The 57671-nt window shown below is 37.9% G+C and carries 62 protein-coding genes, 2 tRNA genes, 1 pseudogene and 1 riboswitch (1 of these 66 running past the window's edge); of the genes and pseudogenes, 60 read left to right on the top strand and 5 right to left on the bottom strand.

Annotation, left to right across the window (positions count from 1 at the left end; genetic code table 11):
• On the top strand, window positions 1-538 hold the final stretch of the coding sequence (gene glpT, locus BJK46_RS10385; protein WP_014613322.1) for a glycerol-3-phosphate transporter. Its footprint begins 821 nt before the window's first position; only the last 538 of its 1359 coding nucleotides appear in the window; its start codon lies beyond the left edge, outside the window; its stop codon occupies window positions 536-538.
• Window positions 539-962: 424 nt separating this feature from the next.
• Here the strand turns inward: glpT and BJK46_RS10380 are convergent, their stop codons facing one another.
• The gene (locus tag BJK46_RS10380) at window positions 963-1487 is read right to left on the bottom strand and encodes a DUF2529 family protein (protein ID WP_014613324.1); all 525 of its coding nucleotides are present in this window, start codon (window positions 1485-1487) and stop codon (window positions 963-965) included.
• A gap of 264 nt (window positions 1488-1751) precedes the next feature.
• Here BJK46_RS10380 and fdaB point away from each other — a divergent pair, with 264 nt between their 5' ends.
• From fdaB to fabZ, 28 genes are all read left to right on the top strand, one after another.
• Entirely contained in the window at window positions 1752-2624 is an 873-nt protein-coding gene (gene fdaB / locus BJK46_RS10375) for a class IIb fructose-bisphosphate aldolase FdaB (RefSeq protein ID WP_014613325.1), read from the top strand.
• Window positions 2625-2968: 344 nt separating this feature from the next.
• On the top strand, window positions 2969-4234 hold the full coding sequence (locus tag BJK46_RS10370) for a UDP-N-acetylglucosamine 1-carboxyvinyltransferase (RefSeq protein WP_037542521.1): 1266 nt from the start codon (window positions 2969-2971) through the stop codon (window positions 4232-4234).
• Between the two features lie 47 nt (window positions 4235-4281).
• Window positions 4282-4611 carry a winged helix-turn-helix transcriptional regulator gene (locus BJK46_RS10365; protein WP_014613327.1) on the top strand — a complete coding sequence of 110 codons (330 nt, stop codon included), beginning with the start codon at window positions 4282-4284 and terminating at the stop codon, window positions 4609-4611.
• 180 nt (window positions 4612-4791) lie between these two features.
• Entirely contained in the window at window positions 4792-6225 is a 1434-nt protein-coding gene (locus BJK46_RS10360; RefSeq protein WP_014613328.1) for an aldehyde dehydrogenase family protein, read from the top strand.
• An 868-nt stretch (window positions 6226-7093) separates the two neighbouring features.
• Window positions 7094-8407 (top strand): transcription termination factor Rho, encoded by a 1314-nt coding sequence (rho, locus tag BJK46_RS10355; protein ID WP_014613330.1) that lies wholly within the window; start codon window positions 7094-7096, stop codon window positions 8405-8407.
• A 122-nt stretch (window positions 8408-8529) separates the two neighbouring features.
• Window positions 8530-8784: a type B 50S ribosomal protein L31 gene (locus BJK46_RS10350; RefSeq protein ID WP_014613331.1), complete on the top strand. Its 255-nt coding sequence runs from the start codon at window positions 8530-8532 to the stop codon at window positions 8782-8784.
• 347 nt (window positions 8785-9131) lie between these two features.
• Entirely contained in the window at window positions 9132-9734 is a 603-nt protein-coding gene (locus tag BJK46_RS10345) for a thymidine kinase (RefSeq protein WP_014613332.1), read from the top strand.
• Window positions 9734-10810, top strand: a complete 1077-nt coding sequence (gene prfA, locus BJK46_RS10340) for a peptide chain release factor 1 (RefSeq protein ID WP_037542524.1) — start codon at window positions 9734-9736, stop codon at window positions 10808-10810. Before BJK46_RS10345 ends, prfA begins: the two co-directional genes overlap by 1 nt.
• The gene (gene prmC / locus BJK46_RS10335; protein WP_051144724.1) at window positions 10800-11642 is read left to right on the top strand and encodes a peptide chain release factor N(5)-glutamine methyltransferase; all 843 of its coding nucleotides are present in this window, start codon (window positions 10800-10802) and stop codon (window positions 11640-11642) included. The genes prfA and prmC overlap by 11 nt, the downstream gene beginning before the upstream one ends.
• Window positions 11643-11807: 165 nt before the next feature.
• Entirely contained in the window at window positions 11808-12860 is a 1053-nt protein-coding gene (locus BJK46_RS10330; protein ID WP_020220238.1) for an L-threonylcarbamoyladenylate synthase, read from the top strand.
• Window positions 12857-13282, top strand: coding sequence for a low molecular weight protein arginine phosphatase (locus BJK46_RS10325; protein ID WP_014613336.1), 426 nt, complete (start codon window positions 12857-12859; stop codon window positions 13280-13282). The genes BJK46_RS10330 and BJK46_RS10325 overlap by 4 nt, the downstream gene beginning before the upstream one ends.
• A 117-nt stretch (window positions 13283-13399) precedes the next feature.
• On the top strand, window positions 13400-13927 hold the full coding sequence (locus tag BJK46_RS10320; RefSeq protein ID WP_014613337.1) for a TIGR01440 family protein: 528 nt from the start codon (window positions 13400-13402) through the stop codon (window positions 13925-13927).
• 20 nt (window positions 13928-13947) lie between these two features.
• The gene (locus BJK46_RS10315; RefSeq protein ID WP_014613338.1) at window positions 13948-15186 is read left to right on the top strand and encodes a serine hydroxymethyltransferase; all 1239 of its coding nucleotides are present in this window, start codon (window positions 13948-13950) and stop codon (window positions 15184-15186) included.
• A gap of 33 nt (window positions 15187-15219) precedes the next feature.
• A complete protein-coding gene (upp, locus tag BJK46_RS10310; protein WP_014613339.1) occupies window positions 15220-15849 on the top strand; it encodes a uracil phosphoribosyltransferase in 630 nt (209 codons plus the stop codon).
• 22 nt (window positions 15850-15871) lie between these two features.
• Window positions 15872-17011, top strand: a complete 1140-nt coding sequence (gene wecB / locus BJK46_RS10305; RefSeq protein WP_103263702.1) for a non-hydrolyzing UDP-N-acetylglucosamine 2-epimerase — start codon at window positions 15872-15874, stop codon at window positions 17009-17011.
• Between the two features lie 168 nt (window positions 17012-17179).
• Complete coding sequence (locus BJK46_RS10300; protein WP_014613341.1) at window positions 17180-17536, top strand: ATP synthase subunit I; 357 nt, start codon at window positions 17180-17182, stop codon at window positions 17534-17536.
• A gap of 34 nt (window positions 17537-17570) precedes the next feature.
• Window positions 17571-18293 carry a F0F1 ATP synthase subunit A gene (gene atpB, locus BJK46_RS10295; protein WP_037542529.1) on the top strand — a complete coding sequence of 241 codons (723 nt, stop codon included), beginning with the start codon at window positions 17571-17573 and terminating at the stop codon, window positions 18291-18293.
• A 42-nt stretch (window positions 18294-18335) separates the two neighbouring features.
• Complete coding sequence (gene atpE / locus BJK46_RS10290) at window positions 18336-18548, top strand: F0F1 ATP synthase subunit C (RefSeq protein ID WP_014613343.1); 213 nt, start codon at window positions 18336-18338, stop codon at window positions 18546-18548.
• 160 nt (window positions 18549-18708) lie between these two features.
• A complete protein-coding gene (locus BJK46_RS10285) occupies window positions 18709-19233 on the top strand; it encodes a F0F1 ATP synthase subunit B (protein ID WP_096534009.1) in 525 nt (174 codons plus the stop codon).
• Window positions 19233-19772 (top strand): F0F1 ATP synthase subunit delta, encoded by a 540-nt coding sequence (locus BJK46_RS10280; RefSeq protein WP_037542533.1) that lies wholly within the window; start codon window positions 19233-19235, stop codon window positions 19770-19772. The genes BJK46_RS10285 and BJK46_RS10280 overlap by 1 nt, the downstream gene beginning before the upstream one ends.
• A 26-nt stretch (window positions 19773-19798) precedes the next feature.
• Complete coding sequence (gene atpA / locus BJK46_RS10275; RefSeq protein WP_014613346.1) at window positions 19799-21310, top strand: F0F1 ATP synthase subunit alpha; 1512 nt, start codon at window positions 19799-19801, stop codon at window positions 21308-21310.
• A gap of 37 nt (window positions 21311-21347) precedes the next feature.
• Entirely contained in the window at window positions 21348-22214 is an 867-nt protein-coding gene (gene atpG / locus BJK46_RS10270; protein WP_026067008.1) for an ATP synthase F1 subunit gamma, read from the top strand.
• A 24-nt stretch (window positions 22215-22238) separates the two neighbouring features.
• Entirely contained in the window at window positions 22239-23651 is a 1413-nt protein-coding gene (gene atpD / locus BJK46_RS10265) for a F0F1 ATP synthase subunit beta (protein ID WP_014613348.1), read from the top strand.
• 22 nt (window positions 23652-23673) lie between these two features.
• Complete coding sequence (locus BJK46_RS10260; protein WP_014613349.1) at window positions 23674-24078, top strand: F0F1 ATP synthase subunit epsilon; 405 nt, start codon at window positions 23674-23676, stop codon at window positions 24076-24078.
• Window positions 24079-24470: 392 nt separating this feature from the next.
• Window positions 24471-24701 (top strand): DUF1146 family protein, encoded by a 231-nt coding sequence (locus BJK46_RS10255; RefSeq protein WP_014613350.1) that lies wholly within the window; start codon window positions 24471-24473, stop codon window positions 24699-24701.
• A gap of 110 nt (window positions 24702-24811) precedes the next feature.
• The gene (gene murA / locus BJK46_RS10250) at window positions 24812-26077 is read left to right on the top strand and encodes a UDP-N-acetylglucosamine 1-carboxyvinyltransferase (protein ID WP_014613351.1); all 1266 of its coding nucleotides are present in this window, start codon (window positions 24812-24814) and stop codon (window positions 26075-26077) included.
• Complete coding sequence (locus BJK46_RS10245) at window positions 26070-26267, top strand: DNA-directed RNA polymerase subunit beta (RefSeq protein WP_226957593.1); 198 nt, start codon at window positions 26070-26072, stop codon at window positions 26265-26267. The genes murA and BJK46_RS10245 overlap by 8 nt, the downstream gene beginning before the upstream one ends.
• Complete coding sequence (gene fabZ / locus BJK46_RS10240) at window positions 26267-26710, top strand: 3-hydroxyacyl-ACP dehydratase FabZ (protein ID WP_014613353.1); 444 nt, start codon at window positions 26267-26269, stop codon at window positions 26708-26710. Before BJK46_RS10245 ends, fabZ begins: the two co-directional genes overlap by 1 nt.
• 113 nt (window positions 26711-26823) lie before the next feature.
• On the opposite strand, the gene BJK46_RS10235 is transcribed toward fabZ, so the two are convergent.
• Entirely contained in the window at window positions 26824-27258 is a 435-nt protein-coding gene (locus BJK46_RS10235) for a YwpF-like family protein (RefSeq protein WP_014613354.1), read from the bottom strand.
• A 180-nt stretch (window positions 27259-27438) separates the two neighbouring features.
• Here BJK46_RS10235 and BJK46_RS10230 point away from each other — a divergent pair, with 180 nt between their 5' ends.
• From BJK46_RS10230 to yidC, 6 genes and pseudogenes are all read left to right on the top strand, one after another.
• Window positions 27439-27795, top strand: coding sequence for a single-stranded DNA-binding protein (locus BJK46_RS10230; protein WP_014613355.1), 357 nt, complete (start codon window positions 27439-27441; stop codon window positions 27793-27795).
• 413 nt (window positions 27796-28208) lie between these two features.
• Window positions 28209-28312, top strand: a riboswitch (TPP riboswitch).
• Window positions 28313-28378: 66 nt separating this feature from the next.
• Window positions 28379-29062, top strand: a pseudogene (gene tenA, locus BJK46_RS10225) (thiaminase II).
• Window positions 29062-29868: a bifunctional hydroxymethylpyrimidine kinase/phosphomethylpyrimidine kinase gene (thiD, locus tag BJK46_RS10220; RefSeq protein WP_014613357.1), complete on the top strand. Its 807-nt coding sequence runs from the start codon at window positions 29062-29064 to the stop codon at window positions 29866-29868. The pseudogene tenA and the gene thiD overlap by 1 nt, the downstream one beginning before the upstream one ends.
• Before the next feature lies 1 nt (window position 29869).
• Window positions 29870-30673, top strand: coding sequence for a hydroxyethylthiazole kinase (gene thiM, locus BJK46_RS10215; protein WP_014613358.1), 804 nt, complete (start codon window positions 29870-29872; stop codon window positions 30671-30673).
• On the top strand, window positions 30663-31301 hold the full coding sequence (thiE, locus tag BJK46_RS10210) for a thiamine phosphate synthase (protein ID WP_014613359.1): 639 nt from the start codon (window positions 30663-30665) through the stop codon (window positions 31299-31301). The genes thiM and thiE overlap by 11 nt, the downstream gene beginning before the upstream one ends.
• A gap of 88 nt (window positions 31302-31389) precedes the next feature.
• Window positions 31390-32256, top strand: coding sequence for a membrane protein insertase YidC (yidC, locus tag BJK46_RS10205; RefSeq protein ID WP_014613360.1), 867 nt, complete (start codon window positions 31390-31392; stop codon window positions 32254-32256).
• A 53-nt stretch (window positions 32257-32309) separates the two neighbouring features.
• Here yidC and BJK46_RS10200 read toward each other — a convergent pair whose 3' ends face one another.
• Together BJK46_RS10200 and cls are read right to left on the bottom strand one after the other, a co-directional pair.
• Window positions 32310-32966, bottom strand: a complete 657-nt coding sequence (locus BJK46_RS10200; RefSeq protein ID WP_014613361.1) for an HD domain-containing protein — start codon at window positions 32964-32966, stop codon at window positions 32310-32312.
• A 20-nt stretch (window positions 32967-32986) separates the two neighbouring features.
• The gene (gene cls / locus BJK46_RS10195) at window positions 32987-34477 is read right to left on the bottom strand and encodes a cardiolipin synthase (protein ID WP_014613362.1); all 1491 of its coding nucleotides are present in this window, start codon (window positions 34475-34477) and stop codon (window positions 32987-32989) included.
• Between the two features lie 131 nt (window positions 34478-34608).
• Here cls and csoR point away from each other — a divergent pair, with 131 nt between their 5' ends.
• The 7 genes from csoR to BJK46_RS10160 all read left to right on the top strand — a co-directional run bounded on the left by csoR (window position 34609) and on the right by BJK46_RS10160 (window position 40882).
• Window positions 34609-34896 (top strand): copper-sensing transcriptional repressor CsoR, encoded by a 288-nt coding sequence (gene csoR / locus BJK46_RS10190; protein ID WP_014613363.1) that lies wholly within the window; start codon window positions 34609-34611, stop codon window positions 34894-34896.
• A gap of 12 nt (window positions 34897-34908) precedes the next feature.
• Window positions 34909-35130 (top strand): putative copper chaperone CsoZ, encoded by a 222-nt coding sequence (gene csoZ, locus BJK46_RS10185; protein ID WP_014613364.1) that lies wholly within the window; start codon window positions 34909-34911, stop codon window positions 35128-35130.
• 3 nt (window positions 35131-35133) lie between these two features.
• Window positions 35134-35340 carry a cation transporter gene (locus BJK46_RS10180; RefSeq protein WP_014613365.1) on the top strand — a complete coding sequence of 69 codons (207 nt, stop codon included), beginning with the start codon at window positions 35134-35136 and terminating at the stop codon, window positions 35338-35340.
• 100 nt (window positions 35341-35440) lie between these two features.
• On the top strand, window positions 35441-37621 hold the full coding sequence (locus tag BJK46_RS10175; protein WP_037542539.1) for a heavy metal translocating P-type ATPase: 2181 nt from the start codon (window positions 35441-35443) through the stop codon (window positions 37619-37621).
• An 85-nt stretch (window positions 37622-37706) separates the two neighbouring features.
• A complete protein-coding gene (locus BJK46_RS12215) occupies window positions 37707-37853 on the top strand; it encodes an Lmo0850 family protein (RefSeq protein ID WP_014613367.1) in 147 nt (48 codons plus the stop codon).
• A 915-nt stretch (window positions 37854-38768) separates the two neighbouring features.
• Window positions 38769-40133, top strand: coding sequence for a trypsin-like serine peptidase (locus BJK46_RS10165; RefSeq protein ID WP_037542545.1), 1365 nt, complete (start codon window positions 38769-38771; stop codon window positions 40131-40133).
• 20 nt (window positions 40134-40153) lie between these two features.
• Complete coding sequence (locus BJK46_RS10160; protein ID WP_037542547.1) at window positions 40154-40882, top strand: hypothetical protein; 729 nt, start codon at window positions 40154-40156, stop codon at window positions 40880-40882.
• Window positions 40883-40931: 49 nt separating this feature from the next.
• On the opposite strand, the gene BJK46_RS10155 is transcribed toward BJK46_RS10160, so the two are convergent.
• Complete coding sequence (locus BJK46_RS10155) at window positions 40932-42140, bottom strand: FtsW/RodA/SpoVE family cell cycle protein (protein WP_014613369.1); 1209 nt, start codon at window positions 42138-42140, stop codon at window positions 40932-40934.
• Between the two features lie 153 nt (window positions 42141-42293).
• Between BJK46_RS10155 and BJK46_RS10150 the strand changes: the two genes are divergently transcribed.
• From BJK46_RS10150 to BJK46_RS10065, 18 genes are all read left to right on the top strand, one after another.
• Complete coding sequence (locus BJK46_RS10150; RefSeq protein WP_014613370.1) at window positions 42294-43364, top strand: D-alanine--D-alanine ligase; 1071 nt, start codon at window positions 42294-42296, stop codon at window positions 43362-43364.
• A gap of 11 nt (window positions 43365-43375) precedes the next feature.
• A complete protein-coding gene (locus BJK46_RS10145; RefSeq protein ID WP_014613371.1) occupies window positions 43376-44740 on the top strand; it encodes a UDP-N-acetylmuramoyl-tripeptide--D-alanyl-D-alanine ligase in 1365 nt (454 codons plus the stop codon).
• Window positions 44741-45020: 280 nt separating this feature from the next.
• Window positions 45021-46508, top strand: coding sequence for a degradosome RNA helicase CshA (gene cshA, locus BJK46_RS10140; RefSeq protein ID WP_014613372.1), 1488 nt, complete (start codon window positions 45021-45023; stop codon window positions 46506-46508).
• A gap of 239 nt (window positions 46509-46747) precedes the next feature.
• On the top strand, window positions 46748-47221 hold the full coding sequence (locus BJK46_RS10135) for a PH domain-containing protein (RefSeq protein WP_037542551.1): 474 nt from the start codon (window positions 46748-46750) through the stop codon (window positions 47219-47221).
• A complete protein-coding gene (locus tag BJK46_RS10130) occupies window positions 47214-48743 on the top strand; it encodes a PH domain-containing protein (RefSeq protein ID WP_037542554.1) in 1530 nt (509 codons plus the stop codon). Before BJK46_RS10135 ends, BJK46_RS10130 begins: the two co-directional genes overlap by 8 nt.
• The gene (locus BJK46_RS10125) at window positions 48727-49245 is read left to right on the top strand and encodes a PH domain-containing protein (protein ID WP_014613375.1); all 519 of its coding nucleotides are present in this window, start codon (window positions 48727-48729) and stop codon (window positions 49243-49245) included. The genes BJK46_RS10130 and BJK46_RS10125 overlap by 17 nt, the downstream gene beginning before the upstream one ends.
• A complete protein-coding gene (gene acpS / locus BJK46_RS10120) occupies window positions 49242-49592 on the top strand; it encodes a holo-ACP synthase (RefSeq protein WP_037542556.1) in 351 nt (116 codons plus the stop codon). The genes BJK46_RS10125 and acpS overlap by 4 nt, the downstream gene beginning before the upstream one ends.
• A gap of 33 nt (window positions 49593-49625) precedes the next feature.
• Window positions 49626-50774 (top strand): alanine racemase, encoded by a 1149-nt coding sequence (gene alr, locus BJK46_RS10115; RefSeq protein WP_014613377.1) that lies wholly within the window; start codon window positions 49626-49628, stop codon window positions 50772-50774.
• 84 nt (window positions 50775-50858) lie between these two features.
• On the top strand, window positions 50859-51029 hold the full coding sequence (gene mazE, locus BJK46_RS10110; RefSeq protein ID WP_014613378.1) for a type II toxin-antitoxin system antitoxin MazE: 171 nt from the start codon (window positions 50859-50861) through the stop codon (window positions 51027-51029).
• Window positions 51030-51383, top strand: a complete 354-nt coding sequence (locus BJK46_RS10105; RefSeq protein WP_014613379.1) for a type II toxin-antitoxin system PemK/MazF family toxin — start codon at window positions 51030-51032, stop codon at window positions 51381-51383.
• A gap of 57 nt (window positions 51384-51440) precedes the next feature.
• Window positions 51441-52445 (top strand): SpoIIE family protein phosphatase, encoded by a 1005-nt coding sequence (locus tag BJK46_RS10100; protein WP_014613380.1) that lies wholly within the window; start codon window positions 51441-51443, stop codon window positions 52443-52445.
• Window positions 52446-52523: 78 nt separating this feature from the next.
• Window positions 52524-52850 (top strand): anti-sigma factor antagonist, encoded by a 327-nt coding sequence (locus BJK46_RS10095; protein ID WP_014613381.1) that lies wholly within the window; start codon window positions 52524-52526, stop codon window positions 52848-52850.
• Window positions 52850-53329, top strand: coding sequence for an anti-sigma B factor RsbW (gene rsbW / locus BJK46_RS10090; protein WP_031253870.1), 480 nt, complete (start codon window positions 52850-52852; stop codon window positions 53327-53329). Before BJK46_RS10095 ends, rsbW begins: the two co-directional genes overlap by 1 nt.
• On the top strand, window positions 53304-54074 hold the full coding sequence (gene sigB / locus BJK46_RS10085) for an RNA polymerase sigma factor SigB (protein WP_015729428.1): 771 nt from the start codon (window positions 53304-53306) through the stop codon (window positions 54072-54074). The genes rsbW and sigB overlap by 26 nt, the downstream gene beginning before the upstream one ends.
• A 279-nt stretch (window positions 54075-54353) precedes the next feature.
• Window positions 54354-56504, top strand: coding sequence for a Tex family protein (locus tag BJK46_RS10080; protein WP_063284941.1), 2151 nt, complete (start codon window positions 54354-54356; stop codon window positions 56502-56504).
• The gene (locus BJK46_RS10075; protein WP_014613385.1) at window positions 56497-56949 is read left to right on the top strand and encodes a SprT family protein; all 453 of its coding nucleotides are present in this window, start codon (window positions 56497-56499) and stop codon (window positions 56947-56949) included. Before BJK46_RS10080 ends, BJK46_RS10075 begins: the two co-directional genes overlap by 8 nt.
• Before the next feature lie 353 nt (window positions 56950-57302).
• Window positions 57303-57385 (top strand) — tRNA-Leu (locus BJK46_RS10070).
• 24 nt (window positions 57386-57409) lie between these two features.
• Window positions 57410-57483, top strand: a tRNA-Gly gene (locus tag BJK46_RS10065).
• The last annotated feature ends 188 nt before the right edge of the window (window positions 57484-57671 follow it).

Below are 57671 nucleotides of genomic sequence, written 5' to 3'. Positions count from 1 at the left end.
CTTTGTCCGATATGGTGTGTTAGACTGGGCGCCGCTCTATTTAAGTGAAGTGAAAAGCTTTGATATGAAAGAATCAGGCTGGGCCTATTTCTTATACGAATGGGCAGGTATTCCAGGTACACTTATCTGTGGTTGGTTATCAGATAAAGTATTTAAAGGTCGTCGTGGTCCAGCAGGCTTTATCTTTATGATTGGTGTAACGATTGCGGTTGTCGTATACTGGCTCAACCCACCTGGCAATCCACTCATTGACAACCTTGCATTAATTACAATTGGCTTTTTAATATATGGTCCAGTAATGTTGATTGGTTTACAAGCATTGGATTATGTGCCGAAAAAAGCAGCGGGGACTGCAGCCGGTTTAACAGGTTTATTCGGTTACCTCGGTGGCGCTGTCATGGCGAACATTGTCATGGGTGCGATTGTAGATCATATGGGTTGGAGTGCAGGCTTCATCTTATTAACAATCATTAGTGTCTTAGCAATGATTAGCTTCCTCTTCACGTGGAATAAACGTGGACAAGAAATCGTACATTAGAATAGATGAAAGGCAAGTATCTTTTAATTCAAAAGAGGTACTTGTCTTTTTAGTATGTTATTATCAAATTATATTTTTATATATTTAAGATAAGTGATAAAACGTGTGGAAAGTGGAGGGGTATCACAATGAAATTTTGGCTTAAATTCATTTGTTTTATCATTGCATCTATTTTAATCGCGCACTTTATTTGGAACGAAATGAGGATTGCGTCCCTGTTTATCAGTATCATCACTTTAATCGCTTTTTCTATCATTGAGTATGTGTTCAAAAAGAAAGAGAAGGAATAGAATTGCGGTCTTACTTGATATAGAAGTTACACACTGGAAAGGTCATCAATAAGTAGAGACGTTTTCAGTGTGTAAAATTGGACTGTGAGTAGGGAGAGGGACATTTAGTTTTCCCGGTCCCTATCTTATGAATACTATTCCAAATCTAAATCACGCATCATTTCAACCATTTGCGTATAAATTTCATAATACACATAATTCAACGCCATGAGATGCGGTTGTACGACTTTATCATAATCTTCTGTGTAAACAATCGGTCTCGGTGTCGACAAATTAATAAAATGCATTAAATGATCCGGTAATTCAACTTCTTTAGGTTTATTCGTAATCACGACAACATCGCGATCATCCGCAATTAATTGTTCCAAATCACGTGCCATTTCCTCGCTATACTCCGCTCCGAACAGTAACACTCTATCTGTCGTGTCTAACACGTCAAACGAGGGATAATCGTCTAGCGCCAAACTTGAATGCAATTTCTCAAAACTCGTTAAGATGTAGGATTCAAAGCATTTTAAATCACCATAACCTTTAATGTAAACATGACCTTCGCCACCCATCGCTTGAATTAAACTTTGTGCAGCCATTTGAATATCCAACTCTTGCTGATCGAGTCGATTAAATATACCTGTTAATTGTGTTGTGAGCATTTTTGACATGCATGTTGCCTCCTTTTTGGTCAATTTTTTGTATATATATAAAATTAAATTTTTGGTTTTTTAACAGCTGTTAATGCTACGAAATTCAAAATTCATTTTATAAAATAATCGTGTTAGAATCAATTCACAGCAATGGTTGCGCTTACATGATAAATTACGATATTTTTCACAAATTTAGTGCGATTTTGCGGTGCATATTAACAATGACTTTGCTATACTGTATTTATAAATATTCGTGCGACATGCACGCAAGGAGGAACTTTCATGCCTTTAGTTTCAATGAAAGAAATGTTAATCGACGCAAAAGAAAATGGTTATGCTGTAGGTCAATATAACCTAAATAACTTGGAGTTCACACAAGCGATTTTACAAGCGTCTCAAGAAGAGAATGCGCCTGTAATTCTTGGTGTATCTGAAGGAGCAGCAAGATACATGGGTGGCTTCTACACTGTAGTTAAAATGGTAGAGGGACTATTACACGACTACGAAATCACAATTCCTGTTGCGATTCATTTAGACCATGGTTCAAGCTTTGAAAAATGTAAAGAAGCGATTGATGCTGGTTTCACATCTGTTATGATTGATGCATCACACGAGCCATATGAAGATAACGTGAAAATTACGAAAAAAGTTGTAGAATACGCGCACGAACGCGGTGTATCTGTTGAGGCTGAATTAGGCACTGTTGGTGGTCAAGAAGATGACGTTGTTGCTGAAGGTGTTATCTATGCTAACCCAACTGAATGTCAAAACTTAGTTAAAGCTACAGGTATCGATGCATTAGCGCCTGCTTTAGGTTCAGTTCACGGACCATACAAAGGTGAACCAAACTTAGGTTTTAAAGAAATGGAAGAAATCGGTGCTTCAACTGGATTGCCATTAGTATTACACGGTGGTACAGGCATCCCTACTCACGACATTAAAAAAGCGATTTCATTCGGAACGGCTAAAATCAATGTTAATACTGAGAACCAAATTGCTTCAGCTAAACGTGTTCGTGAAGTATTGGATCAAGACAAAGAAGTTTACGATCCACGTAAATATTTAGGACCAGCTCGTGAAGCGATTAAAGAAACTGTAATTGGAAAAATTAAAGAGTTCGGTACTTCAGGTAAAGCAGCAAACATTAAAGGTTAATCTATTTTAAGAGATGTCACACACGTATCACATGTTTGTGCAGTGTCAACATCATTAAATTCAAAAGAGGGTAGCATGATCACAAGTTGTGAGTCGGTTACTCTCTTTTTCATATTTTGATAATCGTGATGACGCTCTATAGTGAAAACGTGTAGGAAACGCTTGATGCAAAGGTAGGCAAAGTCGTTCAATCGCTATCATATTTACAAAAATTGAACGCAAAGTAGGGCTAAACATCTCAAAGCGTCGTTTTTTCATTTTGCAATTTGAAAAAATTTACTTTATAATGCTTTTAATATAGTATTATAAGGTTAAAATGAACAAGGGAAAAGGAGTTCAATGACATGGCACAAGAAGTGATAAAAATAAGAGGTGGCCAAACTTTAAAAGGGAGTGTTGAAATTAATGGTGCGAAAAACAGTTCAGTTGCCATAATACCTGCAACATTAATGGCAGAAGCACCGGTAACATTAGATGGCTTGCCACAAATTTCTGATGTTGAAACGCTGGTTAGCTTATTGGGAGATTTAAACATTAAGACTGAACTTAACGGCTCAACTTTAGTAGTAGACCCGACACATATTGAAAACGCCCCTTTGCCAAACAATAAAGTTGAATCTTTGCGTGCTTCTTATTATATGATGGGGGCTATGCTCGGTCGCTTTAAAAAGTGCGTCATTGGTTTACCTGGAGGATGTCCGCTTGGGCCGAGACCGATTGATCAACATATTAAAGGGTTTAAGGCTTTAGGTGCAACAGTAGATGAGTCGAGCCTCACATCAATGAAAATTGAGGCAGAACGTTTGGTAGGCGCGAACATTTATTTAGATATTGTCAGTGTAGGTGCAACGATTAATATTATGCTTGCTGCGACACGTGCGGAAGGGCAAACGATTATCGAAAATGCAGCAAAAGAACCTGAAGTGGTCGATGTTGCCAACTTTTTAAATAGTATGGGCGCAAAGGTCACAGGTGCAGGGACAAGTTCGATTAAAATTGTCGGTGTGCCTCATTTACATGGTAGCCGCCATTCAATCATACCGGATCGTATCGAAGCTGGAACGTACATGTGTATTGCGGCCGCTTGTGGTGAGTCGGTACATATTGACAACATTATTCCAAAACATATGGAAGCACTCACTGTGAAATTGAAAGAGTTAGGTGTTACAATAGAGACAGGCGATGACTACATGATAGTCCAATCTTCTGCACCTTATAAAAGTGTCGATATCAAAACGCTTGTGTACCCCGGTTTTGCAACGGATTTACAACAACCTATTACACCTTTACTCTTCTTAGCAAATGGACCTAGTTTTGTCACTGAAACGATTTATCCAGAGCGCTTCAGACATGTGAAAGAGTTACAAAAAATGAATGGATTGATAACAGCAGACCAAAATACTGCGACAGTGAAGCCATCGAAATTAACAGGCACCGAAGTGTACGCAAGTGACTTACGTGCAGGTGCATGCTTAATCGTAGCTGGATTGTTAGCAGAAGGTGTGACAACGATTTATAATGTGAAGCATATCTACCGAGGTTATACAGATATTGTGAAAACACTTAAAGCGTTAGGTGCTGATATTTGGACGGAACAAGTTAAAGCTTAATCCGATTAATGTTGTTATCACAAATTTAAAATTGAGAGGTGATAACTATGGAAGTATGTCCATATTTAGAAGAAACATTTAAAATTTTAGGACGCAGTTGGAACGGTTTGATTTTGCATTACCTTTCGACTTGCGATGGATATAAAGCGCATTTCTCAGAGATGAAAAGACATTTACGTCCAATTACTAATAGAGCCTTGTCTATGAAAGTGGCTGAGTTGGCTGATGCAGAGTTATTAACGAAAGAAGTTATTTCGACAAATCCGCCGTCAGTTTGTTACCATTTAACAGAAAAAGGTGTAGCATTGGCACGTGCATTAGAACCGCTCGAAACTTGGGCGCATGACTATATTGATTTAGAAGAAAAAGCGCTATAAGCATTCAAAGAAAATAATAAAAGAGTAAGACGACGCGAACGATTGGTGTATGTGCTTACTCTTTTATTGTTTATCAAGTTAATGTAATGACAGAAAAAATTTGATTTGTAGGGTCAGGTTTAAAAAGGAATAAACTTGGCAATACAAAGTGTATGACATTAAATGAAGGAGTGTTTGTTCATGAGAGATCAAACAAAACAATATATTAATGGTGAATGGGTTGAAAGTCATAGCGGTGAAACGATAGCAGTCATTAACCCAGCCACAGAAGAAGTATTTGGTCATATCGCAAAAGGGAATAAAGCAGATGTAGACCAAGCAGTTCAAGCTGCTCATGACGTGTATCTTTCATTTCGTAACTCGTCTGTCAAAGAACGACAAGACTTGTTAGATCGTATTGTTAAAGAATATGAAAATCGTAAAGATGATTTAATAGAAGCAATGACATTAGAGCTAGGTGCACCTGTGACACAATCAGAAAAAGTGCACTATCAAATGGGCTTAAACCATTTTAAAGCTGCACGTGACGCATTGAATGATTTCCAATTTGAAGAACGTCGCGGAGATAACTTAATCGTGAAAGAAGCAATTGGTGTTGCAGGACTTGTCACACCTTGGAACTTCCCAACGAACCAAACATCACTTAAATTAGCGGCAGCATTTGCGGCAGGAAGTCCGGTTGTCCTCAAACCATCTGAATTGACGCCATATGCAGCGATTATTTTAGCTGAAATTTTCGATAAAGTTGGTGTACCCAAAGGTGTATTTAACCTTGTCAATGGCGATGGTGAAGGTGTCGGTACACCGTTAACTCAACATCCTGATGTCCGCATGGTGTCATTTACAGGTTCTGGTGGCACAGGTTCAAAAATTATGGAAGCGGCGAGCAAAGACTTCAAAAAAGTATCATTGGAACTCGGCGGGAAATCTCCATTTATCATTTTAGATGATGCGAATCTTGAAGAAGCGGCTAAAGCGGCAGTGAAGAAAGTTGTTAACAATACAGGGCAAGTATGTACAGCAGGCACACGTACATTAGTGCCGGAAAGTATTAAAGACGATTTTCTTAAAGAAGTAAAAAAACAAATGGCGAACGTGAAAGTCGGCGATCCACAAAATACTGAAACACAAATGGGTCCTATTGTGAGTGAAAAACAATACAATCAAGTACAAGACTACATTCAAAAAGGCATCGATGAAGGCGCTGAACTATTATACGGGGGTACAGGTAAACCGGATGGTCTAGATAAAGGGTATTTCGCGAAACCTACAATCTTTACAAATGTGAATAATCAAATGACAATCGCGCAAGAAGAAATTTTTGGACCTGTTATGTCAATTATTACGTATAAAGATTTAGACGAAGCGATTGAAATTGCTAACGATACAAAATACGGACTTGCCGGCTATGTTTTCGGTCAAAACAAAGAAAACCTTATCCGTGTTGCACGTTCTATTGAAGCAGGTACTATCGAAATTAACGAAGCTGGACGTGCGTCAGACTTACCATTCGGTGGTTATAAACAATCAGGTATTGGCCGTGAATGGGGCGACTTCGGTATTGAAGAATTTTTAGAAGTGAAATCTATTGCAGGTTATTACAAAGGTGAATAACTGTTTGAAATAGTGTGTGAAAACATGCGTATCAAAAGAAAGCGAAGAGGCTGGGAATTAAGTTTTCCCAGCCTTAATGTTTTCATAGATTTATGTTTCATTAATGATTAAAAATTGTTGGAAAATGTGAGTGAACGGGATAAAAATGATACTATAGTCTTGTTGGATTTCAAAAACTTGTCCAAAGTTGTTGCATATGATGTAAGTTTGCCCAGAAGATTGAGACTCCATAGGGAATGCATACTGCTGACAGCGACCGCTTTTCTTTGATAATGGCTACGCTTTATCACAGTAGCTGTCTGGCTTCTAAATGTTTACACTTTTGAGAAGCCGAGTCAGCCTTGCGGAGGTAACACGACGAAATCTGTGTTGCAGATGAGATTTCTGTACTGCTCCCAAAATGCACTAACGCCTCAACGAATGAAATAGTTTAATCAAGCGTTAGTGAGTTGAAAAATCAGCCCCTAGTAAAGGTCATCCATGAAGGCAATCAAAAACACAAATCATTGTAGTAGGGCGAGTTCAACAAGAATATTGTATCAATAGCATCAAAATCTTTTGTCTCCCAGTCCTTTTTTTAATTATTTTAAAGAAAATTTGAGTATTGAAATAAAGTCAAAAATGGCTAAACTGAGTGGGAAAATTAGGATCTCTTTATTTTATGGACAAGCCAATTTTCTATGATTTTCTGAACTTATAAAAATGAGTAAAATTGATGACAGATATTGAAAAAATGATGATGTATCAAATCTGAATTTTTCCTGTCATTTCCATTGATATTTTGTCATTGAGCCCATTATTTGATATAGTAAGGTTTAATCGTAACATTTGCGATTAAATAGAATTTAAAATGAAATGAGTGTTTAACATGTCAAGGGAACGAACATCTCCGCAATATGAATCTTTTCATGAATTATACAAGAATTATACAACAAAGGCCCTCACTGAAAAGGCAAAATCTCTTAAACTTGTTAACTATAGTAAATTAAATAAAAAAGAACTCGTACTTGCAATCATGGAAGCGCAAATGGAACAAGATGGAAACTACTATATGGAAGGTATCCTCGATGATATCCAACAAGATGGTTATGGGTTTTTACGAACGGTTAACTTCTCCAAAGGTGAAAAAGATATCTACATTTCTGCTAGCCAAATTCGTCGATTCGAAATTAAATTAGGCGATAAAGTAACCGGAAAAGTTCGAAAACCGAAAGAAAACGAAAAATATTATGGATTACTACAAGTTGACTTTGTGAACGATCACAATGCAGAAGAAGTCAAAAAACGCCCTCACTTCCAAGCTCTTACACCTTTATATCCAGATGAACGGATTAAATTAGAAACAGAACCTCGAAACTATTCAACACGTGTAATGGACTTAATTACACCTATTGGTTTAGGACAACGCGGCTTAATTGTTGCACCACCTAAAGCAGGGAAAACCACTTTACTAAAAGAAATTGCCAATGCGATTGTTACGAACAAACCGAATGCTAAACTTTTCATTTTACTCATCGGTGAACGACCAGAAGAGGTAACTGACATTGAACGTTCAGTTGATGAAGCAGAAGTAGTACATTCTACGTTTGATGAGCATCCAAAACATCACGTAAAAGTTGCTGAATTGTTGCTCGAGCGTGCAAAGCGTCTCGTCGAAATTGGTGAAGATGTCATTATTTTAATGGATTCACTGACTCGTTTAGCCCGTGCGTATAACCTCGTTGTACCGCCGAGTGGTCGTACATTATCGGGTGGTTTAGATCCAGCGTCATTACATGGTCCTAAAACATTTTTTGGTGCTGCCAGAAATATCGAAGCAGGTGGCAGTTTAACAATTTTAGCCACTACGCTCGTTGATACAGGTTCTCGTATGGATGATATGATTTATGAGGAATTTAAAGGGACAGGGAATATGGAGCTCCATTTAGATCGACGCCTTTCTGAACGTCGTATTTATCCAGCGATTGATATTTCTAGAAGTTCGACGCGTAAAGAAGAACTCCTTGTTCCGAAAAACGAATTGGATAGCTTGTGGCAATTACGCAATATGTTTTCAAATTCACCTGACTTCACAGAGCGTTTCATTCGTAAGTTGAAGAAAACGAAATCCAATGCTGAATTCTTTGAACTTTTACAACAAAGTGCGGCTGAAAGTAGTAAAACAGGTAAACCGATTATTTAATCAGAATAATTTTAGATGTAGGGTTGCAATTTCATCATGCGGCCTATATAATGTTTAAGTATTGGGTAAAAACTCAGAAATAACTCTGTTCCGGATGGTTCAGGGCAAAGGAGCTGAAAATTATGAAACAAGGGATTCATCCAGAATACCGTAAAGTCATCTTTTTAGATACGACAACTGATTACAAATTTTTAAGCGGTTCTACTAAATTTTCTAACGAAACAATGGAATGGGAAGATGGTAACGAGTACCCAGTTATTCGTTTAGATATTTCTTCTGATTCACATCCATTCTACACAGGACGTCAAAAATTTGCTGCGGCAGATGGTCGTGTGGAACGTTTCAACAAAAAATTTGGTCTCAAATCAGACAACTAAGACAACATTGGCTTGGGTGGATAGCTGTCCTCTCAAACTGTATGCTTAATGAAATGTGAATAAAATGTACGTCAACACGTTTTCTTTGATACTGTATCATAAGGAAACGTGTTGTGCGTTGTAGTGGGTCAACGGAATCTAAACCTTTAGATTGTGTACCCACTTTTTTATTATCTGCTTTGCTAGGGCTTTACCTCATTTATCACATTCTGAAAGTTTAAAGGGGGATTTTAAATCAAATAAACAAGAATTTAATGAATTTTGATATACATACGAATTACATCAACGAATACGTATATTTTATGATATAATGAATTGATTTTGTTTTGAAAAAGGTGGAAAGAATCATGTATGAAGCGTACCATTCAGGTTGGATAGAATGCATTACTGGAAGCATGTTTAGTGGCAAGTCAGAAGAGCTCATCAGACGCTTACGCCGAGGTGTCTATGCAAAGCAAAAAGTGGTTGTATTTAAACCAACAATTGATGACCGCTACCATAAAGAAAAAATTGTTTCTCATAACGGTAATGAAATAGAAGCGATTAACATTTCTAAAGCAAGTGAGATATGGCACCATGACTTAAATGGTGTGGATATTATCGGTATTGATGAGATTCAATTTTTTGATCGAGATATTGTAGACATTGCACAAACGCTTGCCGAAAGAGGGTACCGTGTAATTACTGCAGGTCTTGATATGGATTTTAAAGGCGAACCTTTTCACCCTGTTCCTGAAATGCTAGCGGTGAGTGAACATATTACAAAATTACAAGCGGTCTGTGCGGTTTGTGGGGCATCATCGAGTCGTACGCAACGATTGATTGATGGTAAACCTGCAAAAGTGGATGATCCGATTATACTTGTAGGTGCAAATGAAAGTTATGAGCCGCGTTGTCGTGCACATCATATCGTAGCACCGAGTGAAAATGATAAGGAGGCGTTGGAATAATGTTTGATCAATTAGACATTGTTGAAGAACGTTATGAACAACTGAATGAATTGTTAAGCGATCCAGAAGTTGTGAGTGATTCAAATCTTCTTAGAAAATATTCTAAAGAACAATCAGAATTACAAAAAACGGTAGAAGTGTACCGTCAATATAAACAAGTGAAAGAAGATGCTGAGGAAATTGAATTAATGCTTGCTGAAACAGATGACGCTGATGAAGTGGAAATGTTAAAAGAAGAAGCAAGTGCATTGAAAGCAGAAGTGCCAGAACTAGAAGAGCAGTTAAAATTATTGCTCATTCCAAAAGATCCGAATGACGAAAAAGATGTTATTGTGGAAATTCGTGGGGCTGCAGGTGGCGATGAAGCGGCTATTTTTGCTGGTGATTTATTCCGTATGTATTCTAAGTTCGCTGAGTCACATCGTTTTAAACTTGAAATTGTAGAAGCGACAGAAAGTGACCACGGTGGTTATAAAGAGATCAGTTTTTCAGTTTCTGGCGACGGTGTTTACAGTAAATTGAAATATGAAAATGGTGCGCACCGTGTTCAACGTGTTCCTGAAACAGAATCAGGTGGCCGTATTCATACGTCAACAGCCACAGTTGCAGTCCTACCAGAAGTAGAAGATGTAGAAATCGAAATCCGCAACGAAGACTTGAAAATCGATACGTATCGTTCAAGTGGTGCAGGTGGACAGCACGTTAATACAACGGACTCTGCCGTACGGATTACTCATATTCCAACTGGGGTCATTGCGACATCTTCAGAAAAATCGCAAATTCAAAACCGTGAAAAAGCGATGAAAGTGTTGAAAGCACGATTGTATGATATGAAGTTGCAAGAAGAACAACAAAAATATGCAGCGCAACGTAAGTCAGCGGTGGGTACAGGTGACCGTTCTGAACGTATCCGTACATATAACTATCCGCAAAGTCGTGTGACGGACCACCGTATTGGTTTAACATTACAAAAATTAGACCAAATTATGGAAGGCAAGTTAGACGAAATTGTGGATGCGTTAACGATGCATGAACAAACTGAAAAATTGAAAGAGCTTAATACTGGTGAATTATAAAGAGTGGCGACAACAGGCTGAGCAGCAAATGGTGGTGAAAGGATATGAGCCGAATGCCATCCAATGGTTTATGATGGATACGTTGCAATGGTCGAGAACTTCACTCATTTTGAATGAAATGACGCCAATGGCTGAATCAACGCTTAAACAATTGAATGACGGTTTATCACAACTGCTCACGGGGATGCCAGTGCAATACGTTGTCGGTCAATCGGAATTTTACGGTCGCCAATTTAAAGTGAATTCGGATGTCCTCATTCCTAGACCCGAGACAGAAGAAGTGGTGCATTATTTTTTAACACAGTTGGCAGCTGCTAAAGTTGTTGCTGACATTGGTGTGGGAAGTGGTGCGATTGCCATCACTTTAAAAGCTGAACGACCTGAATTGCGTGTTATTGCGACAGATATTTCATTTCAAGCGTTAGCGGTCGCACGAGAAAATGCTCAGCGCCTGCAACGAGACATCACCTTTTTACAAGGAAATGCGTTACAGCCATTGATTGATCAGGACGTTCGATTGGACGGTTTAATTTCTAATCCACCCTACATTGGTGAGCATGAACGCACATTAATGGATAACAGTGTGATTCAATATGAACCGCATGTGGCTCTTTTTGCAACCCAAGAAGGCTATCAAGTTTATGCAGCAATATTACGTGATTTGCCTCATGTCATGCAAGACGGTGCGCCGGTCGTCTTTGAAATTGGCTTTCAACAAGGTGCACAGTTAACGCGTATGATGCAACAGTTGTATCCGCATATTACGCCAGAAGTCATAAACGACATCAACGGTCATGCACGAATTTTTCATTTTAAATGGACTCAGCCATAGTCGCTTTGTCTGTGAAGCAATGAAAATTTCGCGAATGAGCGTCAATATAACAGCAATTAAAAATGGATGCACGACAGTAAAATCTAAGACGTATTCTTACGATTGAAGTCATGCACCCATTTTTATTTTTGTAGTAAAATAGAAGAGAAGGAGAGGTGGACGTTAATGTCAGAAACGAAAATTTGGGATGTTCGAGATTATACAACACGATTAGAAGAATATCCAAAATTACCAGAAATTGTAAAAACTTTACAAGATGGCGGTCTTGTCGTGCTACCGACAGAAACAGTTTACGGTTTAGGTGGAAATGCGAAAGACGATACGGCCATTCGTAAAATTTATGAAGCAAAAGGGCGTCCTTCCGATAACCCTTTAATTGTGCACATTCATGATACGGATCAGCTTGACGATTTTGTAGCAGATATTTCGGAGTCGACACGTAAGTTAATGGAAGCTTTTTGGCCGGGGCCGATTACCTTTATATTACCGTTAAAACAAGGATTTTTATGTGATCGGGTGACAGGTGGATTGAATTCTGTGGCAGTGCGTATGCCGAGTCACCCTGTAGCATTAGCATTATTAAAAGCAGTCGATTTGCCGATTGCAGCACCGAGTGCAAATTTAAGTGGACGACCTTCCCCAACAACGTTTGAACATGCGTTTCATGATTTGAATCATCGGGTGGAGGGCATCATGCGATCGACGCAAAGTGATGCAGGACTTGAAAGTACAGTTGTAGATTGTACATCATTTCCATTTCGCATTGCGCGACCAGGGACGATAACGCGCAACATGTTGAATGATATTTTACCACAATCTGTCGAAGTTCACAGTCCACTAGCTACTGAAAAACCGATTGCGCCAGGGATGAAATATCGTCATTATGCGCCGTCAACGCCTCTTAAAATGATAACGCAACTCAATGCACCGATTCACGAAGACGCACATGAAGACTGGTCGAAAATCGCATTTATCGTCCCTGAAACGAAGAAAAAGTTTTTGCCAGCAAGTGCGCAAGTCATTGTCATAAGTGAAAGTGAATCCGATATTCAAGGTGCAAACCATAATCTATATGACGTGTTACATCAACTGGACCAACTCAATGATGTCGACATGGCATACATTTATGGATTTGAAGATAACTTTGACACTGAAGCGTTGAGAAATCGGATGCTTAAAGCGGTCAGTCAACAAGTCGTAAAGGGTGAGTCGTTATGAAAATCGTATTTGTATGTACGGGCAACACGTGTCGTAGTCCATTAGCCGAAAGTATTGCGAAACAATTAATGCCAGACTTTGAAATTGTTTCAAGAGGGCTGATGGCACAAGAAGGGCAACCGATATCGTCACATAGTCGCGAATTATTACAACGTCATGAATTACCGATACCGAAGGGTGCACAATTGTTTGATGCAGGGGATGCTGAAGCGGATTTGATTTTAACGATGACGACTGCACATCGCCAAATGATTCAAGCGATGTATGGCCCGCAAGTGAATGTGTATGCATTAAACGATTATGTGGATGAAGATTTGCCAGTAGAAGATCCTTATGGCGGGCAGTATGAAACGTATGAACAAGTCTTTGAACAGTTGACACGGATGATCGACAAGTTAAAGTCTAAATTAGTGACAGAATAATTGTATAATCAGTATAAGTTAAAGAAAAAATAAGTTATAATAAAGGACGTATAGCATGTTTCGTAGTCCTTTCATTATTGTTTTTTTGACTCATCCGATGAACAAGGGGGTAACGGTATGCAGGATTTAAATCAATTATTAGAAGAACTTAAAGCCCAATCGTTTTTTAATGAAGGTGAGATATGTGTCATAGGTTGTTCGACTTCTGAAGTTCAAGGGGAGCGTATAGGGACGACTGGCTCGATAGATGTCGCTCAGGAAATTTTCGAAGCACTTGTTAAGATTCAACAGGAGACAGGTGTTTCATTTGCATTTCAAGGTTGTGAACATATCAATCGTGCCATTACTATTGAACGTAAAGACTTTGATCCATACGTGATGACTGAAGTCTCTGTCGTTCCAGATGTGCATGCTGGGGGTTCTTTATCAACGCATGCGTATCGTCATATGGAAGCACCCATGGTAGTCGAACATATTCGAGCTGACAAAGGTATTGATATCGGTCAAACATTGATTGGTATGCATCTGAAGCATGTGGCAGTACCTGTTCGGACTACAGTGAAACAAGTTGGCCAAGCAATTGTGACTGTAGCAACATCTCGACCGAAAAAAATCGGGGGCGAACGTGCTAAATATCAACTTTAACAGAAAAGAGGGAATTGTCTATGTCATTTCTTGCTAAACAAGATAAGTCTGTATTTGAAAGTATTCAAAAAGAGTTTCATCGTCAAAACACAAGCATTGAGTTAATTGCATCTGAGAACTTTGTTTCTGAAGCAGTCATGGAAGCACAAGGTTCAGTCATGACGAATAAATATGCTGAAGGTTATCCTGGACGCCGTTACTATGGGGGATGCGTATTTGTAGACCAAACGGAACAGCTTGCAATTGATAGAGCAAAAGCACTTTTCAATGCTGAACATGTCAATGTCCAACCGCATTCTGGTTCACAAGCGAATATGGCTGTATATCTTGTTGCACTTGAACATGGTGACACAGTACTCGGTATGAATTTAAGTCATGGCGGTCACTTAACGCACGGTTCACCAGTTAACTTTAGTGGTAAGTTCTACAACTTTGTGGAATATGGTGTAACTAAAGACGAAGAGCATATTGACTATGAAGAAGTTCGTAAGTTAGCAAAAGAACACAAGCCTAAATTAATCGTAGCGGGTGCATCTGCTTATTCACGTTCAATCGACTTCAAGAAATTTAAAGAAATTGCTGATGAAGTTGGCGCAAAGTTAATGGTAGATATGGCGCATATTGCAGGGCTTGTTGCAGCGGGTCTTCACCAAAACCCAGTTGAATTTGCGGATTTCGTTACAACAACAACGCATAAAACGTTACGTGGTCCTCGTGGCGGTATGATTTTATGCAAAGAAGAATATAAAAAAGAGATTGATAAAACAATTTTCCCTGGCATTCAAGGTGGTCCACTTGAGCATGTGATCGCTGCGAAAGCTGTTGCATTTGGAGAAGCATTACAACCAGAATTTAAAACGTATCAACAACAAGTGATTAAAAATGCGCAAATGCTTGCAAAAACTTTAAAAGATAATGGCTTTAGAATTGTATCTGGTGGTACAGATAACCATCTTGTATCAGTAGATGTTAAAGGTTCTGTAGGCATTACAGGTAAAGTAGCAGAAGAGGCACTTGATGAAATTGGTATTACATGTAACAAAAATACGATTCCATTCGATCAAGAGAAACCTTTTGTTACAAGCGGTATCCGTTTAGGTACTCCAGCTGCAACAACACGTGGTTTTGATGAAAATGCTTTTGAAGAGGTTGGTCGTATTATAAGCGACGTTCTTAAAAACCATGAAGATCAGAAAGTTTTAGCAGATGCGAAGTCACGTGTTCAAGCGTTGACTGAAAAATTCCCTTTATATCAATAAACCAATTATTTTAGAACAAACGGAGGCAATATCATGGGTAAAGTACATGTATTTGATCACCCTTTAATCCAACATAAGTTAAGCTTTATTCGAGATGTGAATACTGGTACAAAAGCATTTCGTGAATTAGTTGATGAAGTAGGCATGTTAATGGCTTATGAAGTGACACGTGATTTAGAGCTTCAAGAGGTTGAAATCGAAACACCTGTTACGAAAGCGATTGCGAAACGCTTATCAGGCAAAAAGCTCGCTTTTGTTCCAATTTTACGCGCGGGTCTTGGTATGACAACAGGTATTTTAAACCTTGTCCCTGCAGCAAGAATAGGTCATGTCGGTTTATATCGTGACCCTGAAACACTTGAAGCGATCGAATATTTTGTGAAACTACCACAAGATATTGAAGAACGCGAAATCATCGTAGTCGACCCAATGCTTGCAACGGGTGCATCAGCGATCGAAGCAATTAACTCATTGAAAAAGCGAGGCGCGAAACATATTCGCTTTATGTGTTTAATTGCCGCTCCAGAAGGCGTGGAAAAACTTCAAGCAGCACATGAAGATGTGGATATTTTTATTGCCGCATTGGATGAAAAGTTAGATGACAATGCTTATATCATCCCTGGTCTCGGCGATGCTGGAGACCGTCTATTCGGTACAAAATAATTCATACAAGGAGCGCATTGACATGAAAAGGATAGTGACGATTTTTGGTACTAGGCCTGAAGCGATTAAAATGGCACCGCTCGTTTTACAGCTCAAAAAAGATGAAGCATTAGAACCTATAGTCGTGGTCACTGCACAACACCGTGAAATGTTAGATTCTGTATTAGATACGTTTGGAATTGAACCTGATTATGATTTAAACGTGATGAAACAGGGGCAGACGTTATCAGAAGTGACATCACGCGTATTACTCGGGTTAGAAGATGTCATCAAAAAGGCACAACCAGATATGATATTGGTCCATGGAGATACGACAACAACTTTTGCAGGAAGTCTCGCTGCATTTTACAACGAGATTAGCATTGGCCACGTTGAAGCCGGGTTACGAACTTGGAATAAGTATTCTCCATTCCCAGAAGAAATGAATCGTCAAATGACCGGTATTATGGCTGATTTACATTTTGCACCGACTGAACAGGCACAAGCAAACTTATTGCAAGAAAACAAAGACCCTGAAAAGGTTGTTGTAACGGGTAACACAGCGATTGACGCTATGCATACGACTGTCGATCCACAATACCAATCAGACATCATTCAACGTCATCAAGATAAGCGTATTATCTTACTCACTGCGCACCGTCGCGAAAATATTGGTGAACCTATGCATCATATTTTTAAAGCGGCTAGACGCATTGTTGAGGAATTTGAAGATGCGGTCATCGTCTACCCAATGCATAAAAATCCTAAAGTACGTGAAATTGCTTATAAACATTTAAGTAATCATGAACGTATTGAATTAATTGAACCACTCGAAGTTGTTGATTTTCATAACTTTGCACATCAAGCGCACTTTATTTTGACAGATTCAGGTGGTGTACAAGAAGAAGCACCTTCACTCGGCAAGCCTGTGCTCGTATTAAGAGATACAACAGAGCGTCCAGAAGGCGTGGAAGCGGGGACACTCCGACTCGTCGGTACTGAAGAAGCGGATGTTTACGAAGCAACTAAAGCTTTATTAACTGATGAAGCGTTGTATGAAGCGATGAGTGTCGCACAAAATCCGTATGGTGATGGGCAAGCGTCACAACGTATTTGTGAAAATATTAAATACTTTTACGGTTTAATCGATCAAAAACCCGCTCCATTTCGAGTGGACAAGTAAAGTGACATTTTAATAGGGACGAATGTGTCAAATATGTGACAATTCAATTTATAAAAATTGACCCTTTTAATTGTGCAATTGACACACTTTTCGCCCTATATTATTATGAAAGTTGTATGTATGGAACGGCTTTCAGAATTGTGTCTTAAGGCAGAAAAGAGGCTCAATATGAATCGTTTTTATAAAATGTTTCAGCCGTTTTTAACATATTACGCTACGATTTTAGCAGGGCTATTAATCCTCTATTCTTTAGACGTGCAACAACCGATTGTACTTGGGCTCATCGTAGGGATAATAGCATCTATAGTGAATACGTGCATTTTTGAATATTATTTATGGCGGGCAAAGCGTTTCTCAGCAGAACCTATTTCAACTGGGAATGGTTGGCGCTATCTCGTCGCTATATTGGCATGTGTCATATGGGTACTATTTCAAGCGCAAATACATATACTCGGCGTGCTCATAGGATTGATGGTTTCATATGTGTTAATGGTTTTTCGTCCTTTGTTAAAGAAGGAATCGTGATTGAATTATATTTTGAAAAGAGGTGAAATCTAGAATGGATCACAAACATCCCGTGGTGACTTGGCATTTTCTCGGAGTAGATATTAATTTCAACTTATCTACTATTATGATGTTATTAGTAACAGCAGTGATAGTATTTGTTATTGCAGTCTTATGTACGCGCAACCTCCAGAAAAGACCAAAAGGCGCACAAAACTTCATCGAATGGGTTTTTGACTTTGTCCGTGGCATCATCGAAAGTAATATGGCCTGGTCAAAAGGTGGACAATTTCACTTCTTAGCCGTCACTTTAATTTTATTCATTTTTGTGGCGAATATGCTAGGGCTTCCATTGCAGTTTGTGAACGGTCATACACTATGGTGGAAGTCACCAACTGCTGATGCACATGTGACTTTGACACTCGCAACGATGATGGTCCTTTTAACCCATTACTATGGTGTTAAAATGCGAGGTCCTAAAGCTTATCTTAAAGGCTACAGTAAACCGTATTTGGCACTACTTCCTATTAATGTCTTTGAAGAGTTTGCATCGACATTGACGTTAGGTCTACGTCTGTACGGTAACATTTATGCCGGTGAGATTTTATTAGGGTTACTTTCAAAAGTGACTTTAACAGTAGCATTTGGTTTTATTATTGGTATTCCTGGATTGATTATTTGGCAAGGTTTTTCAATTTTCGTAGGCTCAATCCAAGCCTATATCTTTATCATGTTATCAATGGTGTATATGTCACATAAAGTAGCAGACAACCATTAAAATAAAAATTAAAATTTAAAAACAATTAGGAGGATTTATATAATGAATTTAATCGCAGCAGCAATCGCAATCGGTTTATCAGCATTAGGTGCAGGTATTGGTAACGGTTTAATCGTTTCTAGAACAGTTGAAGGTGTGGCACGTCAACCAGAAGCTCGTACACAATTAATGTCAATTATGTTCATCGGTATTGGTTTAGTAGAGGCACTTCCTATCATCGGTGTAGTTATCACATTCATCGTATTATTCATTTAATCGAAGCTAATCAGTTAGGAAGCATGACGTAATAAAGACATTTGTTAATTTCTTATTTTTACATATGAAAAACATTTGTCAGGGCGAGGTCTAGTACAGATTAGGCTTTCGCCATTCGTTTTTATTATTTGAACAGATGAAATGGTTGAAAGGAGTGTACATCATAGTGACTGCTAATTTATTTACCCTTGCAGCAGCAGGTGGTGGCGTGAACATTGGGGATATTATTGTAACAGTAGTAACTTTCCTCATTTTACTCGCACTACTTAGAAAGTTTGCTTGGGGACCACTTAAAAAAGTCATGGACGATCGTGAGCGTTCAATTAATCAAGACATTGATGATGCAGAACGTGCAAAATTGAATGCGCAACGTTTAGAAGAAGAAAATAGACAAAAACTTAAAGAAACACAAGATGAAGTTCATAAAATTCTTGAAGATGCCAAGTTACAAGCAAGACGTCAACAAGAAGAAATCCTTCATGAAGCAAATCAACGTGCCAATGGTATGCTTGAAACGGCACAAAGTGAAATTAAGAGTGAAAAAGAACGTGCATTAGCAGAAATTAATAATCAAGTTTCGGAACTCTCAGTACTGATTGCATCAAAAGTATTACGTAAAGAAATCTCTGAACAAGATCAAAAAGCTTTAATAGAGAAGTACGTTAAAGAGGTAGGGGATAAGTAATGGCTAACGTTGCTCAAAAATATGCCCAAGCACTGTATGATGTTACATTATCACACAATATCTTATCCGAGGTATATGATGAATTTACAGAAATCAATACAGCTGTTGAAAGTCAAATCGATTACTTAAAAGGCATCGATTATGAACCAAAAATTACAATAGCGGATAGACGTCATATTGTAGATAATGTTTTTGCAGGAACACAACCTTATTTGATGAATACGTTAAAAATTGTTGCGGGACACCGTAATTTACATTTAATACCTGCTATTTTCAAAGCATTTGAAGCGCAGTATTATCAATTCCACGGTCTGGCAGATGCTTATGTTGAATCAGCTTCAACTTTAAATGAAGATGAATTAATGCAAGTGACAAACGCATTGTTAGATCGTACAGGACTTAAAGATTTAATCATTCATTCTACTGTAAACGAAGAACTGATCGGTGGCGTACGCGTGAAAATCGGTACAAAAGTATATGACGGTAGTGTACAAAATGATTTAAATCAACTCGTTAAGAAATTTAACAGAGTACATTAATTAGATTAAATGGAGGAGTGACATAGATGGCCATAAAAGCTGAAGAAATTAGTGCATTACTTCGCTCACAAATTGAAAACTATGAGTCAGAAATGTCTGTAACGGATGTAGGTACAGTTATTCAAATTGGTGACGGTATTGCATTAGTTCACGGATTGAACGACGTTATGGCTGGTGAGTTATTAGAATTCCATAACGGCGTACTTGGACTGGCACAAAACTTAGAAGAAACAAACGTGGGTGTTGTTATTTTAGGTCCTTATGATGAAATTAAAGAAGGCGACGAAGTGAAACGTACGGGTCGTATCATGGAAGTGCCAGTAGGTGAAGAACTAATCGGTCGTGTTGTGAACTCATTAGGTCAACCTATTGATGGACAAGGCCCTTTAAATACAACAAAAACACGTCCTATCGAGAAAAAAGCAACAGGTGTTATGGCGCGTAAATCTGTTGATGAACCTTTACAAACAGGGATCAAAGCAATCGATGCCTTAGTGCCAATCGGCCGTGGTCAACGTGAGTTAATCATCGGTGACCGTCAAACAGGTAAAACAACTGTAGCGATTGATACGATTTTAAACCAAAAAGATCAAGATATGATTTGTATCTATGTCGCAATTGGTCAGAAAGAATCAACTGTTCGTGCAGCAGTTGAAAAATTACGTCAAGCGGGTGCATTAGATTACACAATCGTTGTATCTGCATCAGCAGCACAACCAGCGCCAATGTTATATATCGCGCCATATGCGGGTGTAACGATGGCAGAAGAATTTATGTTCAATGGTAAGCACGTTTTAATTGTATATGATGATTTAACAAAACAAGCTGCAGCATACCGTGAGTTATCATTATTATTACGTCGTCCACCAGGTCGTGAAGCATACCCAGGTGATGTATTCTACTTACATAGTCGTTTATTAGAGCGTGCGGCGAAATTAAATGATGATTTAGGTGGCGGTTCGATTACTGCATTACCATTTGTTGAAACACAAGCCGGGGATATCTCAGCATATGTGCCGACAAACGTAATCTCAATTACTGATGGTCAAATCTTCTTACAATCAGACTTATTCTTCTCTGGTATTCGTCCAGCGATTAATGCGGGTCTTTCAGTATCACGTGTAGGGGGATCAGCACAAATTAAAGCGATGAAGAAAGTTGCAGGGACGTTACGTTTAGACTTAGCTTCATATCGTGAACTTGAATCATTTGCGCAATTTGGTTCTGACCTTGATGAAGCAACAGCAAGCAAATTAGAACGTGGTAAACGTACGGTTGAAGTGTTAAAACAAGACCAAAACAAACCACTTCCTGTTGAACACCAAGTATTGATTATTTATGCATTAACACGTGGTTATTTAGATGACATTCCTGTTGTTGATATTACGCGTTTCGAAGCTGAAATTATCGAATGGACAAAATCTAACGCAAACGAAATCTTTACTGAAATTCGCGAAACAGGTGGCCTTCCTGCAGACGAAAAATTTGAATCAGCAATCAATGAATTCAAAAAAGGTTTTAAAGCTTCAGAAGAATAATTGAACAGATGATTAAAATAGATAAGGTGGTGAGATGGTGGCTTCATTAAAAGAAATTGATTCACGTATAAAATCGACGAAAAAGACGAAGCAGATTACGAATGCAATGAACATGGTATCAAGTTCTAAATTACGTAAAGCTGAGAAGAATGCGATGACATTTCGTCCTTATATGGAAAAAATGAAAGACGCAATTACAGCAATCGCAGGGTCGAATAGAGTTTCATCACATCCGATGTTGAACGAACGTCCTGTGAAACGTGTAGGTTATATGGTCATTACGAGCGATCGTGGACTTGCGGGTGCTTATAGCGCGAACGTGTTAAAGAAAATGATTCGTGATATCGAACAACGTCATAACAGTCCAGAAGAGTATCGTATTATCGTACTTGGACAAATCGGTGCGACATTTTTACAAAACCGTGGCTATCAACTTGAAAATACGTTAACTGACATCCCGGATCAGCCTGCATTCAAAACAATTCAGGCAATCGGAAAACGTGCCATCGATTTATACGTAGATGAACAAATTGATGAATTACACATCTACTATAGCCATTACGTAAGTGTAATCGAGAATAAGCCTAGCAGTAAAAAATTATTACCATTATCTCCAGAGGACTCTAGCTTAGGTCACGGTGCAATGGCCACTTATGAATTTGAGCCAGACAAAGATGCCATTCTGAAAATATTATTACCTCAATATATTGAGAGTTTAATTTATGGTACGATTCTTGATGCAAAAGCAAGTGAACATGCGTCACGTATGAATGCAATGAAGAATGCCTCAGATAATGCAACAGAAATGATTGACGATTTATCATTACAATATAACCGAGCGCGACAAGCAGCCATTACACAACAAATTACTGAAATTGTTGGTGGTTCAGCAGCGTTAGAATAATTTTGATTATAAGGAGGAAGAAACATGGGATTAGGCCGTGTAACTCAGGTCATGGGGCCAGTAATTGACGTGCGTTTTGAACATAACGAAATTCCAAACATTAACAACGCACTGCTTATTGATGTGTCAAGAGACGGTGAGACTGAGAGCTTAACATTAGAAGTTGCCCTTCACTTAGGCGATGATGTTGTACGCACAATCGCAATGGACTCTACTGACGGTGTTCAACGTGGTGCGGAAGTAAGAGATACAGGAGCAGCAATCAGTGTCCCTGTCGGCGATGCTACATTAGGACGCGTATTTAATGTATTAGGTGAACATATAGACTTAGAAGAGCCAATTGATGCCGCTGTACGTCGTGACCCAATTCATCGTGAAGCGCCTAAATTTGATGAACTCTCTACAGAAGTAGAAATTTTAGAAACAGGTATTAAAGTTGTTGACTTATTAGCACCATACATTAAAGGTGGTAAAATCGGTTTATTCGGTGGTGCCGGTGTAGGTAAAACTGTATTAATCCAAGAGCTGATCAATAACATCGCACAAGAACACGGTGGTATTTCAGTATTTGCCGGTGTAGGTGAACGTACACGTGAAGGTAACGACTTGTACTATGAAATGAAAGACAGTGGTGTTATTGCGAAAACTGCGATGGTATTTGGTCAAATGAACGAGCCACCAGGTGCGCGTATGCGTGTTGCACTTTCTGGTTTAACAATGGCTGAATATTTCCGTGATGAACAAGGTCAAGACGTGTTATTGTTCATTGACAACATCTTCCGTTTCACACAAGCAGGTTCTGAGGTATCGGCATTATTAGGTCGTATGCCATCAGCAGTAGGTTACCAACCAACACTTGCAACAGAAATGGGTCAACTACAAGAACGTATTACATCAACAAACAAAGGATCTGTTACGTCAATCCAAGCTGTATTCGTACCTGCCGATGACTATACTGACCCGGCACCAGCAACAGCTTTTGCTCACTTAGATGCGACAACAAACTTAGAGCGTAAATTAAGTGAAATGGGTATTTACCCAGCGGTGGATCCATTGGCTTCAACGTCACGTGCTTTAGAGCCAACAATTGTCGGACAAGAGCATTATGATGTTGCACGTCAAGTTCAATCGACGTTACAAAAATATCGAGAATTGCAAGATATTATCGCAATCTTAGGTATGGATGAGTTATCAGAAGAAGATAAGAAAACAGTTGAACGTGCGCGTCGTATTCAATTCTTCTTATCACAAAACTTCCACGTCGCTGAGCAATTTACTGGTCAAAAAGGTTCATATGTACCAGTTAAACAAACAGTTCAAGACTTTAAAGCCATTTTAGATGGTAAATATGACCACATTCCAGAAGATGCATTCCGCTTAGTGGGCGGCATTGATGATGTGATCGCTAAAGCTAAAGACATGGGTGTAGAAGTTTAATACAAATTAGGAGGCTTGGATAATGAACACATTAACCTTAGATATCGTCACTCCTAATGGTTCTGTTTATAAAGAAGACAATGTCGAAATTGTTGTCTTACAAACGACAGCAGGCGAGATGGGTGTGATGTACGGTCACATTCCGACGGTTACACCATTGCGTATTGGTCATGTGAAAGTGACTAAAGATGGCAAATCGGATTATATAGCTGTAACAGAAGGGTTTGCTGAAATTCGTCACGAAAAAGTGAACATTCTAGCTCAAGCTGCAGAGTCAGCAGATGATATTGACTTAGAGCGTGCGAAATCAGCGAAACAACGTGCAACTTTCTACCTTGAAGGCGATCGTGATGATACGGATTTAAGACGTGCTGAACGTGCATTGAAGCGCGCTGAAAATCGTATCGAAGTTGCGAAATATAAATAATCATATGCACATCAAAAAGCTCGGTATGTCCCTCGTGGCAGACCGAGCTTTTTGGCGTTATTCAAGGCGACAAGGTAACGGTCGACATTGAAGCAACCTGTAAAATTTCCTTAAACACATTTGAGTAGATGTAGACATATCGACTGACTTTGTAAATATAGTAAGACGACTCTCAAGGTGATAACGCTTACATTTCACATGCTGAAAAGTTGGCACATGCTTTGCAAAAATTCTATACAAAAACTATGAAAGCCAGTAAAATGTAAATTGCTTGTCATTAAGCATTATAATGTGAAAAATTGTGTTTCTTTAAGTTGCTTATAGTATGATTTGGGCTTTAAATCATGTAAAATTAGTAAAAGAGATTATATGTGAAGGAGCAATATCAATTAATGGATTATTTAGGACAATTTGCGATAGCACATATTATAATGCATGTTTTATGCATTTGTGTCGCCTATTGGGGATTAAACGCCGTTCGTTTAGACCAGTTTTTCAAAAAGGGATTTCCATTACAAGTACAAGTCATCATGATATTTTTGGCAATAGTGATTGGCACAAGTGTGAGTAATTTTATCATTGATTTATTACAATTTTCAACTCAGATTAAATACTTATTTTAATTGTTAAGATGTTTAAAGTGTATAAAATAAGTTAATACGTTATGGGTAGATAGACTTATTTTCAGAGCAAAAATAGAATAGAGCTGTAAGCATAGTGGAGGATTAATAAGATGGATAGAATTATTGTTAAAGGTGGAAATACACTTAAAGGTGAAGTCGGAGTAGAAGGAGCGAAAAATGCAGTTTTGCCGATTCTTACAGCGTCTTTGTTAGCAAGTGATGGTAAAAGTGAACTTGTCAACGTTCCGGCGTTAAGTGATGTGGAAACTATTAATAATGTATTGAGCGTATTAAATGCAAAAATTAAATATAACGAAAAACAACAATCAGTAACTGTTGATGCGTCGAAAGATTTAAGTGAAGAAGCGCCATATGAATATGTGAGTAAGATGAGAGCGAGTATTTTAGTTATGGGGCCGTTATTGGCGCGTTTAGGACGAGCTAAAGTCGCATTACCAGGAGGATGTGCGATTGGTTCACGTCCGATTGAACAACATTTGAAAGGATTAGAAGCGCTTGGTGCTGAAATTCATCAAGAAGCAGGATATATTTACGCAGAGGCACCTCAAGGACTAGTTGGTAATGAAATTCATTTCGACTTTCCAAGTGTCGGTGCAACACAGAACATCATGATGGCAGCTTCGTTAGCAAAAGGGCGTACAGTGATTGAAAATGTTGCGAGAGAGCCAGAAATTGTGGATTTAGCGAACTATATCAATGAAATGGGCGGCGATATCAAAGGTGCCGGTACCGATACCGTAATCATTAATGGTGTTGAATCATTAAAAGGGGTGAAGCATGCTATCATTCCTGACCGTATTGAAGCCGGTACATTGATGATCGCAGCTGCCATTACACGCGGTGATGTGCTCGTCAAAGGTGCGATTAAAGAGCACATGACAAGTCTCGTATATAAATTAGAAGAAATGGGTGTCGAATTAGATTATACAGAAGAGGGCATTCGAGTGACTGCACCGGAAAAATTACAGCCTGTCGATATTAAAACATTGCCACATCCTGGTTTCCCAACAGATATGCAGTCCCAAATGATGGCGTTACTCCTCACAGCAGAAGGGCATAAAGTGGTGACTGAAACCGTATTTGAAAACCGTTTTATGCATGTGGCGGAATTCAAACGTATGAACGCACAAATTTCAGTTGAAGGTCGTAGCGCTAAAATCGAAGGGAAAAGTGCGTTGCAAGGGGCACAAGTGAAGGCGACCGATTTACGTGCTGCCGCAGCATTAATTTTAGCTGGACTTGTAGCTGATGGTGAAACGATTGTCACTGAGTTAAAACACCTTGACCGTGGTTATGTTGACTTTCATGGCAAGCTTAAATCTTTAGGTGCCAATATTGAAAGAATTAATGACTAAATGGAGATATGGGCTACAAACATTAATGGATTCAACTAGTTTTAAATTAACTTTATTTGTTTTTATCGCAATCATGATGTTTGTAGTCGGTTTAATGACAGGCTTTATTATCAACCATGATAACGTGTTGAATACATTTAATTTAAGGTTTTGGCAACATATCATCGAAACAATTGGAGGACATCACTAATGGAAACAATCTTTAATTATAATGAAATAAAAAACATCATCCCGCACAGACAACCATTTTTATTGATTGATAAAGTGGTTGAATACGAACCAGGTCAGCGTTGTGTAGGCATTAAACAAGTCTCTGGTAATGAACCGTTTTTCCAAGGACATTTTCCAGATTATGCGGTTATGCCGGGCGTTTTAATTACTGAAGCGTTGGCTCAAACGGGTGCAGTAGCAATGTTAAATAGTGAAGAAAACAAAGGAAAGCTCGCTTTATTTGCAGGAATTGATAAATGTCGATTTAAAAAGCAAGTGGTGCCTGGCGATACTTTAGTGTTAGAAGTTGAAATTACAAAAATCAAGGGGCCGATTGGTAAAGGTACTGCAAAAGCAACTGTTGATGGTCAAATTGCATGTAGTTGTGAATTGACTTTTGCATTACAAGATCCAAACGCATAAATCAAATATAAAAAACCACCTCGTCTTCATAATGAGGTGGTTTTTTATGGGTTCTTTGTAAATCATTTTCACGATTCAATTTGAACATAGTACATGTATGTAAGTCTCATATCTTATTGTCGTTCGTCTTTAAGGCGTGGTTTAGATTTCATCATGCGATTGAACGTTGTGATGAGCTCTTGACCTTGCATGCCTTCATTGACCAATTGCTCGAGTAAATTTTCCGCATAAACTTGTCGCAATGTATAAATATGACATTCAAATACAACTGAAATGCTGCCATTTAAAGGTGTAATATGCTTAATTGTCGCATCAAATAGTGCAGGATCATTAGACGGTCGCGTAATGACAACACGAATATCTAAAAGTGTTTCTGCCTCCATGTACGCTTGCATCTGTTCTTGATGTATATCTGAAATAACGATTTCTAACACCCAACCCGTACCACTATTCTCTTTATTAATAATTACACCGTCTAGGAGTTCATATTCAGCCACGCTACTATTTTCAGAAACGATTTGAAAACGAACAGCTTTAAACGTCTTCATTGGAGCCACCTCCATATCATTTAAAAAACTTTACGAAATTTCTATGGTACTTTTCATTATAACGCAATTTTTAAAATAATTCTCGATAAGGCTTAAATATATCTCGATACATACTTTAATTTTATATGAATTTGCATTTTGCCATTTCACAATGAAACGTTTATATTACGGGTACAGGAGGTGAACAACATTAACCATTTTCAAGCAGTAGGTATCATTAACCGCCCGCCCAGTTTTTACGAAAAAGAAGAGAGTTACTTTGTTACCTTTACCGTTGCTGTCACGCGAGAGTATTTAAGTAAAAAACAAAAGCCCATCACTGATTACTTAAATTGTAAAGCGTTCGGTAACATTGCTCTTCAAATTCACGAAACGATCCAAGAGGGGATAACTGTAGCCATAAGCGGGCAAATCCAAACTAGACGTTATATTCATAATGATGAAAAACGTTATGCTACAGAATTACTCGTTTCACAAATCTCTCCAATTGGTGCAGTAACGATAGAGTCAAATACAGATGAGTTCAACGATGAATAGCAAAGCAACAAGCAAAGATTTTCCAATATTTGATCATCCCACCTATTTTTATTAACCCTTCTCAAAGTATATACTCCGATTGAAATAATTCGATTTATCTCACACCATTACTTTTATCTTCAACATATTGACTTGAGCTCTAGTGAAATTTGGTATATAACCTGCTACCTAAATTGTCTATCTATCAACCTTAAAATGAGGTGTATTGGCTATTAAATACGTGCATGTATTTAGTGGCCAATCACCACTTTTATTCTCATTAATATTTATCGAATGATTCATAAGAAATGTAAAATAATCTAATAGAGTCATTTGTTTTGTTAAATTATACATATATTTCACAATTTGTTTAGTGCTTTTACATAATTGAACTTGCGTTAGGTTTCTGATACATTAAAGGTAACTAAAAAATGAAGGACTACTAGGGGTGCCGATTTGTGGCTGAGATGAATGGATATTCAGACCCTCTGAACCTGATTTGGATGAAACCAACGTAGGGAAGTAGCACATGGACACGCATGCTTTAGTGTGTGAACAAGGCTACTTTTAACGTAGTCTTTTTTCATATTAAAGGAGAATGAAGATGCGTTTTTCTGAACAAATTAAACAAGAAGCTCAACCCATTATTGAACAAATTTATCATGATGGTTTTATACAAGGTATGCTTAACGGGGACATTGCGACAGAATCAGTTAAACATTATTTACGCGCAGACTCACGTTACTTGAATGAATTTGCTAAAATATATGCACTGCTGATCCCTAAAGTGGATACGAAAGATGAAATTCAATTTTTAACAGAACAAATTCAGTTTGCGAGTTCTGGAGAGGTAGAGGTGCATCATATTTTAGCGGACTATGTCGGTGAAGATTATCAAAGTATCATTCAACGAGGGGATTGGTATCCATCTGCCGACCATTATATTAAACATATGTATTATAACGCATATGCTTTTGACAATGTCGCTTTTACCATTGCTGCAATGGCGCCATGTCCATATGTGTACCAACGATTAGGTAAAATGGCAATTGAAAATCATCACTTTTAAGCCAATCATCCATTAAAAGGGTGGTTCGATTTTTACAATAGAGAAATGGATACTTTGTTGTCCTATATTGATCGTTGGCTTGATTCATATGCAGAAGTGAGTTCCGAAAAAGTTCAACAACAATTAAGACAAAACTTTCTACAAAGCACGGTTCATGAGCGAAACTTTTTCAATATGGCTAATCAACTTGAAAAATGGGAATTTGGAGGAGAAAAATGATGAAAAAACCAAAAATTGCGCTAACGATTGCAGGCACAGATCCAAGTGGTGGTGCAGGGGCGATGGCAGACTTGAAATCTTTCCATTCTTGTGGTGTCTATGGTATGGCTGCAGTGACAAGTATCGTGGCTCAAAATTCAATGGGTGTACAACATATTCATAATTTAGAAGCAAGTTGGTTAGAAGAACAATTAGCCAGTGTCTTTAATGATGAAATGCCACATGCGTTAAAGACAGGTATGATTCCGACACCAGAGATGATGGAAGTGATTGCGTCAAATTTGAAAAAGGTGGATATTCCATATGTGATTGACCCAGTTATGGTTGCTAAAAGTGGTGATTCTTTAATGGACCAAAAAGTGCGAAATCGTCTTAAAGAAACACTGTTACCTTATGCAGATGTAGCAACACCTAATGTTCCAGAAGCTGAAGAAATCGCTGGTGTTACAATCGATTCGGTGGAAAAAATTCATCAAGTTGGTCGCTTTTTCATTCATGATATTGGTTCAAAAGGGGTCATTATTAAAGGTGGCCATTTAGAAGGTGATGCCATCGATCACTTATTTACGCAAGAGGGTCATTACGAGTTTAAAAGTGAACGTTTTTCAACGCAACATACACACGGCACAGGATGTACATTTTCAGCCGTCATCACAGCCGAATTAGCTAAAGGAAAATCAGTTTATGACGCCGTAGCTAAAGCAAAAAAATACATCTCATTAGCGATTCAACATACACCAGAAATTGGTAAAGGTCGAGGTCCAGTGAATCACTTTGCATATGAAAAATTAAATGGGTGGGATTAACATGAATTATTTAGCAGCAGTCAGAAAGCAACAACCCCTTGTCGTTTGTTATACAAATGATGTCGTCAAAAATTTTACTGCCAATGGTTTGTTGAGTATGGGGGCAAGTCCGGCAATGAGTGAAGCACCAGAAGAAGCAGTAGATTTTTTCAAGGTAACACAAGGCTTATTAATCAATATAGGTACGTTAACCACGAGAAATAGTGAAGACATGCTTACCATTGCTAAGTCTGCGAATCAAATGGGTGTACCCATTGTTTTTGACCCTGTTGCAGTAGGCGCATCGCAATTCCGTAAAGATTTTTGTCAACGCTTTTTAGAAGAAATTGATGTGGCTGTCATTAAAGGCAATGCATCTGAAATATTGACATTAGTGGATACAGCGACGACGATGAAAGGAACAGATAGTGCTTCTGATATTGATGTGGTCAGCATTGCACAACAAGCTTACGAAAAGTATCAAACCGCGATTGTCCTCTCAGGTAAAGAGGATGTCATTGTACACGATGGTAAGGTGGTCATCTTATCAAATGGTTCTCCATTGTTGACAAAAATTACCGGAGCAGGTTGTTTATTAGGCGCGGTGGTGGCAAGTTTTCTATTAGGTGAAACAAAACCATCTATCGACCAACTCATCGAAGCCGTTTCGTACTATAACATTTCAGCAGAACAAGCTGAATTACGTGAAGGTGCAGATTTACCGGGTACATTTTTAGTCGCTTTTATCGATGCATTAAACCAAACTTTAGCTGAGTCCTATTTATTGGAGATTAAAAAGAGAGAAGTGAGTGAAAATGACATTTAATCGAAAACAATTACGTGTGTATTTTATTGCAGGTACACAAGATGTCAAACAAGGTAGCCTAGATGGTATTTTAAAAGAAGCGTTAGAAGCGGGTATTACGATGTATCAATTTCGTGAAAAAGGCTCTTCATCTTTACAAGGTGAGGAGAAAACTGCAATGGCCGTTCGTTTAAGAGACTTGTGTCGCCATTATCAAGTACCCTTCATTGTTAATGATGATGTTGATTTAGCGATTGAAATTGATGCAGATGGTATACATGTTGGCCAAGAAGATGCGAAAGTACAGTCATTTCAACATTTATTAGAAGATAAAATTATCGGCCTCAGCGTCGGAAGTTTTGAAGAATATGATCAGTCTGACCTTACCAATGTCGATTATATTGGTGTGGGCCCTGTATATGAAACAAGTTCTAAGTTGGATGCAAGTAAACCAGGTGGCATCCGTTTAATTCGACGTATGCGAGAATACGATGAAAACATTCCGATGGTCGCTATTGGTGGAATTACTGAAGAAAATGTGGCGCCACTTCTTAAAAACGGCGCTGATGGTATTGCGACGATTTCATCAATTACACACAGTACAGATATTGAAAAATCTGTGAAACGTTACTTACAATATTTTAAATAAAGTTCAATTTATGCCGGAATATGTTTCCACCGCGTCTATTTCTATGATAAAATATCATTTATGTGAATATATCATTAGAGGTGGAAAAATGAAGAACAAAGCGTTAATGACAATGCTTGCAGGTGTAGTTTTACTTCTAGCGGGTTGTGACTATAGTAAACCGAGTAATCGAGACGGATTCTTTTTCAATACGTTTGTTCAACCAATGGACAGATTGATTCACTGGTTAGGGGATCATTTAAATAATAACTATGGTTTAGCCATTATTATCATCGTATTGGTTGTACGTATCGTCTTATTACCTTTCATGTTATCAAATTACAAAAACATGCATATGATGCGTGAAAAAATGAAAATTGCGAAACCTGAAATTACAGAAGCGCAAGAAAAAGTAAAACGTGCACGTACACAAGAAGACAAAATGGCAGCGAACCAAGAAATGATGCAAGTATACAAAAAATATAACATGAATCCAATGGCAAGTATGTTAGGCTGTTTACCGCTTATACTTCAAATGCCAATCATCATGGGATTATTCTTCGTCTTAAAATATCCGTCTGGTGGCGGAATCACGAAGTACTCAGATTTCTTATGGTTCCATTTAGATAAACCGGATATTTGGATTACTATCATTGCGGGTGTCCTTTACTTCATCCAAGCCTATGTGTCAAGTTTTAATATGCCTCAAGAACAACGTCAAATGGGTTATATGATGATGATTATCTCACCAATTATGATTGTGTGGATTTCATTCAGCTCTGCGGCGGCGTTAGGTTTATATTGGTCAGTATCAGCAGCTTTCCTTGTAGTTCAAACTTATATTGCCAATGTGGTATATGGTAAAAAAGCAAAAGAAGAAGTGGCGCCATTAATTAAAAAGTTTGAAGCAGAAAAAAATGGCAACAAAACAGGTAAAAACACACAAGTTGTAAGTAAAAAGAACAAAAAGAAATAATCATATTGCACATACTTAAAGGCTGGGATGCTAAGTTCCCAGCCTTTTCCTATTCATGACCGTTTGATTTCAGTGTCCCATTCAGCAAAAAATTGTTGTAAAAAACTTTCCATAAAATCATGACGTTGTTGCGCCATGTCTTTTGCTACAGGTGTATTCATTAAATCTTTTAATTTGAGTAGCTTTTCAAAGAAGTGTTTGATTGCTGATGGTGGTACCGCGTCTATGTCTGACAGTTGATACATTTCGGTTAACCGATGTGTCCCTGTCCACATCGGTTCATTAAAGTGACCAGCAAATTGAAATGTACGTGCAATGCCAATTGCGCCGATAGCATCAAGTCTGTCAGCATCTTGGACAATTTGTGCTTCAATTGTTTTCAGTGTACCGACTTTTTTAGTTTTTCGAAAGCTCATATGGTCAATAATGTAAATAATGGCTTCTTGATCCATTACTGATACACCTTGTTCCTTAAAAAATGCAAATAATGCTTGACGGCTACTTTTGACGTCTACCAATTTGTCATCAACAGTGTCATGGAGGAGTGATGCCATTTCGATATGGTAAGGGTCAGCTGATGGATAGTGTTGTGCGATTTCAAGGGCGCGCTTTCTAACACGTAACACATGCGCGATGTCGTGTCCACTACTATCATGTTGATGTGTCTTTCTCATATATTGTTCTGCTGCTTGAATATGCTGTTGTTTCATTTTGTTAGTCATTCCTTAAGTTATAAAATAGGGGAGAGCAATTGACTGACGGACTCTTTAAATTTGATCCATAAGCTGCGTTGGGCATAGCGTTCTTTCGTCAATTCGCTACATACTTTTAAGTCTTCTTCAAAACTTTCGCGTACTTCTCTCGCTAATTTTTCATTATATACAAATGCATTCACTTCAAAATTTAAGGTAAAACTCCGATTATCCATATTTGTTGTACCTACACTCGTAATTTCATCATCAATGGTTAATGTTTTCGCGTGTAAAAAGCCGTTATCATAAAGGTAAACACGTGCGCCGGCCTCGAGTAAACTCGCGACATTTTTAAAAGTGGCCCAGTAAACGAATGGGTGATCAGGTTTCGATGGAATCATAATATTAACGTTAACGCCACCTAAAGCTGCAATTTTAAGCGCATCCATAAAAGCTTCATCAGGCACGAAGTAAGGTGTTTGAATGTAAATATCATTTTTCGCCATCGAAATCATTTTTAAATAACCATATTTGACTTGTTCCCAAAATTCGTCTGGACCACTTGAAGCAATTTGAACCCCAATATTGCCATTATGAGTCTGTTGCGGTTTTGGGAAATATTGACTACTATAGGTAATGTTGTCACGGTGCGATTGAGAGTTCCAGTCTAAAATGAAACGCAACTGAAGTGCACTGACAGCATTCCCTTGAATACGTAAATGTGTATCACGCCAATACCCAAACTTTTTAGATAAGCCGAGATATTCATTTCCGACATTAAAGCCACCTACATAGCCGATCTGACCATCAATGATCACAATTTTTCGGTGATTTCGATTGTTCATTCGTAAATTAATGAGCGGCAGTTTGGATGGGAAAAATGATTCTACATGTCCTCCTTTTTCTTTAAAGCGTTTAAAATCGCGTAATGTGAGTGCGCGCGACCCCATGTCATCATATAACATTTTGACTTCTACACCTTGTTCGAGTTTTTCTTCTAACAGTTTTAAAATACTTTTACCAAGGGTATCGTGACGGAAAATATAATATTGAATATGTACATAGCGCTCTGCATTACGAATATCTTCCTTTAAACAATCGAATTTTTCGTTACCATCTGTCAATAACTTAATTTCGTTATTGTTCGTATAAAAGGCAGCATTGTTATACAGTAACATTTGGATCATACGACTGTAGTTTTGAATATGGGGGTTATCAACTTCAAATTCTCCATTTTTAATTGCAGTAAGTTGATCATTCACGATAGAGTCTAAACCGATACGATCTTGTTTTTCAAGTTTAAAAATGGATTTTCTCTGGATTTGTCGGCCGAATAATAAATAAAGTACAAAGCCTACAAGCGGGAATAAGCCTAATACAAAAATCCATGCCCAGATGGAACTCGCACTTCTTCGTTCCATAAAAATAATGGTAAAGATGAAGATTAAATTTAATAAAAATGCACCGACTAATATGTAATTGAACAGTACATTGTGATTATAAAATATCGCATAAAAAAACTCTGGCATCACTTTTATCTCCTTTTTCGTGAAGTGCTTTTATTGTATCATGTTCTATAAAATAGAGGAATTTTACGCATTGACATATACCTATACAGGGTATATCATAATAATATCAAAATGAATCTGGGGGATGTGACATGACTGAACAAGCACATCATTCTGAAGAAATTAAACGTAACTTGAAGTCGCGTTTGAATCGTATTGAAGGCCAAGTGAAAGCAATCAACCGAATGATTGACGAAGATGTCTATTGTGATGACGTGTTGACGCAAATTAGAGCGACACGTTCGGCTTTAAACAGTGTGGCGTCGCGTCTGTTAGATCATCATATGAAAGGATGCATCAAGCATAAGATTGACGCGGGACACCAAGACGAAGCGATGGAAGAGTTATTAGTAACATTTCAAAAACTCATGAAAGATTAGTGAGGTACAATTATGGAAAATGGTTATGTTAAAGTAACACAACTGACAACTGAAGCACAGCAACAACAGCTATCTGATCGTTTGCTTCGTTTAATTGGTGTCGAGTCTGTTGCTATTGATGTGGCAACACAATCGTTGACGCTCACTTATGACACGCCAGCAAATTTGAACACGATAGAAAAAGAAATTTATGATGCAGGATTTCCTGTTATCCAATCACATAAAGGAGTGTAACTGATGGCAAAACATATGATTGAAGTAGAAGGTATGACTTGTGCGCATTGTAAAGCAGCAGTTGAAGGTGCAGTGAAAGAAAATGCGCATGTGACCCACGTTGAAGCATTTCCAGCTGACAACAGAGTAGAAGTAGAAGTAACAGATGACAGTGCATTAGCAGATGTGAAACAACGTATTTACGATCAAGGGTATGACGTTATATCATAATTTAACAGCAATCAGGGCTTAGTTTTTCATTGAAGAGATGAGAGGTAAGCCCTCATTTCGTATTTAAAATATACCCTCTATAGGTATAGGAGATGACATAATGACTCAAGAAGAAACTTTCAAAATTACAGGTATGACATGTGCCGCCTGTTCAGCACGTATTGAACGGGTGCTCCAGCGTGAAGCGGGAATTGACCAAATTAATGTCAACTTAGTGATGGAAAATGGGACAGTGAAGTACGATCCGAGCCAGATTTCGATTGAAGAGATTTATGAACGTGTCGCTAAAATCGGGTATGAAGCTTTTCCAATGGAGACGAAAGATGAAACAGCTAAACGAAAAAGTGATGAATTGAAGCGACAAAAAGGGAAATTCATTATTTCACTCATTTTAGCATTACCGTTACTGTATACGATGTTCGGCCATTTTTCATTTTTAGGTTTTATTCCAGTTCCAGAACTTTTAATGAACGGCTGGTTTCAATTTATATTAGCAACGCCGATTCAATTTGTACTCGGCTGGCAATTTTATGTCGGTGCTTATAAATCTTTGAAAAGTAAAAGTGCGAACATGGACGTTCTCGTTGCGATGGGAACTTCAGCGGCTTACTTTTATAGTCTTTATTTAATGTTGACACATTTGGGCCATAGCGGTCATGTACCACTTTATTTTGAAACGAGTGCGGTATTAATTACACTCATTTTATTAGGTAAATATTTCGAAATGCGTGCAAAAGGGCATGCGAGTGACGCGATTAGCAAACTTGCTGCATTACAAGTGAAAGATGCGGAAGTGGAACGTGATGGCAAGATTGAAATGATTGCGATTGATGATGTCCGTGTAGGTGACATTGTATGGGTGAGAAGTGGTCAACAAATTCCATTAGACGGTCAAGTGATTGAAGGTTCCACAACGGTCAATGAAGCGATGTTGACAGGGGAAAGTATGCCCGTTGAAAAAAATATCGGCGATACTGTCATTGGAAGTACAATCAACCAAACGAATTTTATTAAACTTCAAGTGACCCATGTTGGTGAAGATTTAGTATTGAATCAAATTATTAAAGTCGTTGAAGAAGCGCAAAATGATAAACCACAAATTCAACGGTTAGCTGACAAAATTTCAAATATTTTCGTACCGACTGTCGTTGTGTTGGCATTACTGTCATTTATCGTATGGTTTTTCGTTGTCACACCGTTTCAATTTACGGCAGCATTTGAAATTTTCATCGCTGTCATCGTCATTGCCTGTCCTTGTGCTCTAGGACTTGCGACACCGACTTCGATTATGGTTGGGTCAGGTCGTGCAGCAGAATCTGGTATTTTATTTAAAACAGCAGAAGCATTAGAACAAGCCCAACATGTCGATACGATTGTCTTTGATAAAACTGGTACAATTACGAACGGCGAACCTAAAGTCGTGCACGTGTACCATGAAACGGAAGAACCAACTATTGGCGCTTATGTTAAAAGTCTGGAAATGCAATCAGAGCATCCACTGTCTAAAGCGTTAGTCGATTATTATAGTGACGAAGCGGTCCACACTGTTTCGCAATATGAGACACATGCAGGAAGTGGTATTTCAGGTGTTATTGACGACAACCGTGTGCGTATCGGTTCCATTCGTTTCGTTACAAACAACGACTTAACTCAAGAACAACAAGATAGAATACATTCGGTGGCAGAACAGGGCGCAACAGTGGTTGGTATGACAATTAATGAAACACTCGTCGCAATCATCGGTGTGAGAGATGATCCAAAAGCAGAAGCGAAAGCAGTCATTGAAACGTTAAACAAAAATTACGACTTAGTGATGTTGAGTGGAGATAGTAAACAGACAGCGCAAGCAATCGGTCGTGAACTCGGCTTTACACGTGTCATCGCAGAAGTGAAACCAGATGAAAAATCTAAAGTCGTTACTGAACTCCAAAACGAAGGAAAACGTGTCATGATGGTCGGTGATGGCATTAATGATGCACCAGCACTAATGAAAAGTGATATCGGCGTCGCAATGGGTTCTGGCTCAGACATCGCATTAGAATCCGCAGACATTGCGCTTGTACGTAATCATTTGGACGGTATTGCCGATGCACTTCAACTTAGTCGCCTTACGATTAAAAATATTAAACAAAACTTATTTTTCGCCTTTTGTTATAATTTGATTGGTATCCCTATTGCTGCAGCAGGCTTTTTAGCACCTTGGGTTGCAGGTACAGCGATGGCATTTAGTTCAGTTTCAGTTGTATTAAATGCCTTGCGATTAAAAAATGTGAAAAAATAATTTTATCAATTTACAATTTGGTGTAGTAAAGCGCTACAATTTAGGGTAAGATAAAGGAGTAGATAGCAGAATACGGGGTGATCAAATGGCGAAAAAGAATGATAAGCTTCAAAATGTGGTCCAAATGTTATCTTCAATCGGTGTGAAGGTGAAAAAAACGAAGCCCCGATTAGATATTATGCGATCATTACCCAAACCTAATCCTGCAACTGAGAAATTGAAACCTTATTAAGTATGTTTGAGAAGCACTTAGATGTTGACTGATGTCACGTCTAGGTGCTTTTTTTCAGATTTTTAAACTTTACCTTTTTAAACACTTAGCTAAATATCAACTCTACCTTTTAAACACTTCGTTGAGTATCTTCGATTTTGTAATCGGGGGAGTTATAGAAATATTATTGATTTTGTTGATTGCTCCTCTTTGGCCTTGCTTTCCTAGGGGACTTGCCTCAACTAAATTCGGCTTGATTGGAGAGAACACTGGATGGTGGCCGAATTGGATTTTCGGCTACGTCTGATCCCTCAGGAGTCTCGGCCAGTTCCGCAATCCAAAATCAATATAAGTTTAAGAGAGAACCCGATGACAAAATCGAAGTGTACATCATGGTGAAAAAACAAGGGAGATGTAGCGATATGAACATCAAAATCTTAATATATAAGTTTATATGTTTTTGGTATAAATTGATGTGTTCTATCGATTGAATCTAAAACGAATCAGCGGTTGACAATAGTAATTAATTTTAAGGAGGATTGAATGGTTTTTAGTGGGATAGTTTTACTTATGAAAGCTGCATAATGGTGAAGATTATAAATTTCTGAACGTATTGCTTTTATACAAGAATTAGTACTAGAGATAAAATATAAATTACTTTGTGCTTAAATCTAATTCTAAAATATATGCTTAGTATTTTTATTGATAATACATACGAATTATATGAAGGGCTCAGAATAAATAATATATAAAAATTAAATTAAAGGAAATCTAAATATAAAACATTTAAAGTGTTGTTGAATGTAATATCGTTTGTTATGTATAATTGAATAAGATAGATCTCTCGTGTTTTGTCAATGCTTAGAACACTGTGACTAATTATAAAGAAAGGAGTAAAAATTGTAGTTTATGTTAAAAATAGGTGGGTGATAGAAATTGAAAGTCAAATTTAGTTTTGTATTATTAAGCTCTGTTTTAATGTTGTTTTCATTGATTAACTATAAATCTGTCGCTTTGGCTGAAGAGGCTTATGTTGCTAGTGATGGAATAGTTGAGAATCAAGAATATCCTGAAACATCATCAATAAACTCAGAAGTATTACCAATTGAAGCAACAGAAGAACCTATTTCAGGTAATATGGAAATAGACCAAAGCAAAGTTTTGCCTATTGAATATATGTATGGTAATACTAATGAAAGAATTTTTGGAAAAGATCAGAGAAAAGTAGTAGATAATTATTTATCTTCACCATATAAGCAAGTTGTACTTTTAAATATGACATTTTCTGATGGAAATGTTTATAGTGGTTCTGGAACAATGATTGGTGAGGATACTGTACTGACTGCAGCCCATAATGTGTACTCTTCTAAATTAGGATGGGCTGCTGAAGTTACTGTTTATGCAGGTAAAAAGGGATCCAAGTATACAATAGGTAAAGCAAAATCAAAGAAAATATTAACCTTTAAAAAATGGAAGGATTCATCTAATCAAGATTATGATTTAGCAATTATTAAATTAGACTCTAAATTAGGAAAGAAAACTGGAACATTAGGTCTAACATCAAAAATAAGTAAAGATGAGGAAATTGAAACATCTGGCTTTCCTGGAGATAAATCAGGAGAAGTACAGTATAAATCCAATGGTAATCTCAAAAAAATAACTGATAATATTTTGTATTATTATTTAGATACATTTTTTGGACAAAGTGGTAGTAGTGTGCGAAATAAACAAAATAAAATCATTGCCGTTCATACATTTGGTGCTTCGGATTATAACGGTGGAGTGAGGCTTAATGCTTTAAAAATAGACTACATTAAACATTGGATGGGAACACCTGTTGCACATCATTTTGGAAAATTTGTGCAAATAGATAAAAAGAATATTAAACTTTGGTCTAATTTAGAATTTTCAATGAGTAAAGATTCTAAAAAAATTAAAAAAGGTGATGCATATGAAGCAAAGTACGTATATAATCATCCAAATGGTCAAAAATATTACTCATTATACAATTCTGAAAATAAATGGGTTGGATATATTAATAGCCAATCTGTAACTTTTCTTAAAGCTCCAAATGCACACAAATACAATAAGAATATCATCATAAATAAAGGGAAGTTTGCTGTTTGGAGAAGTTTAGACTTTAGTAAAAAAGCAGATTTGAAAAACATTAAGTTTGGTAAGGAATACACTGCAAAGTATGAATATTATCACCCAAATGGTCAGAAGTATTTTTCGCTATATGATAATAAAAATAAGTGGATGGGTTATATTAATACGCGCTCAGTTACAGTGAAAAAATAATTTTAAAGGGATGAACTCACATGTTAAAAAAATTAGTTGTTACAGGTTTGATTGCTACAGCGGCGACACAAGTTTATGCGCATGACACGCAAGCGGCGGAAAAGGGTGCTACAGATGCTCCGAATGTGATGGTTAAGGATGAGGCGAAAAAAGAAGTGACACCGATAATCCATAAACCGACTTGCATTTACCCGCATCTAGAAGGCGAAGATGATGCTGCGTATTTAAAACGTATGGCAACGAATCCACCAGAAGGCGCAGTGCCGTACGGTGTATTGAATAAAGATGGATCGATTACAGAACCGAATACAAATCCACATTTTGATGTTTTAAAAATTGAAGATCCAAATGCGATGAAAGATTTGGTTGATACACCGGCAGATGATCAAGATACGGTACCGAGTGATTTACAAATTGAACCACCAGCATTAATAGGACCAGCTACTAAACATACGGATGGTACGGGAGACGCAAAATCTAATGATGACCACAAAGTAACAAAATCTTCGGGAGCGTCAGCCCAAGATATGAAGAAAAAAGACGTGACAACACAAACTGCACAACCAAAAGCAGATAAAAAGATGGCGACTGCAAAAGTAGCACCAGCGAAACAACAAGATAAAGCAGCCAAAATGTTACCAGCAGCAGGGGAATCACAAGTGAATGCAATCAGTCAAACAGCACTTGCACTTTCAATGATCGCATTAGGTGTCATCGCGTTCTTTACACGACGACGCAAAACAAATTAATAATTAAAAAGAGGTTGGGGAAACATTTTGTTCCTCAGCCTCTTTCTTTTTATGATGTTGTACGTTTTTGTGTAGTTGCTTCATCGTTATACTTTTTCGGTGTATGATAATGAATGCTCAACAACACACCGACGCCTGACATGAGACTCCAGAGCGAACTCCCACCGTAACTTATAAAGGGTAATGGAATCCCTGTAATCGGTAAAAGTTGAATCGTCATGCCAATGTTTTGAAAAATATGGAACAACAATAAACTAATAAAACCGATAATAAACGATTTGTTGAACAGATCATCGGAATTCATTGCCATACGAATTAAGTGAAGGAGTAATAATAAAAAGACACCTAATAAGATGACTGAGCCTAAAAAGCCGAATTCTTCTCCAATAACTGAAAAAATAAAGTCTGTATGATTTTCAGGAATATAAACTTCGCCGTTATTTAATCCTTTTCCGATGAGCTGACCAGAACCAATAGCTTTTAACGACTCTGTTAAATGGAATCCATCGCCAGAACTGTATGCGTACGGATCGAGCCAAGAGTTGATACGTCCTAATTGATACGTTTTAATACCGGCTACATTTTCAATCAAGCTCGGTTTATAAATAATAGACAAGATTAAGCTGCCACCTAGAACGATTGCGCTACCAAATAAAGGGGCTAAAATTTTCCATGTGACACCACTTACAATCACGATACCTGCAATAATCGCTAAAAAGACGAGTGTTGTTCCTAAGTCATTTTGTAATAAAATTAATGCAATTGGAACGAAGCTCACACCTGCAATTTTCAGTAATAACATGACGTCTGTTTGAAATGATTTATTGAAGGTGAAACGATTATGTTGTGCGACAACCTTTGAAATGACAAGAATGAGTACAATTTTCATGAATTCTGAAGGTTGAATACTGATTGGACCGAAACGATACCAACTTTTTGCCCCGTTAATCACAGGTGTAATGGAAGATTCTGGTAGGAGTATTAATCCAAATAGTAAAATATTAAAAATAATGTATACCGTATAAGTGTAATTGCGAATCTTTTTAGGTGAAAACAGCATAATCATGAACGCAATGATTGCACCTAGTATGTAATAAAAAATCTGTCTGACACCGAAATCAAGGCTATATTGACCGCCACCCATTGCCGAATGGATCGTCGTAACACTAATGATACAAAGGATTATAATCAGTGCGATGAGTGGCCAATCTAAGCGGCGCAAAAACGACTTCTGCGTTAGTTGACGAGAGGATACCATGCCAATCTCCTTTACACATAAATTCTATATTGTCATTATATACCGATTTTACATAAGTTGTAATCAAATTGCTAATATTCTCGGAAAATAAATGCAATACAAATAAGAGTCGTGGTAATATGGAGGTTAGATAAAAATTATGGAGGCGGAGTTATGTCGAAAGAAGCATTATGTATCATTTATGGTGGTAAAAGTGCCGAACATGATGTGTCAATTTTAACCGCACAAAATGTATTAAATGCAATTGATAAAGCGCGTTACCACATCGATATTATTTATATCACTAATGATGGTCAATGGAAAAAAATGGACAATATTACCGAAGATATTACTGATGTTGAAGCGTTACGCATTGATGACGTACCGACGAGTGATATTTCAGCGATGTTAACACAAAGTAGTCAAGGTGGCCGTTATGATGCGGTATTCCCATTATTACATGGACCTAATGGTGAAGATGGGACGATTCAAGGGCTGTTCGAAGTATTAGACATTCCATATGTAGGTAATGGGGTGTTAGCGGCATCAAGTTCAATGGATAAATTAGTGATGAAACAATTATTTGCACATCGCGGTTTACCACAATTACCATATGTGAGCTTTTTAAGAAGTGAATACGAAAAATATCGCAAAAATATTATTAAACTCGTGCATGACAAGTTAGCATTCCCAGTGTTCGTTAAACCGGCAAATTTAGGTTCAAGTGTCGGGATTAGTAAATGTGAAGATGAAGCTGCCTTGATTAAAGGGATTGAAGAAGCGTTTCAGTTCGACCGTAAACTTGTCATTGAACAAGGGGTGGATGCGCGTGAAATCGAAGTGGCAGTGTTAGGCAATGACTACCCTGAAACGACATGGCCTGGTGAAGTTGTGAAAGATGTCGCATTTTACGACTATAAATCAAAATATAAAGATGGCAAAGTGAAGCTCGCAATTCCAGCTGACCTTGATCAAGACGTACAAATGACGCTCCGTAACATGGCTGTGGAAGCATTTAAAGCGACGGACTGTTCTGGATTGTTACGTGCAGACTTTTTCGTGACAGCAGACAACCAAATCTACATTAATGAAACGAATGCGATGCCAGGATTTACAGCTTATAGTATGTATCCAAAATTATGGGAAAATATGGGTGTTTCTTATTCAGAATTGATTACAAAGTTAATTGATCTTGCGAAGGCACGTTACGAAGATAAGCAAAAAAATAAACACCGAATCGATTAGGAGTTTTGACTATGATAAATATAACGTTGAAACAACTTGCAGAGTGGATAGACTGTGATATTGATGCGCAATACTTAGACGTTGAAATTAAGGGTGTCACAATTGATTCAAGACATATTCAACATGGGCAGTTATTTATTCCTTTTAAAGGTGAAAATGTTGACGGTCATCAGTACAGTGAACAAGCATTGAACGATGGGGCAGGTGCGACGTTTTTCCAACGAGATAGTACATTGACAGCACCAACGAACGGACCAGTCGTTTTTGTAGAAAACACATTGACTGCACTGCAACAGTTGGCAAAGGCGTATTTACAACATGTGGCGCCAACAGTGATTGCTGTCACAGGTTCAAACGGAAAGACGACGACAAAAGATATGTTAGAAAATGTCTTATCTGGAAAGTTCCGTGTACAAAAAACGCAAGGCAATTACAATAACGAAATCGGCATGCCGTTAACAATTTTAGAGTTGAACGAAGATACGGAAGTTTCAATTTTAGAAATGGGCATGTCAGGTTTTCATGAGATTGAGTTACTGTCTAACATTGCACAACCGGATTTTGCGGTGATTACGAATATCGGCGAATCCCATATGCAAGATTTAGGATCAAGAGAAGGGATTGCCAAAGCGAAGTTTGAAATTGTGTCAGGTTTAAAATCAGAAGGTTATTTCATTTATGATGGAGACGAACCATTGTTAAAACCGCATGTAGAGACGTTAACATCTGCACATCAAGTGAGTGTTGGTTTGTCAGCTAAGAATGATATGCAATGTCAAATGGTGTCTCATCTTGAAGAGGGCATTACGTTCACAGTGAATGATGACGTGACCTACACGATTCCTATTTTAGGTGAACATAATATGCGTAATGCAACGATTGCAATTGCAGTGGGCCGAATCATGGGTTTAACAGATGAACAAATTCAACAGCAATTAACGTCGCTCAAGCTGACAGATATGCGCATGCAGAAGTTTATGGCGCCGAATGGTGCGATGGTCATTAATGATGCGTATAATGCAAGCCCGACGAGTATGAAGGCTGCGATTGATACATTGAGTCATATGAAAGGAGAGACCATCCTCGTGCTCGGTGATGTACTCGAATTGGGTGAACAATCGCGTCAATTGCATGAGAGTGTTGGGGCTTACCTTGAAAATAAAGGTATTCATCAACTGTATACGTTCGGTGAAGGAGCGATGGCCATTCATGAAAAGGGCAAGGCGTACGTGAATGAGGCGATTCATTTTGATCAAAAAGATAAGTTGATGCGTTATTTGACGTCTATCGTCGAACAACATAGTGTCGTCCTCGTTAAAGCGTCTCGAGGTATGCATTTAGAAGAAGTTGTCGAGGCACTCGTAGAAGCAAAATAGCATCAAGTTTGGAACAGAGCGTGAATCATCACTGTCTTTGTTCCATTTTTAATTTTAAAAAATAAAATGAACGCATTAAAAATCATTATTTTGAGATGCGTAAACGGGGCCTAAACTCTGTAGTGATATGAATTCAAAGCATAGAGAATATATAAGAATTTAAATGATAGTGAACTTTCGTTTATTGCGGTATTGTGACGAAAATGGTAATATGTAGAAGTTAGATTAAACTTATTTGACAAAATATAGAAGAATGATGATTCAAAAAAGGAGAATTACTTTGCAAAAATTTACAGAATTAGGCGTTTCAGAACGTACAGCTGAAACCCTCGAGGCAATGGGATTTACGGAGCCGACCCCTATTCAAAAAGATAGTATCCCATTCGCACTCGAAAACATTGATATCCTAGGTCAAGCGCAGACCGGAACAGGAAAAACAGGTGCCTTTGGTATTCCATTGATCGAAAAAGTTGTTGGAAAAGAAGGCGTGCGTGCTTTAATTTTAGCACCTACACGTGAATTAGCGATGCAAGTAGCTGAACAATTACGTGAATTCAGCCGTGGTCAAAAAGTCCAAGTCGTGACTGTATTTGGTGGTATGCCAATCGACCGTCAAATCAAATCATTAAAACGCGGACCACAAATCGTAGTAGGTACACCAGGTCGTGTGATTGACCACCTTAATCGCCGTACATTAAAACCACAACAAATCGAAACGTTAATTTTAGATGAAGCGGACGAAATGATGAACATGGGCTTCATTGACGATATGCGTTATATTATGGATAAATTGCCATCAGAAAATCGTCAAACGATGTTATTCTCGGCAACAATGCCAAAAGCGATTCAAGAATTAGTACAAAAATTTATGAAATCGCCACGTATCATTAAAACGATGAATAATGAAATTTCTGACCCACAAATTGATGAATATTATACTATCGTTAAAGAACTTGAAAAATTCGATACCTTTACGAATTTCTTAGATGTACACCAACCTGAGTTAGCGATTGTGTTCGGTCGTACAAAACGCCGTGTCGATGAGTTAACTAGTGCGTTACTTTCAAAAGGTTACAAAGCTGAAGGTTTACACGGTGATATCACACAGGCGAAACGTTTGGAAGTATTGAAAAAGTTCAAAAACGACCAAATCGATATTTTAGTTGCGACAGACGTAGCGGCTAGAGGATTAGACATTTCAGGTGTGAGTCATGTTTATAACTTTGATATTCCTCAAGATACAGAAAGTTATACACACCGTATTGGGCGTACAGGTCGTGCAGGCAAACATGGTATCGCCGTGACATTCGTTAATCCAATTGAAATGGATTATATCCGTCAAATCGAGCAAACGAACCGTCGCCAAATGCGCGCGTTAAGACCGCCACATCGTAAAGAAGTTTTAAAAGCACGTGAAGATGAAATTAAGAGCAAAGTTCAAAGTTGGATGGACGCTGCGAAAGAACCACGTGTAGAAAACATCGCGAAACAACTTCTTGAAACATATGATCAAACTGAGCTTGTAACAGCGTTATTACAAGAATTAGTGGAATCTAATGATGAAGTCGATGTACAATTAACATTTGAAAAACCGTTGGCGCGTAAAAATGGTCGTTCACCAAAAGGCAATCGTAAAGGTGGCAACAACAAACGTCATTCAAAAGCAGGACGTAACCATAAGCCAAGTGGTAATAAAAAAGGCAACTTCAAACATAAAAGAGAAACAAAAGTGAAAAAAGGACGCACATTTGCGGATCATCAAAAATAATTAGCGTTCAACCACTTAAATAATTAGCAGCATAGTGCATTTCAATGGAGATGTACGTGCTGCTTTTTTGATGCTGTTTAAGGGTGACGCATAAGTTCCGAGTCTAAATTAAGGTAAATCTTTAACTACAGCGTATCGTGGCTAAAATGAATTTTGTCTAACGCCACCATATCGAACTATCAGAATGAAAAAAGTTTATGATATAATAATCCTAAATTTACTAGGGAGTGACTGTCATCATGCAACTTGAATTTACTCAAAGTCCCGAACGTGCACGCCGGTATTTAAAGTTATGGTATTTCTGTCAATTCATCGTAACTTTAATCATCTTATCCGCTGCAGTCACTGTATGGTTTTACAATGATATGCCATTTTACGGGACTTATATTTTCATCGGACTCGTACTGATTGATATTTTATATTATTTGATTCACCCAATACTCCTTTATCGTTACTATCATTATCGCGTGACGGACAGTTATATTGAAATACAAAAGAACTGGTGGTTTAAACGCAATGAAGTGATTCAAATCGAGCGTATCCAGTATGTGAGACGGAAAGCGGGGCCATTGATGAGACGGTTTCAACTGAATCGATTGTCTTTTTATACAGCTGGACATGAGTTAGTGTTGCCGTTACTTTATGACGACACGATTACAGAGATTGAATCATTCTGTCTTACGCAACTAAAAGGGGGTGACAGCGATGTATAGTCCTCAAAGGTTGCACCCTATTTCGTACGTTTTAAGTATTATTGAAGCAGTAAAAAGTAACTTTCTTTTTGTTATCATATTTGTATTGTTTCAACTCGATAGCTTTGATTTTACAGATTGGACCAATTATAAATGGCCAAGTTTTATCGCACTATCGTTTACTCTCGTTTTTATTAACCGGACGATTGAAATCTATCGCACACGCTACTGGATTGAAGGCGATTATTTTATCGTGAAAAGTGGCTTGTTTAACTTGAAGCAAAAAGAACTTAATATTCGTCGTATTCAATCCATGGACACTGTACAACCGATTGTGCATCAATTAGTAGGCGGTGTGAAACTCACAATCAAAACACCTAGTGACGGTATTGATTTAAATATGGTGACGAAAAGGCAGAGTCAATGGATTCAAGAAGAGATAGAGAAAGCCAAATCGAGAATTGAAAGTGAAGATGGAAGACAGATGCAGTCCGAGCATTCAAGTATCGCTACAGACGAACACTATGAAGCGCCACCTATCATTAAAACAAATGCACCTACAGAGATGATTTATCAATTATCTACCCAAAATTTATTATTAATGGCAATGACGAGTGGTGCAGTTTTTGTTACATTAGCAACAGTAGGTCCGATAGTCACTGCTTTTGAAGATATTATCCCGTGGGAAGGCATTTTCGGTCAAGTTGAGAGTTGGATTAAGAATTTAGTGGCGTTAGTCATTACATTAGTAATTGGGATTCTTGTAATCGCTTATATTATAGGCGTCATCATTACAATGGTGAGGTATTATCGATTCACTTTAACACGTTCAGGTGACTTTTTAAAAATCCGTTATGGCTTATTAAAGGTGACAAACTTATCGCTGCCCATCGCTAAATTACAAGCGGTCCAAGAAAAGAAATCCTTTTTTAGACATTTGTTTGGCTTTACGTCATATCATTTTATTATTACAAGTGATATGGAAGTCGATATAGAGGATGATTTTGCGTCAGGTGAAATTATGGTGTTGCCGTTCATTAAACAACGAGAAGGTACGAAAATTTTGGCATCTCTTCTACCAATTTATTCGTTTCAACCGGTTGAAACTGGCCTACCTTGGCAAGGTTTTCATCGCCGTTTTTGGATACCGTCAGTCATTTTAATCGGTATCGGTGCACTCATTCATTATTATTGGTGGGTGTGGATATGGATACCAATCGCAGTCATTATTTTGTATTTGATTATTCATAGTGTGATTGCGACGCGTATGTCAGGTTCAGGGTTGACTGATGAAGAAGTATCGATTCGAAAGGTGACATGGTTTGGTTTTAAAACGACGACTTTTAAAAAGGATAAAATTTTAGGTTTCCAACAAACTGCACACCCTTTGATGCAACAGAAACAATTAGTACATTTTGATTTTACGATCGCAAGTGGTTCAGTTTCTAAAGATTTTGGGTTGCGTTTTGAACATCAGTCCAAAGTTACACGTAACAAGCAATGGTATTTAGGAGGTGGAGATATCAATGGAAAAGATGAGTGAAAGTGGCCTTAAAGTGATGCGTATCGCTGCGTTAATCATGTCAGCCATCATCGCGCTATTGTTCATTGGTGCTATCGTATTAGGTTATTTCTTAGCTTGGGATCGATTCGTGATAGCACTGATCATCATATTGGCCATCGTACTGCTTCTCCAACTTATTATCGATGTGTGGCTTAAACCAATTTATAAATATCGAACATTTGGCTACACATATGATTCACATATCGTTACAGTACGAAAAGGGTTTATCATGATTAAACAAACACGTATTCCAACTTTCAGAATTCAAAACGTCGATTTTAAAGAAGGATGGTTGATGCGAAAATATCAGTTAGCGACATTAACACTTTCCACAGCTGGAGGTAATGTCGATGTAACGTTGATCGATAAAGCAACTGCTCAAAAAGTGATGGCATTTATAAAAAACAAGGATGCGAAAGTACCAATATCAGAAGCAAAGCCGATAGTAGAACAAGACGAAAAAGAAGAGGGACCTTTATGATATATGGTGTAGGACTCGATTTAGTTGAAATAGCACGGATTATGGACACTGTACAGCGTCAACCCCGCTTTCCAGAACGCATTTTATCAGAACAAGAGCTCGAACGTTATCACAATTATACGACTGAACGTCGCCGTATCGAATTTTTAGCCGGACGATTTGCAGTCAAAGAGGCATTCAGTAAAGCGTTAGGTACGGGAATTGGCAAAAAAATTACGTTTAAACAAATTCATTGTGAAAACGATGCACGCGGCAAGCCTACGATTCAGATGGCAGGTTACCATGTACATGTTTCCATTACACATACAGAACATTATGCAGCAGCACAAGTGATTTTAGAACAATAATGGACGAATATAGAAAGAGGAAGGATGACAATCATGTCAGAAAAATATTATCGCACCACCACGATGAAAGTGAATTTAGATGCGATTACAGAGAATTATTATGCATTAACGAAATTACAACCGAATAAAACGATGATGCCTGTCGTAAAAGCGAATGCATACGGTTTAGGGAGTATCCAAATTGCCCAACATTTAAGTCAATTAGGTGCGGAATTTTTCTGTGTGGCCACTCTGGATGAAGCGATTGAGTTAAGAATGCACGGTATAAAAGAGAAAATTTTGATTTTATCTAGCATTCCACCTGATGCCATTAATAAAGCCATTCAGCACCGTGTTGCTGTTACAGTTCCTTCAAGAGCATGGTTAGAAGCGGCGACTGCAGAAATTGACGAAGATAATGAAAAGACGTTATGGTTACATATTAAAGTGGATACAGGCATGAATCGACTTGGTGTGAAAGATATTGAAGCGTATCATGATATTATCAACTTCATTCATGCGCATGAAAATCTCGTCTTTGAAGGCGCTTTCTCACATTTTCATTCCGCTGATGAGGACAATGATTCTGCACACTTGCAATATGAACGCTTTGAAGAAATTATCGAAAGTACAGAGCATCCTACGTACATTCATATGCAAAATTCTGCGGGAACGTTACGCTTTAATCCGTCATTATGTAATGCATTCAGACCAGGTATTGCGTTATACGGTTACTATCCATCAGCGTTCATTGAAAAAATTGCAACTGCACAATTAGCACCAGCTGTTCAACTCGTTACAGAAGTGATGGAAGTGAAATCACTCATTAAAGGTGAAACGGTCGGATACGGTCAAACTTACACGGCACCTGAAGATATGACGATTGCATTATTGCCGATTGGTTATGCGGACGGCTATTTACGTTCGATGCAAGGCGCGAATGTTAGAATTGGCACCACGGAATGTGAAATTGTTGGTCGGGTGAGCATGGACCGTACAGCCATTCGTGTGCCAGCAACAGTGCAAATGGGAGAGGAGGTCATTTTAATTGATGATCAAGCCCATACGTCACAATCTGTAGAAAGCCTTGCAGCACAACAACAAACGATTAATTATGAAGTGTTATGTAATATCGGAAGAAGAGTGCCGCGTGTGTATTTTGTACAAGAAATGGTTGAAATATCCAACGAATTGTTAAAATAGTATGGTGATTCCGCTCTGTTTTTGTTATGATGGACATAATAAAAAGAGTTTTTAATGTGTTGTATTGATATGGAGGTCCTATTTATGTCAGCATTCAATCAAACAAGATTTAAAAATTTAGAACAGTCGTTAAAAGAAGGTTATGTACAGATGGCAGATTTAAATCTCTCCCTAGCCACTGAGGCGTATCCAGTTGAATGTGAAGCTTGCGATTGTAATGAATCACACTTGACAACTGATTACAAGGAAGACTAAATGAAGCGCGGAGACGTTTATTTAGCAGATTTATCACCAGTACAGGGCTCTGAACAGGGGGGAGTAAGGCCCGTTGTCATTATCCAAAATGACACTGGTAATAAGTATAGTCCCACTGTGATTGTAGCCGCAATTACTGGTCGGATTAATAAGGCAAAGATACCAACGCATGTCGAAATCGAAAAAAATAAATATAAGCTCGATAAAGATTCTGTTATTTTACTAGAACAAATTCGAACAGTCGATAAGAAACGATTAAAAGAAAAGTTAACGTTTTTGTCTGAGAAGAAGATGAAAGAAGTTAACAATGCGATTGGTATTAGTTTAGGACTGCACATGAATCATCATAAATAGGCTTTAGGATAACGCTCCTAAAGCCTTTTACAGTTTTAAGTGGAAGGAGAACGTTTAATGACAAATCAGAATGAATCGCGATACTTTCAACTTGTTGATCAATTTTTGCAAAGTGAAAGTAAAGCCAGTGTTCTCAATCAAGCGCATTCTTTTTCTGAAAATTTATCTGATGATGCATTATTGCCAGAAGAATTTGTAGATATACATAGAAAATACGTTCAGAAGTATGAGCTGTCACGTGAAGACATGATTGCGATTTTAGATATTTTAAGAGCGGTTATTGGTAGCTTTGGTTACGATTATGAAGACTATAAAGCATTGGTTGACCGTGTTGAAGTCCATGATAAGGAATTGGACGTCGCTTCACGTTTACAACAAACGATGTTAAAAACAAATATCCCACAGTTTGACGGTATCCAAATCGGTGTCATTTCTGTTGCGGCTCAACATGTGAGTGGCGATTATTTTAACTTAATTGATCATAAAGATGGCACGATGAGTTTTGCGGTTGCGGACGTCATTGGTAAAGGGATTCCAGCTGCATTAGCCATGAGTATGATTAAGTTTGGCATGGATTCGTACGGCCATTCTCAACTCCCTAACGATGGTTTGAAGCGTTTAAATCGCGTCGTAGAAAAAAATATCAATCAAAATATGTTTGTAACCATGTTTTATGGACTTTATGAAGAGATTAATCATGTTCTTTACTGTAGTTCGGCAGGGCATGAACCGGGTTATATTTTCAGAGCGGAATCTGACACATTTGAAGAAATCAAAGTTCGAGGTCGTGTATTAGGTGTAAGCCCACATGTAAGATATCAACAACAAGAAATAGCCATTAACATTGATGATATGATTATCGTTTTTACAGATGGTGTAACCGAAATTCGAAAAGAAAACGGTGAGTTTATTGATACTCGTTATTTACTTAATTTTATACTTGCATACAAGCAATTACATCCACAAGATATCGTTCAACTCTTATATGAAGAATTACTGAGACTGCAAAAAAAAGGCAAACGAGATGATTTAACCATTTTAATTATTAAGCGCGTGCACTAAAGTTGAAAAATGAGATTAATGATGTATTGAAATGGGTAAAATGAACAAGTAGAGAATAAAGTAGGAGTGTAATCAATAATGAACCTTAATATAGAAACTGAAAAGCATGAAACACATTATGATGTCGCAGTAGCCGGTGAACTAGATGTTGCCACAGTACCGGAACTTGAAAAAGTGCTCGTTCCTATACGTCAAGCAGGGACGCACGATATTTATGTTAATTTGGAGAAGTTAAACTATATGGACTCAACAGGTTTAGGACTATTTGTTGGAACTTTAAAAGCGTTAAATCAGCACGAAAAAGAATTATACATTCTAGGTGTGAATGATCGTATTAAAAGGTTGTTTGAAATTACAGGCCTGAATGATTTGATGCATGTCAACGAAGGAACGGAGGTCGAATGATGATGCAATCCAACGATATCATTGAAATGCGACTTCCTGCTTCTGCTGAGTATGTCAGTTTAATTCGTTTGACTTTATCGGGTGTGTTTACACGTGCCGGTGCGCATTATGATGACATTGAAGACGCTAAAATTGCTGTGAGTGAAGCGGTGACGAATGCTGTGAAACATGCTTATAAAGATAAAGAAGAACGAGGCTACATTCACGTCTGTTTTGAACTCGCATCAGATCGCATTAAAATTGTAGTGTCTGATCAAGGTGATAGTTTTAATTATCAAGAAACAAAACAAAAACTAGGCCCTTATCAAGAAAATGAAAGTATTGATTTCTTGAGAGAAGGGGGACTCGGTTTATTCTTAATCGAATCTTTAATGGATGAAGTAACGGTCGATAAAGATACAGGTGTTACAATTAGTATGATTAAGTATATCAAAAAAGAGCAGGTGCGAAATAATGACGAAAGAGTCGAAATCAGCTAGTGCTGTTTCACCTGAACAAATCAACCAATGGATTCAAGCGTATCAGAATGATGAGGATCATGAAGCACAAGAAAAACTTGTGAAACATTATGAAAAACTGATCGAATCCTTAGCTTATAAATACTCAAAAGGTCAATCACATCACGAAGATTTAGTACAGGTTGGTATGGTAGGACTGATTGGTGCGATTAATCGATTTGATTTATCATTTGATAGAAAATTCGAAGCTTTTTTAGTCCCCACTGTCATAGGTGAAATTAAGCGCTACTTAAGGGATAAAACATGGAGTGTCCACGTCCCACGTAGAATTAAAGAAATAGGGCCGAGAATCAAAAAAGTGAGCGATGAGCTAACAAATGAATTAGGACGTTCACCGTCAATCAGCGAAATTGCGGAACGTCTTGAAGTTTCGGATGAAGATGTGTTAGAAGCAATGGAAATGGGACAAAGTTATAACGCTTTAAGTGTCGACCATTCTATTGAAGCGGATAAAGATGGCTCTACAGTGACTTTGTTAGATATTATGGGGCAACACGATGACAATTACGAGTTGACTGAGAAGCGAATGATATTAGAACGGATACTTCCTATTTTAACAGATCGTGAAAGAGAAATTATTCAATGTACATTTATCGACGGATTGAGTCAAAAAGAAACGGGAGAACGTATCGGATTAAGTCAGATGCATGTCTCGCGATTACAAAGAACAGCTATTAAGAAATTGCAGGAGGCTGCGAGAAAATAGTGGTACGATAAAAGGATTGGGATGTTGGGTTCCGGTCCTTTTTGTGTTTATGGCAACTTGAATTTTGTCATCTGTGGCTTGATTTCAAACATAGTGAGGAACATCTAATCATTTTATCTGTGAAGTAGAATAGATATGGAGCTTTCCAGGATTGATAAAAGTTGCATTAGCATGGTTTTTATGAGCTATGATACACATGCGTCTTACGTGCTCGCTGACATACTTTTAGAGATACGTGTTAAAATGTAGAAGAAAAGATTGAGAAAGCGGTGAATACTTTTGACAAATCATTTTGTACAAGCAATACATAACCAATATCAATATCCAGTTAAACATATTGAAGCGGTTCTGAAATTATTAGAAGAAAAAAATACTGTGCCTTTTATTGCACGTTACCGTAAAGAAGTGACGGGCGGTTTAGATGAAGTCGAAATCAAACAAATTGCTGATGAATATCACTATATGGAACAGTTGCAAAAGCGAAAAGATGAAGTGATACATAGTATTGAGCAACAGGGTTTGCTAACGGATGAGCTTCGACGTGACATTCAACAGCAAACAAAATTGCAACGTGTGGAAGATTTGTATCGTCCCTATAAGCAAAAGAAAAAGACCCGTGCAACAGAGGCGAAACGTAAAGGCATCGAACCTTTAGCAGAATGGATTTATAGACAAAAGTTAGACGCTGACTTAGGAGAGAAAGCGCAGACGTTTTTAACTGATGAAGTAACCTCAGTGGAAGAAGCGATTCAAGGTGCGCAGGATATCATTGCTGAAAAAATTGCAGATCATCCACAATATCGCAAGCAAATTTTAAAGTTGACGCAAAAAGAAGGGCTCATGACAGCGCTGAAAAAGAAAAAGGCTGAGGATGAAAAAGCCGTGTTTGAAATGTATTATGATTATCAAGAACCTCTCCGTCAAGTTGCGAATCATCGTATTTTAGCGATGAATCGTGGTGAAAATGAAAAAATATTGCAAGTCAAAATTGAAATGGACAAAGCGATTTTGGCACAAAATATTAAAAAACAAGAAGTCAAAGGCCACAACGAATTATCAACAATTGTGGGCGAAGCGATTGATGACGCGATGAAACGTTTAATTTTTCCTTCCATTGAACGTGAAATAAGAACCGATTTAACAGAGCGCGCAGAAGCACAAGCGATTACATTGTTTAGTGAAAACTTGAAAAATCTGTTGTTACAACCACCATTAAAAGGGAAGCAAATTTTAGGCGTCGATCCAGCTTTTCGAACTGGCTGTAAACTCGCAGTCATTAATCCGTATGGGACATTTATCGAAAAATCCGTCATGTACCCACATCCACCTGTATCTAAAGTGGCTGAAGCTGAAAAAGTCTTCTTAAAAATGGTGAAAGACTTCGATATTAATTTAATTGCGATAGGAAATGGAACAGCGAGTCGTGAAACGGAACAGTTTGTCGCACGTATGATTCAAGACCATGCACTCGATGTCCAGTATATTATTGTGAACGAGGCAGGGGCATCCGTGTACTCGGCGTCTGAGATTGCGCGTACTGAATTCCCTGATTTTCAAGTGGAAGAGCGTAGTGCCGTATCGATTGGTAGACGTGTACAAGATCCTTTAAGTGAACTCGTTAAAATTGATCCTAAGTCGATCGGTGTCGGACAATATCAACACGACGTGAACCAAAAGGCGCTAGATGCTGCACTTGACTTTGTAGTTGAAACTGCTGTTAACCAAGTCGGTGTGGATGTCAATACGGCTTCGAGTACATTGCTTCAGCACGTGTCAGGGTTATCACGACAAATTGCTGATAACATTGTGTTGTATCGTGAAGAAAACGGGGCCATTACTCATCATCGTCAACTGAATAAGGTTAAACGATTAGGTGCGAAAACGTTCGAACAAAGTATCGGATTTTTACGTATTGTGAATGGTAAAGAACCGTTAGACAATACAGCAATTCATCCAGAAAGTTATGATGCGACTTATCAATTATTAGAAAGTTTAGAACTCAAAATTACAGATATTGGCACATCTGAATTAGCAAAGGTTTTATCAACATTGAATATAGCAAGTTATGCGACGAAGTTAAACATCGGTGTCCCTACGTTAGAAGACATCGTGAAGTCATTAATCGCACCAAACCGAGATCCTCGTGATGATTATGAAACACCTGAATTAAAGTCAGATGTATTGTCGATAGAGGATTTATCAAAAGGTATGAAATTGAATGGAACAGTGCGAAATGTTGTTGATTTCGGTGCTTTTGTCGACATCGGCATTAAGCAAGACGGTTTAGTACACATTTCAAAACTTGCTAAAAAGTTTATCAAACACCCGATGGACATTGTCAGCGTTGGAGACATTGTAGAAGTGTGGATTGAAAATATTGATGAAAATAAAGGGAAAGTTGCTCTGACAATGATTGATCCAAATGAATAATGAATCTTTGCAGCAACTCACTGAACAACTTGCAATGGAACATTTTGGACTCCCTTTTAAACATCGTATTTACTTTAATCGTCGTTTACGTACAACGGGTGGACGTTATATGTTATCTTCACATGATATTGAAATTAATCCTAAGCAATATGAACATTTTGGTGAGCAAGCACTTGTTGATATTATTAAACATGAATTGTGTCACTACTTTTTGCATTTGAGTGGTAGAGGGCATCAACATAAAGATAGAGATTTTAAAGTATTAGCTGAAAAAGTAGGTGCGCCTAGATTTTGCCAACCGACTGAAAGTTATACATCAAGAGCGAACTATGAATATGAATGCCAAAGGTGCCATAGTAGTTATGTTCGCATTAGAAAAGTTAATGTTGTTAAGATGCGGTGTGGTCGATGTGGAGGGCAATTAAAGTTGAAAAGGTATTTATAAGTTGTTGAGGCACTATATGCTGACTGAAGAATATGAGCGATAGTGCCTTTTTAATGATTGATTTTATTTTTGTAATATGTGCTTTATGAGAACCAAAAGTTAGAAAAATAGGGAGATATGTATTGACATTATTTGTGTGCCTGATTATAATGACAAAGTCGTCAAAAAAAGTTGTAAGCAGTTCAAAATGATGTTTGACAATGATGACGAAATGTTGTATTCTAAAATTCGTCGCAAAAAGTGAATGTTAAAGACAGATTACAAACATTAAAAAAATATTAAAAAAGTGTTGACACTACTAATGTGATATAATATAATAATTATTGTTCTGAAAAAAGAAAACATCGTTCCAAGCGGTCGTGGCGGAATGGCAGACGCGCTAGGTTGAGGGCCTAGTGGGAGAAATCCCGTGGAGGTTCAAGTCCTCTCGGCCGCATCAACCATCACTTAAATTAAGTACGCGGGTGTAGTTTAATGGTAAAACCTCAGCCTTCCAAGCTGATGTTGTGAGTTCGATTCTCATCACCCGCTCCATAAAACAAATTGAAATGAACATTGAAAACTGAATGACAATATGTCAACGTTAATTCCAATAATTTGAGTACTTCAAAAGTACTTTCAAGAGTGATTGACTTAAACAATCAACGAGCTATATCAAGCTTACTTCTTTTATGGAGAGTTTGATCCTGGCTCAGGATGAACGCTGGCGGCGTGCCTAATAC

This window comes from Staphylococcus pseudintermedius (genome assembly GCF_001792775.2).
GTDB lineage: Bacteria > Bacillota > Bacilli > Staphylococcales > Staphylococcaceae > Staphylococcus > Staphylococcus pseudintermedius.
This window is presented reverse-complemented; position numbering and strand designations above follow the sequence as displayed.

What these genes read in the sequence shown, in the direction of transcription:
- thiE (WP_014613359.1), top strand. Translation starts at nt 30,663, where the DNA reads ATGACATTTAATCGAAAACAATTACGTGTGTATTTTATTGCAGGTACA.
- BJK46_RS10325 (WP_014613336.1), top strand. Translation starts at nt 12,857, where the DNA reads ATGAAAATCGTATTTGTATGTACGGGCAACACGTGTCGTAGTCCATTA.
- acpS (WP_037542556.1), top strand. Translation starts at nt 49,242, where the DNA reads ATGATATATGGTGTAGGACTCGATTTAGTTGAAATAGCACGGATTATG.
- BJK46_RS10200 (WP_014613361.1), bottom strand. Translation starts at nt 32,966, where the DNA reads ATGAAACAACAGCATATTCAAGCAGCAGAACAATATATGAGAAAGACA.
- BJK46_RS10300 (WP_014613341.1), top strand. Translation starts at nt 17,180, where the DNA reads ATGAATCGTTTTTATAAAATGTTTCAGCCGTTTTTAACATATTACGCT.
- atpD (WP_014613348.1), top strand. Translation starts at nt 22,239, where the DNA reads ATGGGATTAGGCCGTGTAACTCAGGTCATGGGGCCAGTAATTGACGTG.
- csoZ (WP_014613364.1), top strand. Translation starts at nt 34,909, where the DNA reads ATGGAAAATGGTTATGTTAAAGTAACACAACTGACAACTGAAGCACAG.
- BJK46_RS10320 (WP_014613337.1), top strand. Translation starts at nt 13,400, where the DNA reads ATGCAGGATTTAAATCAATTATTAGAAGAACTTAAAGCCCAATCGTTT.
- atpE (WP_014613343.1), top strand. Translation starts at nt 18,336, where the DNA reads ATGAATTTAATCGCAGCAGCAATCGCAATCGGTTTATCAGCATTAGGT.
- thiM (WP_014613358.1), top strand. Translation starts at nt 29,870, where the DNA reads ATGAATTATTTAGCAGCAGTCAGAAAGCAACAACCCCTTGTCGTTTGT.
- BJK46_RS10155 (WP_014613369.1), bottom strand. Translation starts at nt 42,140, where the DNA reads ATGGTATCCTCTCGTCAACTAACGCAGAAGTCGTTTTTGCGCCGCTTA.
- BJK46_RS10150 (WP_014613370.1), top strand. Translation starts at nt 42,294, where the DNA reads ATGTCGAAAGAAGCATTATGTATCATTTATGGTGGTAAAAGTGCCGAA.
- BJK46_RS10350 (WP_014613331.1), top strand. Translation starts at nt 8,530, where the DNA reads ATGAAACAAGGGATTCATCCAGAATACCGTAAAGTCATCTTTTTAGAT.
- atpB (WP_037542529.1), top strand. Translation starts at nt 17,571, where the DNA reads ATGGATCACAAACATCCCGTGGTGACTTGGCATTTTCTCGGAGTAGAT.
- wecB (WP_103263702.1), top strand. Translation starts at nt 15,872, where the DNA reads ATGAAAAGGATAGTGACGATTTTTGGTACTAGGCCTGAAGCGATTAAA.
- BJK46_RS10365 (WP_014613327.1), top strand. Translation starts at nt 4,282, where the DNA reads ATGGAAGTATGTCCATATTTAGAAGAAACATTTAAAATTTTAGGACGC.
- BJK46_RS10125 (WP_014613375.1), top strand. Translation starts at nt 48,727, where the DNA reads ATGGAAAAGATGAGTGAAAGTGGCCTTAAAGTGATGCGTATCGCTGCG.
- yidC (WP_014613360.1), top strand. Translation starts at nt 31,390, where the DNA reads ATGAAGAACAAAGCGTTAATGACAATGCTTGCAGGTGTAGTTTTACTT.
- atpA (WP_014613346.1), top strand. Translation starts at nt 19,799, where the DNA reads ATGGCCATAAAAGCTGAAGAAATTAGTGCATTACTTCGCTCACAAATT.
- BJK46_RS10235 (WP_014613354.1), bottom strand. Translation starts at nt 27,258, where the DNA reads ATGAAGACGTTTAAAGCTGTTCGTTTTCAAATCGTTTCTGAAAATAGT.
- fabZ (WP_014613353.1), top strand. Translation starts at nt 26,267, where the DNA reads ATGGAAACAATCTTTAATTATAATGAAATAAAAAACATCATCCCGCAC.
- BJK46_RS10280 (WP_037542533.1), top strand. Translation starts at nt 19,233, where the DNA reads ATGGCTAACGTTGCTCAAAAATATGCCCAAGCACTGTATGATGTTACA.
- BJK46_RS10345 (WP_014613332.1), top strand. Translation starts at nt 9,132, where the DNA reads ATGTATGAAGCGTACCATTCAGGTTGGATAGAATGCATTACTGGAAGC.
- BJK46_RS10130 (WP_037542554.1), top strand. Translation starts at nt 47,214, where the DNA reads ATGTATAGTCCTCAAAGGTTGCACCCTATTTCGTACGTTTTAAGTATT.
- prfA (WP_037542524.1), top strand. Translation starts at nt 9,734, where the DNA reads ATGTTTGATCAATTAGACATTGTTGAAGAACGTTATGAACAACTGAAT.
- BJK46_RS10180 (WP_014613365.1), top strand. Translation starts at nt 35,134, where the DNA reads ATGGCAAAACATATGATTGAAGTAGAAGGTATGACTTGTGCGCATTGT.
- BJK46_RS10380 (WP_014613324.1), bottom strand. Translation starts at nt 1,487, where the DNA reads ATGTCAAAAATGCTCACAACACAATTAACAGGTATATTTAATCGACTC.
- BJK46_RS10255 (WP_014613350.1), top strand. Translation starts at nt 24,471, where the DNA reads ATGGATTATTTAGGACAATTTGCGATAGCACATATTATAATGCATGTT.
- BJK46_RS10095 (WP_014613381.1), top strand. Translation starts at nt 52,524, where the DNA reads ATGAACCTTAATATAGAAACTGAAAAGCATGAAACACATTATGATGTC.
- mazE (WP_014613378.1), top strand. Translation starts at nt 50,859, where the DNA reads ATGTCAGCATTCAATCAAACAAGATTTAAAAATTTAGAACAGTCGTTA.
- BJK46_RS10145 (WP_014613371.1), top strand. Translation starts at nt 43,376, where the DNA reads ATGATAAATATAACGTTGAAACAACTTGCAGAGTGGATAGACTGTGAT.
- alr (WP_014613377.1), top strand. Translation starts at nt 49,626, where the DNA reads ATGTCAGAAAAATATTATCGCACCACCACGATGAAAGTGAATTTAGAT.
- BJK46_RS10175 (WP_037542539.1), top strand. Translation starts at nt 35,441, where the DNA reads ATGACTCAAGAAGAAACTTTCAAAATTACAGGTATGACATGTGCCGCC.
- BJK46_RS10330 (WP_020220238.1), top strand. Translation starts at nt 11,808, where the DNA reads ATGTCAGAAACGAAAATTTGGGATGTTCGAGATTATACAACACGATTA.
- murA (WP_014613351.1), top strand. Translation starts at nt 24,812, where the DNA reads ATGGATAGAATTATTGTTAAAGGTGGAAATACACTTAAAGGTGAAGTC.
- BJK46_RS10075 (WP_014613385.1), top strand. Translation starts at nt 56,497, where the DNA reads ATGAATAATGAATCTTTGCAGCAACTCACTGAACAACTTGCAATGGAA.
- upp (WP_014613339.1), top strand. Translation starts at nt 15,220, where the DNA reads ATGGGTAAAGTACATGTATTTGATCACCCTTTAATCCAACATAAGTTA.
- BJK46_RS10105 (WP_014613379.1), top strand. Translation starts at nt 51,030, where the DNA reads ATGAAGCGCGGAGACGTTTATTTAGCAGATTTATCACCAGTACAGGGC.
- csoR (WP_014613363.1), top strand. Translation starts at nt 34,609, where the DNA reads ATGACTGAACAAGCACATCATTCTGAAGAAATTAAACGTAACTTGAAG.
- BJK46_RS10315 (WP_014613338.1), top strand. Translation starts at nt 13,948, where the DNA reads ATGTCATTTCTTGCTAAACAAGATAAGTCTGTATTTGAAAGTATTCAA.
- sigB (WP_015729428.1), top strand. Translation starts at nt 53,304, where the DNA reads ATGACGAAAGAGTCGAAATCAGCTAGTGCTGTTTCACCTGAACAAATC.
- thiD (WP_014613357.1), top strand. Translation starts at nt 29,062, where the DNA reads ATGAAAAAACCAAAAATTGCGCTAACGATTGCAGGCACAGATCCAAGT.
- BJK46_RS10260 (WP_014613349.1), top strand. Translation starts at nt 23,674, where the DNA reads ATGAACACATTAACCTTAGATATCGTCACTCCTAATGGTTCTGTTTAT.
- BJK46_RS10100 (WP_014613380.1), top strand. Translation starts at nt 51,441, where the DNA reads ATGACAAATCAGAATGAATCGCGATACTTTCAACTTGTTGATCAATTT.
- rsbW (WP_031253870.1), top strand. Translation starts at nt 52,850, where the DNA reads ATGATGCAATCCAACGATATCATTGAAATGCGACTTCCTGCTTCTGCT.
- BJK46_RS12215 (WP_014613367.1), top strand. Translation starts at nt 37,707, where the DNA reads ATGGCGAAAAAGAATGATAAGCTTCAAAATGTGGTCCAAATGTTATCT.
- BJK46_RS10135 (WP_037542551.1), top strand. Translation starts at nt 46,748, where the DNA reads ATGCAACTTGAATTTACTCAAAGTCCCGAACGTGCACGCCGGTATTTA.
- BJK46_RS10160 (WP_037542547.1), top strand. Translation starts at nt 40,154, where the DNA reads ATGTTAAAAAAATTAGTTGTTACAGGTTTGATTGCTACAGCGGCGACA.
- fdaB (WP_014613325.1), top strand. Translation starts at nt 1,752, where the DNA reads ATGCCTTTAGTTTCAATGAAAGAAATGTTAATCGACGCAAAAGAAAAT.
- BJK46_RS10245 (WP_226957593.1), top strand. Translation starts at nt 26,070, where the DNA reads ATGACTAAATGGAGATATGGGCTACAAACATTAATGGATTCAACTAGT.
- BJK46_RS10360 (WP_014613328.1), top strand. Translation starts at nt 4,792, where the DNA reads ATGAGAGATCAAACAAAACAATATATTAATGGTGAATGGGTTGAAAGT.
- rho (WP_014613330.1), top strand. Translation starts at nt 7,094, where the DNA reads ATGTCAAGGGAACGAACATCTCCGCAATATGAATCTTTTCATGAATTA.
- BJK46_RS10370 (WP_037542521.1), top strand. Translation starts at nt 2,969, where the DNA reads ATGGCACAAGAAGTGATAAAAATAAGAGGTGGCCAAACTTTAAAAGGG.
- cls (WP_014613362.1), bottom strand. Translation starts at nt 34,477, where the DNA reads ATGCCAGAGTTTTTTTATGCGATATTTTATAATCACAATGTACTGTTC.